The organism is Aquirhabdus parva (genome assembly GCF_003351745.1).
GTDB lineage: Bacteria > Pseudomonadota > Gammaproteobacteria > Pseudomonadales > Moraxellaceae > Aquirhabdus > Aquirhabdus parva.
Genome location: NZ_CP031222.1, coordinates 1,325,638 through 1,383,308 on the forward strand (window position 1 = coordinate 1,325,638; position 57,671 = coordinate 1,383,308).

Sequence of the window (57,671 nt, forward strand, 5' to 3'; positions counted from 1 at the left end):
ATAAAATTTCACCAAGACGTTTTGACCGATTAATAAATGCTGTGATTGCAGTTGTTGCTCTGCCGAAGAGTCCAGAGTGAGTAAACAGACAATGACACGATTATTTTGTTGGATCGCGTCGCTGTTCAGATGTGTTGGTTCGTAGACCTTACCGATCTGCGTCACATGCGCAGTAATCGGTGTGATCTTTGATGTGGTTGAAGCGCTGTCTGGCAATAAGCCGGCTCTCATGCCTATTTTTATTTTAGGAATAAAACTTTCATTCACTTCAGCGCGGATAATGATTGGATGTTTAGGCAGGAGTGTGAACGCGACCCTCTGTTCAGCGGTCAATACGCTGCCCGGTTGTACGAATACCTTAATCACTTCGGCATCCTGCGGAGCTCGAAGTGTGCGTTTTTGTAAAGCATATTCTGCTTCAGCCACTTTCTGCTCTGCGATGTGAGTTGCTGCTAGAGCAACGCTATTTTCGGCTTGCGCTTGCTGTGCAGCTTGTGTGGCATCATCGGCTTGTTGCTGTTGTGCAATTCCTAATGCAGCAGCTTTTTGCAAGCGTTTGGCTGAAAGTGCTGTGGCGGGTAAATGAATAGCCTGAGCTGTTTGTTGAGCTTTAGCTTGTTCTAATGCAGCTTGTGCTTGCGAGACAGCAAGGCGATCAGCTTGATTGTCGAGCTGCGCTAACACCTGTCCGTGCTTGACTATGTCTCCAACATGAACATTGACTTGACTGAATACAGCATTTTCGGGAGCGATGATATCAAGGAGTCCGCCTTCCACATCAACTTTACCGCGTGCCATCGCCACATAGTCTGTTACAGGCGAAGTTGCGGCTGTGGTGCTGCTGTCTTGATCATGGCAAGCGGTCAATATAAACGTGCTTGCGAACACCAACAGTATCGAAGAAGATCGAACAGTTTTTTTGAGTTTAGAGTTTATAGAGTGCAATTTTTTTATCATAAAGACCAGTCCGGCATGGGGGTCGACGAGGAGTGGTTTTGGAGTTGGTCTACGGTACGCCAGTCGCGATGGATAGCGCCGTCTTCCATTTCAAGTATACGATCCGCATGTTGAATCAGGCGGTGATCATGACTGACGCACAATACAGTCGCTCCTCTTTGATGGGCGATCCGGCGTAAAATATTAATGACCACTTGTCCGCTTGCCGCATCAAGTGCACTTGTAGGCTCATCTGCGAATAGAAACTTAGGCTGTTTCGCTAGGGCACGTGCAATCGCGACACGTTGTTTTTCTCCGCCCGAAAGTGCAGAGGGGCGCTGATGGACCCGATGTCCGAGCCCAACCTCATGTAGCGCTTCAAGCGCACGCGCGCGGCATTGTGCTGGTGTTAAACCTAAATAGCCCAGTGGAAGTTCTATTTGCTCGCAGGCAGTGAGAGCAGGAAACAGATTAAAACCTTGAAAAATAAAACCCGTATGATGCAGTCTGAAATATTCAAGTTCACGTTTGGTCGATCTACTGAGCTCTTGATCTAAAGCCCAGGTTTTGCCCTGATCTGGATGTTGTAATCCGCTTAGAATAGACAGCAACGTACTTTTTCCACACCCTGATGGCCCTGAAATGAGCGTCAACTCATTAGGAAGAATGGCGAGGGAAAGATTGGAGAGAATTTGGATACTGACCAATCCTGAGGTAAAGGATTTGCTGATCTTATCTGCGATTAAACTTGGCTTCGCTATAGAGCTAGATGGATGAGTCGGGGATAGGATAGTCATTTTTTTTTTCCTATCGCATCAAAATTGCAGGGTCGGCACGCAGCAAACCTGACATAGCGATCAAACCTGAAACCAATGCGAGTCCCAGTACCAAGCCGATGCAAACCACAGCCACGAGGGGTGTCATTCCAATTGGAACATCGAATTGTTGTGCCGTTACAAGTAACACGGCGCTAATTACTCCACCTACAATCATGCCGAATCCGCCAATCCACGCCGCTTGTGCAAGAACGACACGACGGAGTGCGTTGATGCCAGCCCCCAGAGCGTTGAGCGTTGCGTACTCACGTGCGGAAGAGACTACAACTGCAGTCAGGGCTTGACTGGCTATAACAGCACCGACTAAAAATACGATTGCAGCTAAAAACAGGACTGCTGCACCTGCGCCAGTGTCCAGCATCCAATAGCGCTGTGAACGCCAAGCAAAATCTTCGGCGCTCCACAGTTCATAAGGCCCAAACGTTGCGTGATCACTTAAGCGCTGAATTACCGGTGCAATCTGATCTTGGTGAAGCACTCGCGCAATGAGGTATGTCGTCCCCGAATTGTTCAACATTTGAGCGGTTTGTTCAGAAGCAATGACATTGACCCCACCAAGTGCACGAAGCCCAGCAATAGTGGCAACGACATGAACCTTTTTGCCATCAATCCATGCATCATCGCCCACCACCACACCTAGCGTATCGATATCGGCGCGATCAACAATAACTGCATTAGGCTCCAATAAACGTTGACGTAAATCGGGTGGAAGAATGTGATCAAACATCATGCCATTGGACTGTGCATTGATACCTGTTAAATAAATGGAAACACCACCTTGCCCCTGAGCCGCACGCCAATCACCATCGACCCAGAACACGGGTTCTACCTGAGAGATCTCGGTGTCCATACGCAATAACATTTCAATATCGCGATTAATTGATCGCCCTAAACTGACACTTTGGGTACCGGGATATCCAACCCAAATATCAGCTGAGGAAGCATTGACGTAAATGGCGGCACTGCCAAAGATACCCAGGACTAAAGCGGCCTGCATAACTAAAAGCACGCCTGCAAAGCCAATGGCTAAAATGGCAGGTACAAAACGAGACCACTCACGGAAAAGTGTTTTACGAGCAAGGGCAACCATGTTTAGCCCCCCAGTCTAGATAAGGGAAGGGGGGCATCCTTGCTCAGATTGCTTGATTTACCAAGAGGAGGAGCTGGATCATAGATTGGTGCACCGCCCAATGCTTTATACATGGTGATGTATGCCAGAGCATGGTCTTTATTAATTTCTGCCAGTTCGAGTTGGGTCTGCAGTAACGACTGTTGATCATCTAGCATGTCCAGCTTGCTTGCGAGTCCAAGACTGGTCAGTGATTGCCGCGCTGCCAACACATGTTGTGCGGTATGAGTCATTTTGATTTGTTCAAGTGTGCGTTGCCTTTGTGCATTCACACTTGCAATGGAAGACTCGACTTCGTGTACCGCTTCCAGAACCGTTTGGCGATATGAGAATACTGCGGCATTTAATTCAGCACCTTGTGCTTCAGCTTTTGCCTTACGTTGTCCCCAATCAAAGAGCGGGATATCGATTTCAGGGCCAAACGATCCTACACCATGCACACTGCTGTTATGGAATGAAAACTTTCCAAGTAGCTGAACTGAATACATATATGACCCTGCGATGCTGATCGATGGATAGCGCTGAGCTTTGGCAACACCGAGTTGTCCTGCAGCTTGAAGGACGGAAGCTTCTGCTTGCTGAATATCGGGTCGAATACGAATCAAGTCTGCGGGAATACTTTCAATAGAAAAATCTGCAATGACAGGCAGCGTAGTGGGTTGAACCAATGTGGGATCGCCTATGTCTCGTCCTTGTAGTAATGCCAATTGTTCGATTGCTTGATCAATTTCCGATTGTTTTTCAAGGCGTAATTTGATTTGATGGGATTGATTTGATTGAAGTGCTAATAGTGAGTTACTCGTGCTTAATCCCAGTTCAATACGTTGTTGGCCGAGAGAAATTTGTTGTTGTATTTGATCAATCATTTGATTGAGGAGGAGTACTTGCTGTTGAGCAGTACGGAGTGCAACCCATGCGCGAACTACCTCTGCGACTAGCGATACTCGAGCCATTTGGGTTTGTGCCTCTACGCTGACAAGCTCGCTTTGAGCAATTTGTTGTGAAGCTGCTCGTTTTCCAAATAGCCCTAGCTCCCACGTACTATCTACTCCAGCACGAAAGTAGCTTGTTGTTGCACTGGGTGAGGGTAAGTCATCGGTCCTTAAGTGCAAATCTGGCAGAAATTTATTTGGGCTGTTCTCTGTGAGTATTCTTGCCGCACGGATATGCTCGCGTGCTGCTGCTAATGTGAGGTTTTGTTTGAGCGATTGATCAATGAGTACATCTAAATCAGGCGCATGGAATGATTTCCACCATGCATGTAAATCTGGTGCGGGAAGTTTGGCTTCTGGAATTTGGTGTTGCCAGTGCTCTGGCAAATGTTGGGTTAAATCTGGAGGCGTATTATGGGCACAAGCCGTGAGCAACATAACTGAAAATACAAGTGCTGTGCGTGCAAATAGCGTTGATCCATATCGCTGTCTCAATAACGGCGATTTAGTTTTCACCCGTATCGTGGCGAGCTCAGAAGGATGTGGATTCATGAGTGAATCTTTGCAGCGCAAACTTTAGTAATGATTAAGGAAATGTGGAGATTTGATGAATCTCACTAAATGGTTAGCTATATTTCATTCATTAAAAAATTTTACTTGCTTCGACATCACAACATAAATTAAGGTCTTAAAAGCGTTGCTTCTTTTGCATCATTTCAATACGACATCATTGTGCTGAGCATGGCACTATAGATCATGTTTGATAGAGTGGGAAAGCAGTATCATGATGATTTCTAATACGCAAAAAATGTTATGCAGAGAATTCAGATGACTAATCAAGACCAATTAATTCTAATTATTGAAGATGAACCTGAGATTGCTGAGATATTACAAATGTATTTACAGCATGAAGGTTTTAAAACTGAACATGTCAGCAATGGTCGACATGGCTTGCAATCTTGGCGGCAAATCAATCCAGATCTGATTTTATTAGATATTCGTATACCTGGTCCGGATGGTTTGGATATATTGCAAACAATTCGCGGGGTCAGTAATGTCCCTATCATTATGTTGACCGCATTGACTGATGATATTAATAAATTATTAAGCCTACGATTAGGCGCAGATGATTATATTGCAAAACCTTTTAATCCTGCGGAGTTGATTGCACGAATCAGGACGGTACTTAGACGCAGTAATAAGTCAGTTGCTACGGATAAGTTATTACGCGTTGGACGTTTAACCATTAATCAGGATTCCTATACCGCACTTTTTATCGATGATAAAGGTGCTTCTCAAGAGCTGCCCCTGACATTGACAGAGTTCCGCTTATTAGTACATTTTGCACAGCAGCCAAAGCGTTGTTTTACACGTTTAGATTTGATTGATGCATGTTTACCAGAGAGCGATGCGTTGGATCGTGTCATTGACTCTCATTTAAGCAAGTTACGTCGAAAACTCAGCGATGTCGGTGGCTCTGACCTGATTCAAACTGTGCGGGGTGTTGGCTATCGGTTATTTGCAGAATAACCAGATTAAAAAATGATGAGAAGGTAGTGTTTGCCATGGCTGGAAGACTCGAGAAAACATGGATTCGCCTTGGCATATACATGACATTGTTCGTTTTAGTCACGATCAGTGTTTTTGTGATCAGTGTAGAGATTCGTGAGCAATTACAGTTTAGAGATTTCTTGGCTCAGTTTCCTGCTGATAAGCGTGCCGAAGTGGCGAGAAGTGTTATTTCTCCTGATCAGAGTAGTCCTGAGCTTTGTGCTTATCTCACCCAGTTTGCGATGGATGGTTCTGACGGTTTATCGGGGAATAGTGAGTTATTACCTTTAATTTTAGGGCTGATCATTAGCCTTTTAGCAGGGCTTGGACTTGCATTTGTATTAACACGGATGTTTATTCGACCAGTAGCGTCAATTGCTGAAGCGGCCAGTATGATTGCAGCTGGCGATCTTACTGTACGGGCGCAAATATTGACGGGAAATAATGAACTCGCCAATATGATTGCCAATTTCAATCAAATGGCAAGCTCGATTGAAGATTTAGAACGAGAGCGCAAAGCAACTGCAGCGGCTATTTCTCACGAGTTACGTACGCCACTAACCATCTTAAATGGGCGATTACATGCACTGTGTGATGGGGTCATTCCGCCCAGTGCAGCAGAGCATCGTAAATTGCTAGAGCAAACCCAGCATTTAGTGCGCTTAGTCGAAGATGTACATACTCTGGGACTTGATAATGCTGAGAAACTAACCTTGTATTGTGTCGAGTCTGACTTGGCTGAACTTGTTCGTGACTTTGCCCCTAATTATGCCGATCGCGCTTTAGAAAGTGGGGTGACGCTGGTGGTCAATGTACAAAGCGCAAGGGTGTTTGCGGATCGAGATCGTATCAATCAGATCATTTCTAATTTGGTTGAGAATGCTCTTCGCTACGCAAAAAATGGTAAGCGTGTAGAACTGAATGTTTACCCAGAGACTGACTCTGCAATATTTGAGGTTCGGGATCACGGTGCGGGACTACCTCAAGGTATGAGTGAGCGTATTTTTGATCCTTTCTATCGTTTGGATCAGTCGCGCTCGCGGGCAACAGGAGGTTCAGGGCTAGGTCTAGCGGTTGTGCGCAGTCTGGTAGAGCAGCATCAAGGTGTGATATCTGCCTATAATCATCCCGAAGGTGGTGCTGTTTTTCGGGTGATATTGCCTCTTTTTCTATAGGGTATTTTAAATAAAGAAACACCGCAGTTTGCGGTGTTTTTTTTATTCATTCATAAGAAAGCTTTAAATAAAGAGGCTAATCATGACGGTTTATATTCAGACAGAGACAAATTTCGTTTCCAGTCGCTTAGTAAGCGAATCGTATTGTGATCGTTTGGGTGGAAACTTGGTTTGAAGTAATCTAAAAAGTGCGGTATCGCTTTAATAAATAAACCATTAATGCCGTAAAATGTATTTGCAACTTTCAGCCAATACTTTGGCGCTAACTTGCCATCTTTCTGAAGTAGACGCGCTGTAAAATAGCTTTGCGTGCCGAGGATCAATGTGGTTGCCATTAAGATGCCCACGATACGCAATACATAGGCACTCCCTTTATCAGTGCCGTAGATGTTTTTGTAGACATCATAAGCTACTGCTTTATGCTCAGTTTCTTCAACACAATGCCATAGCCATAACTTAAGCATTACAGGATCACCAGCCATCATGCTTTGGAATTTTGGATTGTTGAGAACCTGCTCTGCAAGCAGTGCCGTAAAGTGCTCCAATGCACAAGTAGCCGCAAGGTCAATCATTTCGATGGGTGCGAAGGGGGTAAGGATTTTTCTTGCGCTGAGCACTGTAGCGGTGAAAGCCTCCATCCACTCGATATCTTTATAGCCAAATTCACTCGCGTGCATATTGAGTGCATGATGTTCTTTGGAGTGCATCGCTTCTTGACCAATGAAAGCACTGATTTGTGCTTGCAAGTCGACATTGTCTGCAATTTTAGGGTTCTTACGAACGGCGCGCACGCTGTCCACAAAGAAACGTTCACCGACCGGAAATAAAGCGGATAGGGCCGTCATAAAGTGGGTTAAACCCGCATCATTATTAAACCAATATTGTTTGGTTTCCGCAAAATCAAAATCCATACGGCGCACGGGAAAACGATTTCTGGATAAATCTGGGATACTAGTCATGATGATAATCCTGCAGTCTGATATAGAAGGATATGCCTATAAAGTGCGCTCAATTTGGCAGAAATGCTATAGTCATTTTGATCAAATTTATTAAAGCAGGCTCTATATATACGTGTTTTGTCATTGACGTTAACGATGTCTAGATGAGAGTATATTCTGAATAATTATTCAGATTCAATTCAGGTTATGATCCGCAGACAACCGCAGCAAAAACGTGCCAAAGTATCGGTAGATGCCATCATTGAGGCAGGGTTTATTTCAATTGCCAAACATGGAATTTTGCATACAACAACCGTTCACATTGCTGATATTGCAGGAATAAGCCCAGGAACGTTGTACCAGTATTTTTCTAATAAGGAAGCTGTGTATGAAGCCATGGAGCGTCATTTTATTGATGATATTCTTACGATGCTCAATGCGATTACACCTGAGCTTATTCAGATGGATGTCAGAGGTGCTACTACGCTTATACTGAATACCTTCACAGAAATGCTACTCAAAGAGGATGGCCGCTATTTGAAATACAGCCGTCAAACAATGCACCTGTTAGATCCTCATCTGTCCAATTACATCAAGGAAATCGAGAAGAAACTGCAAGAAGTCATTATTCAATATGTAATGCATCATCCCGACCTCATGCGGATTCGTAATATTCCGACGTTTAGCTATATGGTGATCAATGGTGGCATTTTAATTATATTGAGATACTTAAGTGACCCTAACCCTTCTATCAGTTTTGAACAGTTGATTGAAGGGCTAGGAAATATGGCGGTCAGCTATATAGCGTCTGAAATACAGAACCAGCAGTGACTCTGTACTTCATGATGCTAAAAGACATCGACTGATATCGTGAGGGAAGGGCTCTACATTAGAGTGAGCGAGCAATGATCTCTTTCATAATTTCGCTGGCACCCCCATAGATCCGCTGAACGCGAGCATCTGCATACATCTGCGTAATCGGATATTCCAGCATATAGCCATAGCCGCCGAAGAACTGGAGACATTCGTCTATAATCGTACATTCAAGTTCGCTTAAGTTCAGCTTGACGATTGATGCCGTCACAGTATCAAGTTCATTGTCGATCATACGCTGAATACATTCATCGACAAAAGCGCGTGCCATGACGGCTTGAGCTTTGGCGTCCGCAAGTTTAAAACGTGTATTTTGCATCTCTAGTAAAGGCTTACCGAAGGCTTTGCGTTCTTTGGTATAGGTTACCGTCAAGTCTATTGCACGTTCTATACTGGCCATTGCCCCAATCCCCAGCATGAGGCGTTCATAAGGCAGCTCACTCATCAGATGGGCAAAGCCTTTTCCTTCAATACCCCCTAATAGGTTTTCTACAGGGACGCGAACTTCATCAAAGAACAATTCACAGGTGTCTTGCCCCTTTTGTCCCAACTTTTCAAGAATGCGCCCGACTTTGAAACCTTTTACCTCTTTGGCTTCGACCATGATCAACGAGATGCCCTTGGCACCGGCTTCAGGATCAGTTTTGGTGACCACAACGATCAGATCTGCAAGATAACCATTTGAGATAAATATCTTGGAGCCGCTAATGACATAGTCGTCGCCATCTCTTACCGCACGAGTACGAATGCCTTGTAGATCAGATCCTGCACCGGGCTCAGACATGGCAATTGCGCCAATCATCTCGCCAGAGGCGAGCAAGGGGAGATATTTTGCTTTCTGGGCATCTGTTCCTTGATTAAGGATGTAATGGGCTGCAATGGCATGCACATGTGCACCAAAGGCACGATCACCAGCATAAGCCAACTCTTCAAAAAGAATCGCCATATGCGCAAAGTTACCACCACTACCGCCAAACTCATCAGGGACATCCGCTAACAAGATACCCAATTCACCTGCTTTATTCCACAGGTTGCGGTCAACGTGCTGCTGCTTAGCCCATTTTTCATCATGCGCTGCAATTTCGGTTTGTACAAAACGACGGACACTGTCGCGATACATTTCCAGATCTGAGTCCATCCAGCGTTTTTTTTGCGTATTCAAAATCTTTACTCCTAATTAAAAAGTGATTTATCTATGTCTTAAGTTCCTGATAGACCGCCACCACAGACTAGGGTTTGTCCACTGATATAGTCAGATTCAGGGGTGCATAATAAGTAGACTGCATTCGCTGCTTCTTCTGGGGTGCCTGCACGACCCAGTGGAATAGAACGTTCAAAAGATTTGGCAAGATCAGGGTTGAGCCCAACTTTGATGTGACGACCTTCGATATCGACTGAGGCATTTGCGTCGGCTGTGGCTTCGGTCAAGCGTGTTTTGATAAAGCCAAATGCTACGCAGTTAACGTTGACTTTCATCCGTCCCCATTCTTTCGCCAGAGCAAGTGTCAAGCCGATAATGCCTGCTTTGCCCGCAGAGTAATTGGCTTGACCTGCATTGCCCCCAAGACCCGCGATGGATGAGATATTGACGACTTTACGAAACACTTCATGTCCTGCTTCGGCTTCAGCCTTGCTAAAGGCACGTATTATGGGCTGTGCCGCGCGAAGAATTTTGAATGGCGCCTTTAAATGCACATCCAAAATGGCATCCCATTGTTCATCTGACATTTTTTGGATGACGTTATCCCAAGTATATCCAGCGTTGTTTACGATAATGTCTAACCCTTGAAAGTGATCGATAGCCGTTTGTACAAAACGTTCCGCAAAACCTTCGGCGGTGACACTGCCTACGCAAGCGACGGCTTCACCACCTTCTAAGCGAATTGCTTCGACGACTTCAAGAGCGGGGGCTTCATCAAGGTCATTGACGACAACGCGTGCACCGTGACGTGCGAGCTTCAATGCAATCGCGCGGCCAATCCCGCGTCCTGACCCAGATACCAGTGCCACTTTGCCTGCAAGATTTTTCATAATATTCTCGTTATACCAGTCATTTTAAAAAGTTAGATTGCGATAAGCGCATCACCGATAATTTTCGTTTCACTATTTTGATTTGTGACATGTAACTCTATTTTGAGCAGTTGTTGACCATCGGACTCAAGCTTTTCAATTACTTTACCCGTGCAGAGCGGCGCATCTCCGAGATGAGTGATCCCCGCAAAGCGGGCATTGAATTGAACAATCTGTCGCTGAGGCACCCACTGGGTGAGCAAGCGACCAAGCCACGCCATCGAGAGCATGCCGTGTGCGAAAACATCGGGCATACCTGCTTGCTTAGCAAAATCAGAGTCAATGTGGATGGGGTTGTGATCGCCTGACGCCCCAGCAAATAGTGCCAATGTGGTTCTTGTAATAGGGGATAGTTGCAGTGGAGGTAGCGTGTCACCCACTTCAATGGTCCGATAATTTATAGACATGATTGATTCCTTATCCATTACGCTGAACAATGGTGTTTCTCAGATCTGCAACGTGTGCGCCATGTTGATTGGTGACTTTGATCTCTTTGATGATGAACTCTAGAGCGCCATTTTTTTTGTCATAAATATCAGCAATCCGAGATTCGAAGGTCAAGGTATCGCCTGCGCATGCTGGCGTGTGATAAGTAAACGATTGTTCGCCATGTAATATGCGTTCGAGGTTTAGCCCTAATTCATCCAGCCATCCAAATGCGCTGTCTTGTTCAAGATCAAGGCCGAAGAGAAACGTTGGTGGTACGGGTAATGAAGGATAGCCCGCTGCATGTGCCGCAGCCTCATCTGTATAGATGGGATCAGTTTCACCAATTGCTTTGGCAAAGAATCGCAAACGGCCTTTTTCGATTTCAATGGTATGGGGCGGAAAAACGCGACCGATGTGGTTTTTGCTAATCATGATCACTCCTCTCTATTGATCTTTTTTTATTGACGAGCATAAAGCGTCACGACACACGCACCGCCTAGACCGAGGTTGTGTTGCAATGCAAGGCGTGCGCCATCGACTTGACGAGCTTCGGCATTTCCTCGTAATTGTTGGGTGAGTTCATAGCATTGAGCCAAGCCTGTTGCCCCCAAAGGATGACCCTTAGAAAGTAACCCCCCAGAAGGATTCGTAACCACTTGTCCGCCGTAGGTATTATCGCCATCATTGATGAACTTTTCAGCACCACCGATTGGACATAATCCAAGACCTTCATAAGTAATGAGTTCATTGTGGGCAAAGCAGTCATGTAGCTCTAATACGTTGATGTCCGTTGGACCAACACTAGCAGCTTCATAAACCTGTTTGGCAGCCGCTGCGGTCATATCAAAACCAACCAGTTGCATCATGTCACGAGCCTCAAAGGTGCTCACGGTATCTGTCGTCATGGCTTGAGCCGCAATATACACATCGGTTCGCAGACCATGACGCTTTGCAAAGCGTTCAGAAACTAAAATTGCAGCCGCAGCACCGCAGGTCGGTGGGCATGCCATAAGGCGGGTCATCACGCCAGGCCACATGACAGGTGAGCACATTACCTCGTCTTCAGTGACTATTTTTCGAAATAGCGCGAGTGGATTGTTTACGGCATGGCGACTCGCCTTGGCTCGAATCTTGGCAAATGTTTCGAGTTTAGTTCCGTATTTATTCATATGAGACAAACCCGCTCCTCCAAACATACGAAGCGCCATGGGTACTTCTGCCATGCCGACGAGGTCATCCGTTAGGGCATTAAAATCAGTAAAGGGATTGGGGCGATCATGAAAAACTGAGCCCAGAGCACCGGGATTCATTTGCTCAAAACCTAAAGCCAAAACACAATCAGCGGCACCACTGGCGATTGCCTGTCGGGCTAGAAACAATGCAGTTGAGCCAGTTGAGCAATTATTATTGACGTTGATGACGGGGATGCCTGTCATTCCAAGTGGGTATAGTGCTTTTTGACCACTGGTTGAATCCCCATAAACGTAGCCGACATAGGCTTGTTGAATATCGGCGTAGTTGACTCCTGCATCTTTGAGTGCATGACGTCCTGCTTCTGTGCCCATGACATCATAAGCAGGCCCTACGCCTGGTTTACTAAAAGGGATCATGCCTACGCCTGCAACGAAAACTTTATGACTCATATGAAAACTCCTGATGCCAAGTCTCAGCACTATTTTTTGATGAGAGTTACGACCTATTTTGGTTTTATTTTAAAAAATAGGTCAGTTGACCTGTTGTTGTTCAAAATTATATAGGTCGGTTGACAGATTCGTCAATGACCCAGACAATCAGTACTTTCTAACGTTTTTGGTCAAGAACCTCTATGCATAACACAGTCATTGAGTCGTTGAAGAAGAAGGGCTCTGGTACGACAGGAAAAGGCGTTGAGCGGGCTCAGGCAATATTAAGTGCAGCACGAGAAATTTTTGCGACGGAAGGTTACGCGGGACTTTCAATGCGTAGTGTTGCTGCGCGCGTAAACGTGAGCCTAAGTACGGTACAGCACTATTATCAGGATAAAGACACGCTGGTTGAAGCAGTGCTGCTTTATATGATGGATGATTATCGTGTTGCGATTGAGCAATTAAGTGAAACGATGGTTGAGCAGACCAAACTTGAGCGTCTTATTGCAGCGATGGATTTGTTTCTTGCAGAGGTCCGACGTCCAGATGTAGCGGGTGTATTCATGGAGATTTGGTCATTGGCCAATCGTAATCCTGTTGCAGCAAAGATTCTGGATCGCGTTAGAGTACGCGAGCAAAAAGAATTTATGCGATTGATTGCTGGGCTGACGCCGCATTTAAGCGAGCTTGATTATGAGTTGCGTGCGGCGTTGATGATTGCGCAAATTGAAGGCTTAACGATTCAACTTTCAAGGCAAAGTTTTGGTCATTGGACACATGAGCAACTGGTTCTTGCCGCCCGTGATGCTTTGGTTCGCTTGGCGACATTGCCGATAAATTAACGCTTTAGTTTCAATTTAATTGTCGCACTTATCGGAATAAATTTGATTTATTAATTAAAAATCAGTATCTAAGAGCTGAGCCTGAGAGGCCATCATTGCCAAGCGATACATATTTTCCCTTCATTATTAATTTAGTTTGATTGATCGACTATAAATATTGCCTTGCCCCTCCTGCGATAAGAGTCTATCGATCGGATTAATAGAGGTTGCCGACAGACGAAGTTGGACGTAACTCGCTTTTGGCGGTGGTGGAGCAGATAATTCTGAAGAGATTAATAACCTAGGTGAATTATCGTTAATAACAAGTGCTCTCATGTTTTCTCCATTATATAACATCAGTTTCTTTTCCAATCCATGACCTTATCAAGTCAGCAACATGTTAAGCATGCCATTGAAGATAGTTGCTAGATTTTTCTGAATAGTTGGATTCCATTAACTTCACCCACTTTACGGATACGAAGTGTCCGTAAAGTGGGTGAATAGCAACTTCTTCTGTAAACATTAGATCTACACGATTTTTATTATGTTGGGGAAGTTTTCACTACATAAGGGAAATTCGAGCATGAAGATTTTTTCTTTTATCTAGTCATTCTTGCCTTTTCACTAGTCTTAAGATTTCCAAGAATATATTAAAAAAATTGGAGCAAATGTTGACAAAATATATTTATGGATACATAGTATCCATAAATAGGCGTGAGTACATAACAATGAATAATTGGTCTAAACCGCAAGTTGATTCGCGGTTCGCATTGGTGGATGGTCTACGGATTCATTACAAGCTTGCGGGGGATGGGCCTGCCGTGATGCTGTTGCATGGTAGCGCTTCGTCTTTGCAAGGATTTGAACAGGTAGCGGCGTTATTGGCTAAGTCATTTACCGTTATTAGACCTGATTTATCAGGTTTTGGACTGACGGGGCCTCGACCTGACGGTGATTATCGGATCGAGACTTATGTATCTACGCTAGCTCGATTCATGGATGCACTTCAAATAAAGAAATATAGCGTTGTGGGAAATTCGTTGGGTGGCAATGTTGCTTGGAATATGGCTCTGGAACACCCTGAGCGTCTGAACGGAATTGTCCTGATTAATGCGACGGGTTATCCAGAAAAGTCACTCCCCTCAGGAATGCGCTTAGCGCGTAATCCATTACTACGACCTTTGCTGCGGTTATGGCTGCCACGCAGAGCCACAGAGAGAAATCTGAAATCCATTGTTGGGTCTACATCAACCATTGTGAATGGTGAGATGGTAGACAGGGTGCATGGCTTAATGTCTTTGCCTGGCAATCGATCTGCCTTCATTGATTTTGTAAATACTGATCAGAAAGATCGGAGTAAAGAGATCCATAAAATTCTAGTTCCCACGCTGGTGCTGCGTAGTGCGCGCGTAGATGGCCAGCATTTCTCTAGTGACATCATTAACCATCAAGAGCTGATCCATAACGACGGCGGGCATCTACTTCCTGAGGAGGATCCGGTATGGGTTGCAGGAGCAGTCGAAAAGTTTTTGCAGTCATTGGCTGACCCTAAGCAACAATTAGTAGGAGCTAAATCATGAAGTATTTTGTCGCTCAAGGCGAAGATCGAAATTTTGGCATAAGCACGAGGTCGACATTGCGTGGCAGTTACATTGAGCTTTTTGATGGTGTTACTCATTATGAGCTTTTAGGCCCAGAAGCAGGGGAGATCGTCGTGTTGGTGGGGGGCTTGACTGTGCCATTGTTTTACTGGGATCAAGTGGTTGCGGTATTGCATGATGCAGGCTTGCGTACGCTGACTTATAGCAGTTATGGACGTGGTTATTCAGATCGAATTCGAGGTACTTATGATGATGCATTATTCATACGGCAGATCAATGACTTGATTCAATCCCTGAATATAACTGAGCCGCTTCATGTTGTTGGTGCGTCCATGGGGGCTCTTATAGCAATGGAGTATGTGAGTCAGAATGCAGTATCTGTCTCTTCATTAACCATTGCAGGACCTGCTGGGCTTGCTAAAAAACCGCTTGCATTACGTTTATTGCAGTCGAGTGACTCACTGGCAGGATTTGTGGCAAAGAACTTTGGACGTAAGTTGCTAGCAAAGCATGAGAGCAATGATCTTGGGGATCGTGCCCGCGCCGCTGAGCTTTCCGCAATGCTACAGGATGCATATCAGTACGAAGGAAGCCTTTATGCGGTTTTCGATACTGTACAGCATTTTAATCTTTTTAATCGCACTGCATTGTATAAGGCGGTCTCGGCTTCATATGTTCCCTCAATGCTGATTTGGGGTAAGGATGATCTTGTGACACCGATCGACAACCTAGATGAAGCCCGTGACTTATTACAACCTGAGCAATCTCATGTCCTAGAGTGCGGTCATATGGTGCCGTTTGAGCGCTCACGTGATGTTGCCAATTTAATTCAAGCGTTTATAAAAATACATAGCATGAGGAGTACATCATGAACAAAAAAACGAACGACAAAATTATTGATGTCCTGATCATCGGCGCTGGTCCTGCGGGTACGGCACTGGCGATCGATCTCCAGCGCCGAGGTCTCAATATCCGCATCGTAGACAAAGCACCTACGAGCTTTGAAGGCTCCAGAGCAAAGGGTGTGCAGCCAAGGACATTGGAAGTTTTTCAAGATCTTGGCTTAGTCAAAGACGTGCTGCAAGCTGGTAGCTTATATCCACTGCTTGGTGTACATCTTGGACCATTGGTCATACCTTGGCGGATGATGTCCAAACGAGCACCTTCATCGGACGTACCATTTCCGAATGTTTTATTGATTCCACAATTCAGTACTGATGCTGCGCTGCATGCTCGGTTTGAGTCGCTGGGCGGTGTGGTTGAGTATGGTAAACAGTTCGTTTCCTTAAGCCAAATCGAAGATTACGTCATTGTTAATGTAGAAGGAGCTGATGGCGTTGTAGAGGAAATCAGCGCACGCTATATGGTTGGAGCAGATGGAGGATCTAGCAAAGTACGTCAGCAGTTAGGCATTAAATTCGCAGGATCGACCATTGAAGAAGATCGTATCATCATTGTAGATGGCGTAACGACGGGTTTGTCTCGCAATCGCTGGCATATTTGGCCAGGTAAAAGTGGGCAGTTCATAGCAGCTTGCCCGCTGCCGCATAGCGAATTGTTCCAGTGGATGATCCGTATTGCTCCCGATGAGCAGCCTGAACTTGAACTGTCTGCCATCAATGCTCGTATTCAAAAACGTATTGCTAATTTGAATGTCGTCTTAAGTGATATACGCTGGAAATCCGTATTTAGACCAAATATCCGAATGGCTGAGCATTATCGCAGTGGACGCGTATTTCTTACAGGGGATGCGGGTCATGTGCATACCCCAGCTGGGGCACAAGGTCTCAATACGGGTATTCAGGATTCGTACAATTTGGGTTGGAAACTGGCTCAGGTTCTCGCAGGTGCGGATAGCGGTTTACTAGATAGCTATGAAGCAGAGCGCTGGCCTATAGCAGCGTCCGTACTGGCATTGTCAACCAAAAAATATGATGGCATCGCAAAACTTGATCCATCGAGTATTCGACGGGGTAAGGATGAAACTCAACTGACCTTGACCTATCGTAATGGACCACTCGCATTGAATAGCAGTCATACCCCAACTTTACAGGCTGGAGATCGTGCCCCTGATGCAAATCTGACCGCAGTCCATGGTGGAAATGTCTGTTTGTTCGATATCTTCCAAGGACCACAATTCACTGTCATCGGATTTGGAGCATATGCTGCGCAAGTGGTTAATGCACTGGAGTGGTCTTCAAACGGTGCGGGGTTAAAGCGTGTGCTTATTAATGTAGACAGTACACATAGTGCAGATTACGTCTTAAAAGACTCAGAGCAAGCATTTAGCCGTGCCTATGGTATTACTGGAGATATTGTAATTTTGATTCGTCCAGATGGTTATATCGGTCATATGGCGAACCCAGAAAAACCAGAAAAACTAAAAACTTATATCAAGAAAATTACACCCAGATAACAAATGATCATTCATACGGAGGAAATTCTATGAACCAGATAATATTACGTGGTGCAACAGTCATTACGATGGCGGCTGGCAGGCCAGATTTTGAGTATCTTGATATTCTGGTAGAAGGAAGTCGGATCACTAAAATGGAACGTCACCTTGAGATGATAGATGCCGAAGTGGTCGATTTTAAAGGGCGCATACTTATTCCTGGTCTAGTGAATGCGCACTTACATAGCTGGCAAGCCGCGCTAAGATCAGTTGGGGCTGACTGGACCTTGCTAGAGTATCTTGCCCAAGCGCATGGTGGTCTCGCAAAGCATTATACGCCAGACGATATGCGTATCGCTGCGCGTGCCTGTGCTTTGAATCAGATCAACTGCGGGACAACAACGCTAGGCGACTGGTGCCATAACGCGCAAACACCAGAGCACACCGATAATGCACTTCAAGGCCTCATTGAGTCAGGCATTCGTGCGGTTTTTTTACATGGTATGCCACATAAAGTTCGGCAATCTCCACACCCAATGCAAGAAGTCGATCGCTTACTCAAAGGCCCAATATCCGCTCATGAATTGCTAACACTCGGAATCGCAATCCCAGGACCTCAGTATTCCAAGTCAGACATTGCATTAGCTGATTTTCGCTGTGCTCGTGAACGCGATATCGTTGTGTCTATGCATCAAAGTGGTGGAAAGCCCGGAGAAGCTTGGGAGGCTGTACGCAATGCAAATTTGATTGGCCCGAGGACCAATATCGTGCACGGGAATGAAATCCCAGATGAGTGGCTGGAAATATTCGTTGATGCTGGTGCGAGCTTCACCTCGACACCAGAAAATGAGTTGGGTCAAGGCCATGGTTTCCCCATCACAGGTCGACTGTTGTGCATTGGGTCTGCACCATCACTGGGTACGGATGTTGATACTGTCGTATCTGGAGAAGTTCTGACCGCAGCACGTATAGCATTGGCTCAACAGCGAGGACTTGATCATGAGCAACAGAGACACGTCTCTGGTCTTTTCTCTCCTAAGCGAACGATCACCTCTAAGCAGGCGCTTTCATGGGCGACAGTGGAGGGTGCACGAGCACTTGGTCTTGCTGATCGTGTAGGTCGATTAGAGATAGGAATGCAGGCAGATATTGTCGCGATTGATGCTCGCGCTTTGAATTTGTGGCCCGCGCATGATCCTGTTGCCACCGCCTTGCAGGCGAGCATTGCAAATATCGAAGCGGTGATGATAGCGGGTCAATGGCACAAACGTGATTACACGTTATTAGATAGAAATGTTCATTTGGTCAAAGACCAATTGTATGAGTCAGGGCTACGACTCGTTGGAGTCCTGCAATCTGATCACTTAACAGCACGGTTACGGCAGAAGGTGATCAATCACGTTGTACATAGGACGTTGATTAAACAGAGTCGTTCTTAATTTTTTTTTAAAATAAGCTGCCGAATTAGCGGAGCCTTTAGGGTTGAGATTTTTAGCTTGTGAAGACTATTCCAGAAACGACGAAAGATATTACCGTCACCAATATTTATCCATCGCGTGCTCTAATTTTTTTGTTAGCGTGCTCATGTGGTTTGATTGTGGCGAATCTGTATTATGCCCAACCTCTCATTGGCTTAATTGCACCAGATATCCATTTATCGCCTGTCGCAAGTGGTTTGATCGTGACCTTAACCCAAATCGGCTATTGTCTGGGGTTGTTGTTATTGGTGCCACTGAGTGATTTACTGGAAAATCGCAAACTGGTTTTGTGGGGAATGGGTGGCGGCTTGCTCACCTTAATTGCCGCTGCTTTGTCACAGACGGCTATGGTCTTTTTATTTTCGTGCTTTTGTATCGGTCTTGGTTCGATTTCCGCGCAGATATTGATTTTAGTTGCGGCTCATATGGCGCCTGCGGAAGTGCGCGGACGTGTCGTTGGCAAGGTCATGAGCGGCTTGTTGATTGGTATCATGATGGCGCGTCCAGTGTCCAGTTTTATCGCAGCAAGCTTAGGCTGGCGATCAGTTTATGAGTTGTCAGCTGTGGCGATGGTGATACTCATGGGCGTGCTGTGGCGTTTGTTACCGTCGCGTGTGCCCGAAGCTCAGCAACATTATCCAGAGTTAATCGGTTCACTTTGGAAGCTGTTTGTACATACTCCAGAGTTACGCCGCCGTGCAGCTTATCAAGCCACTCTTTTTGCGAGTTTTAGTCTGTATTGGACAGCAGTCCCTTTGATTTTAGCTTCTCCACGATTCGGTTTGACCCAAAATGGCATTGGTCTCTTTGCACTGGTAGGGGGGGCAGGTGCTGTCGCAGCACCTATTGCGGGTTGGCTTGCCGACCATGGTAAATCGCATTTGACGACGGGATTGTCTATTACGATTGTGGCTTTGGCATTCTTGCTTGCTTGGTATGGCGGCTTACATTCCTTAGTCGCACTTTTGGTTGCAGGCGTGATTTTGGATTTTGGAGTACAAACCAATTTGGTTGTCGGTCAGCGCACATTATTTTCTCTCGGCGAGCATGCTCGTGGACGATTGAATGGTTTGTTTATTGCGATATTTTTTTTAGGCGGGGCAGTGGGCTCTGCGTTGGCAAGTGTTAGCTATAACTATGGAGGTTGGCCGCTTGTTTGTGTCATTGGTATGATTTTTCCAATTCTGGCTCTATTTTTATATAGCACAGAGAAGCCTTTTAAATTCTAGAAATTATTCAATATTTTTAGTTGATTTGCTACTTAATTCAAGTCTTTTTTTAAAGATTAATTCTCATGATTAATCAGTCTTTTTCAGGCTATTAATTTATGGATCATGTTGACAATTTTAATTTATGGATACATAGTATCCATAAATGATACGTGTGAAAATTATACACTCCGCTCCAGCAATTCTAGATACAAGCCGTGGATGAATAGTTAAGCGTATAGATACTGATTCTGTCATTGGGAGTATGTGGGAATTGATGGTGAGCTGGAAAGAAAATGAAATTTGCTGATACGACGAAGGCTTAAATGTGTCGAATGAGTTAGTAAAGTTAAAGCATCAATAATCTAGTTTATCTGTAAAAAAACAGCCATATTTTTGGTTGCGGGTTTTTATTGCCAAAAATAGACCTCAGGGAGGATGTAGTTATGATTTAGGGTGAGTTTTGTAAACAAAATAAATAAGAAAATATTCTGTTTATTTAATTATCAATATATTAAGGACTATGAAAAATGAAATTAAGGAATATTGTACTAACGATGGCAATTATTCAATCTATTAATGCTGCACATGCAATGGGTGCAGGCGATACATTAGTTAACCTTGGTTGGATTAATATGGAACCGAATGAGGTAAGTCAGCCTTTGCTAGTCACAGCTATGGGACACACGAACTCTATAGTGGGGTCAGGCACAAGTCTTAGAGATGCAAACACAGGAGCCCTGACGGTAAGCTATTTCTTTACTGATCATCTCGCAGTAGAAATGGTATTGGGCATTCCACCAACAGTGCATCTAGATGGAACAGGATCTATTGCAAAAATTGGCGAGTTAGGAAAAGCTAAGGCGAATGTACCCACTGTCGAGAGTTTCTATTATTTTGGCACAAAAGATTCTGCACTTAGACCGTTTCTTGGAGTAGGGGTATCTTATGCCAAATATACCGGTATTGAGTTGACGCAACATGTTGCTGATGGCGAATTCCTTGCCTCTAGTAAAACAGGCACGGCACTGGTTGGCCCAACAATTGCCCATATTGACTCCAATTTCTTCCCTATTTTCACAGGTGGATTGCTTTACCAAATTACTCCTAAATGGTCGGCTCGAGTGTCCGCTTCTTATATTCCCCTTCGATTAGATGCGACTCTAAATACTCAAGCTCCAGTTGGTACGGTTACTTCAGAAGTTAAGAGTTCTTTGAATACTTTGATGACTTTTTTTTCCGTAGGTTATACGTTTTAAATCGTTTAGGACGTAAAACTAAAGAGAGCTGAATATATCCTGTAGTCTTGGAGAATGAGCCTCAAGTACGCTAGAGGTTCATTTAGGTTGATCGATTAACATCTTTGATTCAATTGAGGGCCTATGCCAAAACGCCCAAACTATCTCAACAGTGACCTCTACATTGCCATAAGTGCCGAGTACAATAATCTGTATATTTTAAAGAAGGCCTTTGTCGTTGGTTTATGCGTAAAGTAGCTAAGTTCTGCTATTATTTACTTGTTAATTAATGGGCATTCAGTCTACATCATCATGATTGTTGTGGTTCAGCTCAAAATCATAGCGTGAATTCAATTGCAACATATAAGAGGTTACGGTGTCGTCAGCTCAAGTTTCTTTAGGTCGCCCTTCCATTCCACTTGATCGTATATTGATGGCCGCGCTGCAAATCGTCAATGACGAAGGTGCTGACGCTCTAACATTACGGTATCTAGCGAAGCAGTTGAGTTCTGGTACTGCGACACTATATCGTCACTTCGAGAGCAGAGAGGATTTGATTGCTCAAGTTGTAGATCGTGTATTTGCCGAAATGGAATCCTCTATGCCCGGCATTGATAATTTGGGTTGGGAAATGACTTGTCGTATGCTGGCAAATCATATGTTCAAGGTTCTTTGCCATCATCGTGGTGTGGCACCACTTCTGCTTCAATCGGTTCCGAAAGGCCCTAATGCGATGATTCAACGAGAACGTAGTCTTGCTTTATTGCTTGCTAATGGTTTCTCAACGCCACTTGCCGTAAGAGCCTATGTAACATTAGCGCGCTATGTTTTAGGTTTTGCAGTACAACTTTCAGATCGGCATGATGAGGACAGGGATAATGCCCAGATAACGGCAACCTTCCTGAAGTTGGACAGGGCTGCATTTCCAGCTACTTTCGCAGTTATAGACGAATTTCCTATACCTCTGGAAGAAGAATTTTCATTTGGATTGGAGTTGATGATCGCGGGTTTAAGCCAGATTCGTAAATGTGATTTAAATCAATAGCAATAACCTATTTCACTCACTCTTTGCAGAGGTACTGCGAGAGAGAGATCTTTGTCTTCAGCAGTTAATCAAATACGACTCTATCAGTCATAACTCGTTTGCAGTGCGTTGACAACATGTTTGAGCTATTTGGCTTTCATATCTATTCTCAATACAAGTAAATGTGTTCATTGTAAACATTGGCATTAGAAGATAGTATTTGGCATCCAAAGACCTAGATTGCATGTCTTAATAATGAAACCATATAAAGGTATTTCGTGTGGTTTGCTACAGCTGATTTCCATAAATATTAAGGTGAATAGTTAGTGAAGAAGTTATCTCCTCAAGCTCAAGTGACTCATCACGATGTCGTGATTGTGGGCAGCGGTTTTTCTGGTTTAGGTATGGGGGTTTACCTCAAGAAAGCTGGGCGCAATGATTTTGTGATTTTGGAAAAGGCGGGAGATATAGGTGGTACTTGGCGCGACAATCACTATCCTGGTGCGGCTTGCGATGTCCCTTCACACATGTATTCTTTCTCTTTTGAACAGAATCCAAATTGGTCACGTTTTTATTCAGGTCAGGCCGAGATTCTGGCTTATATGAAAGGTATTGCCGCAAAATATGATTTGATGCCACATGTCCGAGTGAATAGCGAATTATTAGAATCTCGCTGGGATGAAGCACAAGGTCTATGGCATCTGAAAACAGGTAATGGCAATCAATATACCGCACGTGTGGTTATATCAGGAATTGGTGGTTTGAGCCGTCCCGCTTTACCGAAAGTCAAAGGGTTAGATAGCTTTAAAGGGACTACATTTCACTCTGCGCAGTGGAACCATGATTATGATTTGACTGGTAAACGTGTTGCCGTTATCGGAACTGGGGCAAGTGCCATTCAGTTTGTGCCGCAGATTGCTGAGCGAGTGAGTAAGCTTGTTTTATTACAACGTACACCGCCATGGCTGGTTCCAAAACCTGATGGGCTGATTCATGATAGTGTGAAGCAATTATTTAAATATATTCCTGTTTCCCAGCGACTCTTCCGCAGCAGTATTTATTGGCAAGCCGAAGGTTTTGCTTTGGGATTCATTAATCCGAAGCTGATGACGGTGATTGAGAAGCTGGCTCGCTGGCATTTGTCCAACCAAGTGAAGGATCCTGTACTCCGCGCAAAACTGACTCCAAATTACACCATTGGTTGTAAACGTGTTTTATTTTCAAATAACTATTATCCCGCATTAGCGCGTGAAAACGTTGAAGTGGTGGCGGCTGGTGCGCAGGAGATCCGTGCACACAGTGTAGTTGATGCGGAAGGTAATGAGCATGAAGTTGATGCGATTATCTTTGCAACAGGCTTTGACGTACATGATCCATTAGGACCTTTGCATATTTATGATCGTGAGGGGATTGAGGTGCGTCAGCGTCGTGGTGGTCTTAGTGCTTATTTGGGCACAACTTTGAAAGGTCTACCAAATTTGTTCATGTTACTGGGGCCTAATACCGCATTAGGTCATAACTCAATTATCTTTATGATTGAATCACAAATTAAGTATGCGATTCAGTGTCTTGATGAAATGGATCGTAAGAAAGTGTCTGTCATGGAAGTAAAACCTGCCGCTCAAGATGCTTACAATGACAAGATCCAAGAAGAGCTTAAGCGCATGGTCTGGAGTGAAGGCGGGTGTAAGAGCTGGTATCTTGATGAAGACGGTAAGAATGTAACGATTTGGCCTGGTTTCACATGGCGCTATTGGATGAAAACCCGTCGACCAAACTTTCGTAACTTTACTTTTGGTCAGCGTCCATCGGCTTGATGTATTTACGTTGTGAGTTGAGGTAGTGAATTGAAATGAATCATGTGAATCAGATCCACATCTCATAAATCTGATGCTGTGATTCTTTTGATTTATTAGCTTTAAATTAAATAGATAAATCATAGTGCTTTGATTTACCTATCTTTGTGTTATTGGTTCAGAGTCCAGTTTTTTTGATTGGATTTGCATATTTACCGACAACGCTGTTTTACAAACTAATTCATACTTTCTGAGTATAATCAGTAGAACAGGGTGATTGGCTAAATCATTTATTTGTGAGGAGTAGGATTATGGGCGTTCTTTCTGCCATCAAGACGAGTGTGGGTAAGCATTCTGCTTCTCATACTGCAACGCATATTGTCCCGCGTAAGGTTAAGTTTGATTGGAGCCATACTCCACTTGAATGGATTCCTGGTAGCCCCTTTGCCAGTCATTTTATCAATGAAATTAATACGATTTTACCCGCAGGTGAATTTTGGTTTTGCCGACTCTACAATAAAGCATTACCATTGATCACTGACGATAAGTTACGTGAAGACGTGCAAATGTTTATTCGTCAGGAAGCCATGCATGCCCGTGCTCATGGCAGTGCCATCGCCGAATATTTACAATCGCATAATATCGACACCGAACGTAATACCAAAATTATGGATTGGTTGTTTGATGAGGCTTTGGCGGATGCGCCATTGGGCGTCAATGTGCCTAAGTTTTTGGAAAAGCGTTGGCTCATTATTCGCTTAGGATTGATTGCGACCATCGAACATATGACCTGTGTGCTGGGTAATTATGTACTAGAGAATAAAGCATGGGATAAAGCTGGTGCTGATCCTGTCTTGCTTGACCTATTACGCTGGCATGGCGCTGAAGAAGTTGAACACCGTAGTGTGGCATTTGATTTGTATCAGCATTTAGGTGGTGATTACCTATCGAGATACTATCTGTCCTTAGTTGCTGTTCCGATGATTTTGGGACTTTGGGTGGATGGTGCTGCTCATATCATGAGCCAAGATGAGCAATACAAGAGTAAGAAGCCGAGTGTGTTCAAGCCTTGGGTGTGGTTGCAATGGGCTAAAGAAAGTAAAACTGGGCATTTACCTCATCCATTATGGCTGATTGCTCAGCAAGTCTCTTATTTCAGTCCTTGGTATAATCCCGTGACTGAAGGCTCAACCGAAGACGCACTCGCTTATTTAGCTACCTCTCCTGCGGCCAAACGCGCAACAGAGATGGCTGCTAAACCTGTAGCTGAAGCGGTGGCTGCTTCTTAAGAAATAGTGTTTGAAGTGAATGAAAATCACAAAAAAACTGCCTTAGATGACTAAGGCAGTTTTTTATACCTAACAACAAAGGATATTTAGAGGATTATTGATTGAAAATAACCTCATATACTTTTTGTTCATTTAAAAATTTCGGATACATTTATCCTTCAAAGACCATATCTTCGGAAGGCATTTGCAAATAATACCCTTGCAGATAGCGAGCTCCCATTGACCATGCTTTAGACATGGCGGTTGGATTTTCAATATAAGCAATCATCACTTGAGAACCATGAGAGGTGACATTGGCTGTAATCTTCTTTACCGCTTGTACGTTCTCTTCGTTAGACAGGTCTTGGACAAAAGATTTATCAATCTTAACCAGATCAATTTCAAGATGATTGAGTAAGCTCATGGAGTTCATGGATGAACCAAAGTTATTGATTGAAACTTGACAGCCTTTTTCCCTAAAGGCATGGATATTATCGCGGGCAAGTTTGAGATAATTGGTAGCATCACTTTCATTAAATTGCAAAATAAGTGGTTTATTTTCAGCGCCGCCAATTGCGGTAGTCAGTTTGCTGACCAGTAGCGGTAAGCTTGTATCTTGCAGTGAATCTGAACTTAGATTAATCAGCAGACGCGTGCCGGGGTGAGCAGCAAGCTGTCCTTTGAGTCGTTTACAGGCGTTGAGCAATATCCAACGATCCAGTCGGCTTTCCATGCCATAGCGGTGTGCGACGGGCATGAATTCATCCGGCTGCATGATTTTTCCATCAGCCAAGGGGAGACGAGCATAAACTTCGAATAATGGATTTGCATCATTACGGGTATCGTAGATGGATTGAAACATCAGTTTGAAGTTGCCCTTTTCTAAGGCTTCTTCTAGAAGTTCACGTAATGCCTGATCGGATTGGCTGGCATTTTCTGCTGGATTGTAGAGGTTGATGCCATTACCAATACCATGATTTTGCAGTTTTACTTTATCAGCTGAATTAAATGCGCGGGACAACAGCTCCGTTGCATTCGGTGATGTTTCACTAATCATGGCGATACCAATACTTACTGTCGTCTGAATGGTACGATTTCCAATACTGATCAATGACTTAGAAATCTGTTCAGTCGTTGCTTGGGCATAAGCACTAATGGACTCAGGGGAAGTATTGGGAACGAGGGTTGCGAATGTGGAGTCACCAAAGCGATAGTTCTGCGCGTTAGAAAATTGCGAAGATAAAATTTCAGCTACTTTTTGTACGGTCGCATCACTTCCCGCAAGTCCTGTACTCGCACTAATCTGGCCAATGTTATCGATGCTGGTAAAGAGCAGAGCATATTGCTGCTTAAACTTGATAGCGTTATCCCTGGTAGCTTCTAAAGCTTCTTCGAAAGCACGACGATTACCAAGGTTTGTCAAGCCATCGAGACGCTCAATGGCGGCAAGCTGTGCTTCAAGCAATTGGGTGTTTGCTTTAGCCTGATGCTGAATAATCATTTGGATACAGGGCTCGCCTTCAAAGCTTGCTGGCCCTATCTGCAAGGTGGCCTCAAAGCGGCTTCCATCGGCACAAACACCGCAGAAGTTAAAGTCCGCAACATTGCGTCCAGTTTTAGTATAAACCTTAAGGAAATCCTTGAACTCCATTAGATCCTTACTATCAACAAGATCAATCACGGGCATGCCAATCAGTTCATCGAGTGACTCATAGCCAAAAAGCTCTAGATAAGACTCATTGGCAAATATGTGTACGCCTTCATCGATATATGAAACCGCGGTTTTAGAGTTTTTAAGGAAGAGTTGACTACGTCGCTCAGCATCACCTAGCAGAAGTTCTAAATTGCGCTCGTTTCTACGGTGCTCAAGATTACGCAGTTCGCGACGAATCGATTGAATGAGCAGTAGTGGGCGACTGGTGGGCAAAACATCTGAAACACCCAATGTATACGCTTTGAAGAAAGGGGAGTTTGCAGATTCTTTTTGATTCAAGTCAAAGGAGGTGTGATCACTCAAGAGGAGGATCACTGGTAAATCCAGTCCATGGCTTTGAATCTGGCGCATGACATCTTCATAGCTAATGTCGTAGCCTGAGATAAACAAAATGATATCCCAAGTATGGCGAAACGCTTTTTCTAGCTCTTCACGATCATCAAGGATCTGGATACGAGTCGGGATGCCTTGAGTTTTCAGTAAGTCTGTTAATTCGTCAGCAATTGCAGGTGACTCATCTACTACCAGTAGACGCAGACTCTCACTTTTTCTACTCATCAATAGATAACCTTTCTTTCCATGTTTGAGGCGATAACGCTTACAAATGTTGTTGAGTGATGAACTTTTATCCGTGATCAAAGACCGTGCTGGTGTACAGCAACATCAAAGATTTAAAGGATATAAAAAAAATGAGAAATCAGCAGTTATTAAAATCTGAACAATTTAAATATAACTTCACTGTCAACATCTTCCTTATTGTAAACACGGTCACACAATCAAACTGTCATACAATTCATCATCAAAGTATGACTAGATTTGATGTTTAAGGCAAATACAGATTCTATATGTAGCCTATTGAATCGAATATATTCATTCGATTTTCTATAGCGTATTCCATACCTCATCGAACTCATCTTGAGCATTACTCTTCGCAGCTTTTTTCTGTTCTGCTTTTTGTCCTGCTAAAGTGGCAAGTAGATTAGATTTGGTTTGTTCATCTTTAAGACTTTGTAATAACACAAACTCAAATTGACTAAAGCTTTGTGTGATTACCAGTTCACGTGTCAACTGTGCACGTACTTCTTCAGATCCAAGTCGAATGGAAATTTTATGTCCAGATCGAAATGCTAGGGTGGGGGTAATAATCGTTGTGGCTCGATTCTGTTCTTTCACTTCGGGGAGTAGCAATGTACGCATATATTCACTGGAATAACCATCTTGGCGTATGACGCGCGCACCGCAAGCTTTACCTTGCTGAGAGAGAATCTCGACACCAAATTCGGCACCTGTATGCAGATGTTGTTGGACCCAGCGAATCAGTCCGATGCTCCACGTTGAGCTATTGTGCTCGCGAACGGCAATGAGTTCACCGCTTCTAAGGACGGAAGGGGTTGTTCCTTGCCAACGAATACAATATCCACCCATGCTTATATTGACGATTTGACACTCGTAAGACTCAAGATATTCCCGGGTTGCATTTTGGCGTATCTGTTCTTCTTGAGCGGTATAAATGACATCGCTATCGATCTGAAAGGTATTGGAAATTCCTGGGTGTGGGGTGTTTGCAGTGAGCTGTTGATTCTGAATAACCGTCTCAAAATTCTGCTGACCAGAAGTTTGGTAGTGAGTGCCGATCAAACCCAGTGATAAATAAACAGTCCCTTTACGGGGATGGCGTTCGGATGAACGCTCCATAGGCGGTTTTAATGTGTGTAGCAAATGCAGTTTTAAAGTCGCTGAAAGGAGAGTTTCTTCAGCAGGATTGAGTAGCTCTGGATCATTTGTGTTTAGATTTTCGAAATGGGCAAGTAGTGGCCGGGCATCGATATAAAACATTTCAGGAGTGATTTCCTTCAACTCCGTAATGTACATCGGTGGAGCGTCAATGGCTGTATCCACCAGAAATAAATCTTCTTGACTTGGAGCAGCGGAAATTTTTAATAAATCGACCCATATCTCACTCAGCTGGCTGATTTTTTTGATTTCAGCTTGACGTAGTTTATTGGTATTGCAAGTCGACATAAAGATAGAGCGCAGATAAGCCTGTTGTATGGTCAAGGCTTTTCCATAAATTTGATTTTCATCACGTAAGCTGAAAGACCCTAGATCGAATTGTTCCGCGAGATTGAACAGCTCATGCAGACGTAACCACATGCCTTTATAAATCGGTAGATACAAGAGTTTTGATTCTGCGAGTAGCCTGAAAAACTCTGTAAGACCGCGATGGGTTGCTTGACCAATTAGCTGCAACATGGACTTCTTTTTGCCTATCGCAAACAGTCCAAAGTTTTGAGCTTGATAGTTTTCCGCGGTTCGAAGTGCAATGCCTCTATAAACCATGGCAGAATAGACCCGTAGTTGCTGAGCGAGTCCAGCGATACGTTCTGCACGTTGGTCTAAGAGGACATTCTGATTGATGTAGTGTTTCGAAAGGGACTCAATAATGGTGTAGATCGCGGGCCTGAGCACTTCCATGAGTTCATAACGCACTGGATCTGGAATATCTTCAACCGCGAGGAGTTCTTGCAGGGTAATATACAATTGTTTGGCCGTTTCTCCGACATTCAACATGGATAAACTGGCGACCCAAGTCTGCATTTCAGATTTTGTTGCACCCACTAATGATAAGTGGGTGACTTCTTCTGGAGGTAGTTCTGCATTTAGCAATTTGATAATATTTAGATTCATTACACGTCAGCTCCATTCCCCAAAAAACCTATAACCTTCCTTGGCATAGATTTCAATTTTAAGAATCAAATAAACAACAGATGAAAGCATGGTCAGCAAAAAAATCCAATTGCAAATAATTCGTGCTTTTGGAGCGTTACCACGCCGCCTAATCAACCGTGTCACATCTATTCGCGATGTCTCCAAGACAGCTGTTAATCGCTGCTAAGTGATTGAAGTCACATCTAGCATTCAATATATATTAAAAAAAATATTAAAGGTAGGCTTGTTGAATATTTGTGCAAAACATGTCAAGTGTGACTCGTTTTTCTCAGAATTATTTTGAGAAAAGATATATTTCTTGAGGGGGGGGAGTCAGAAGCCTTCATCGAAACTACGATCTCGGGTTGAATTCTGCTGAAAGCGTTGTAATTGTTGTCGCTCGTGTTTATTTGGACGATGATCTGGGCGTGCCTGATTGGATAGTTTTCGCGCTGCATTCATTAATTCGCGTCGTGCAATGCTGGCTTCAGTCTCTTGGTAAAGGTGTTGTGCAACTGTTGCATTCCCACGCGTCACCGATAATGACGTAATCTCTACAGTCTTTTCATCAAATCCTTGACGAATCGTAAGCTCCATGCCAACACGAATTTCTTTACTAACTTTGACACGTTCACCTTGAAAGTGGACCTTTCCCCCTTCAATTGCTTCTTTCGCAAGCGTGCGGGTACGGTAGAAGCGGGCGGCCCATAGCCATTTATCAATACGAACCGCGCTACTTTGAGAGGAGTCAGTTGAAGAGGTGTGTGATGGCTTCATGGGTCGAGTACCTCAAATTAGATAGCAAAAGAGTTTATGTGTTTACCTGTTTTTGATGAGACTGTTTTGTAGTTCGTGAATAAACTCGGACCACTCGCTGATCGCTGGATAATGTAAATTAGTACGTGCAGGTAATAGGCTATCCGGTTGTTCTATACCGAGAACATGTAAGCCATACTTATGCGCTGCATGTAGGACGGATTCACTGTCATCGACTAAGAGACTTCGTGCAGGTGTGAATGGTTTTTGTAGCTGGAGTGATTGCCAAAATCCGACTTGCTCCTTAGCATAGCCGTAGTCATGACTAGAGATAATGTCTGAAAAATAGCTCGCCAATCCAGTTTTTTCAAGTTTTATAGCCAATGCCTGAGGATGGGCGTTGGTCACAAGCCAAAGTATTTTACCATGATTTTTCAACGTTTCGAGGAGTGGTTGTACGCCTGAACGTAGCGAAATACGGTCACGGTGTTGGATTTTGAGCGCTTGTAAATCAAGACCTAATAAATCGCTCCAATAGGGCAATGAATACCAGTTCAGTGAGCCTTCTTGTTGCTTGAATATGGGGGTCAGAGTGAGCAGGGCATGCTCATGCGAGACATCCTGTTCTGTCGCCCAAGTTTTGACAACGACCTCACGCCAAAAAAAGTTGTCAAATGCGAGATCAAGTAATGTGCCATCCATATCAAACATAATGATGTCAATTTGATTCCATGCAATACTTAAACCCATAGCAACCTGATCTAATCAATAATAAACCTAATCGTTTATTATAAATTTTTCTCATCTAAAAGTATCGTGTGGGGCGCAGGTTTATCGTTTCTACACGTAAGACTTTATTCAATGGTTCATTTTATGACGTTAAATCAACAATCCATACTGCCGAGCACATTGCCCAAACTTGATTTGGAAAATTTATTGGATGCAGTTGTTAGCATTACTCAAGAGGCGGGTGAGCTGCTCACGGTTTTTTATAATCAACATTTACAGAGTGCGATTGATGTACAGCGTAAAGATGATACATCCCCAGTAACTGCTGCTGACATTGCTGCCCATGATTTGATTGAGGCGGCACTCTTAAAATTGATACCAGAGATTCCTGTACTCTCTGAAGAGTCTGCAGATGTCTCTGAGCGTAACGAGTGGTCACGTTTTTGGTTAGTTGATCCTCTTGATGGTACCCGTGAGTTCATCAATAAAACGGGCGAATTCACTGTGAATATCGCATTGGTTGAAGCGGGTCATGTAGTACTCGGGGTTATCGGGGTTCCACTTAAACAGCAAGTCTATGCGGCTATTCATGATCTAAATCCAGAAAACCCGATCAAACATGCTTATCGAATTGATGCGGACAAGAGTCGTCATGTTTTACATAATCGCCAAGTCGATGGTCAGTATTTGAATACCGCGATGTCGCGTAAATCTAAGCGGCCTCAATATGCGGAGTATCAAGAGCAATTGTTACAAGCGGGCTTACAGCTCAATATTGTCAATGCGGGAAGTGCTTATAAATTTTGTTTAATGGCTGATGGCTCCATTGATTTATACCCACGTTTGCACCCGACGTCAGAGTGGGATACCGCAGCTGGGCAGTGTTTGCTTGAGGTTCTAGGGGGAGGAATTGTCGATTTGGTAGGAAAACCATTTCGCTATAACCAACGAGATCATTTGTTAAATGGATCTTTTATTGCTGTAGCAGATCTGAGTCTATTGCCTGCGGTGCTACCAAAAGCATTCGTGCACTTTGAAGAGTAATTAGCGACTAGAGTAGTGGTGATGAACCTGTTGAATGAGCTGTTGCCAGATGTCATTGGGTATCCAGACATCATGCAATAGAGCAAGTGCATCAGGTTCAGACATTTTTAAATAATAAATACGATATAAATAAACTAAAGTGGATACCCGCATATTCAATGCGCAGTGTAACCAGACCTTTTTATCACGCGAAGCATGCAGAAAATTCAAGAGGTTGAGTGCTTGAGAGAGGGATGGGCGATCAAAGAGTAGCGGCAGGTTAAGGTAATCCATTCCTCGCTCTAAGACGTACCGATCTTCACCGACTATCGCATTGCTGGCATCAGTGAGCGCCAGATTAATAACAATTTCAAAACCGGCTTTTGCAATCAGGTCAAACTCGTCAAGTTGAGGTTGACCCGAGGTTGCAAGGTTTTCATGAATAGAGCGATATACCAAAACTCGTGATAAAGATTTTTGAAGATCCTCATGTTTTTGGTAATCGTTCATAGACTAAACCTTTAGCATGTTTGACCAAGCGATCAACGTTTAGCGATCACTTCTTTTAATGCATTGTGCATTTCTAGAATTGCATTTTCTGTAGTCTGCCAGTCGATACAACCATCGGTTACAGACTTGCCGTATTCAAGCTTTGACAGGTCTGCTGGAATATCCTGACGCCCACCATTGATGTGACTCTCGACCATCAATCCTACGATGGAGTTATTGCCATCCAAGATTTGATTGGTGATGTTCTTTAAGACCAACGGCTGTAGATACGGGTCCTTATTGGAGTTTGCGTGGCTAGCATCAATCATGATTTTGCCACTGACCTTGGCTTTAGACAGCGCTGCTTCGACAGCCGCAACGGCTGTTGAGTCATAGTTTGGCTTACCTGCACCACCGCGTAGAACAACGTGAGCATAAGGGTTGCCTTTGGTACGAATGACCGACACTTGTCCGTCATGATTCAGACCTAAAAAACTATGTCCTGATGCAACTGCTTGCATTGCATTGATGGCAACGGTCATGCCACCATCCGTACCATTTTTAAAGCCAACAGGCGATGATAATCCTGAAGACATTTCACGGTGAGTTTGGCTTTCGGTTGTGCGGGCACCAATTGCTGACCAGCTAATAAGGTCTTGTAGATATTGTGGTGAGTTAGGATCCAGTGCTTCAGTCGCACATGGTAAGCCTTGTTCATTGAGCTCTAGTAGTAATTTACGACCAAGGCGGAGCCCTTTTTCAACATCAAAGGAATCGTTCATGTCAGGATCGTTAATGAGACCTTTCCAACCCACAGTTGTCCGTGGTTTTTCAAAATAGACACGCATAACCAAGTACAGCGTATCTTTGACTTGTTCAGCAAGAACTTTAAGGCGGTTTGCGTAGTCGTGTGCGGCGACTGGGTCATGAATTGAACAAGGACCGATGACGACAAACAAGCGCGGGTCTGTGCCATCCAAAATAGCACGGATGGTTTGACGGCCTGATAATACGGTAGCTTTGGCTTCTTCAGAAAGCGGTAATTCTGCTTTTAATTCGGCAGGCGTAACCAGAAGATCTACGGCTTCGATATTAATATCTTCGACTTGCTCATCAATTCCATTGACGCGGTTGACTTCAACCTGATCGATATTTGCTGCACTTGTTGTTGCCACGACACACTCACCAAAAAAAGTTAACGATTAACTGCTAAGGATGGGGGCAAGCGCCGATCAGTGCAAGGGATTGACATGAAAAAAACCGCTCGAATTGAGCGGTTTCTAAGTTTTTTTTGCTGTTTTAGCTTACTGATGGGGTTATTTGCACTTTATTGTTTGAAATCACTGCTGCTGGTGCAACTGAGGCAGGGGCTTTAGCCTTGGTTGGATTGATGATGAAGTTTACGCCAAGAAGTAATAGCGTGATCCCCAAAATGCGGCGAATATGATGTTCAGGCAGTCTTGAACTAATTAAGGTGCCGATGATGATGGCAGGAATGGCACCAATAAGCAGCATGGTCAGCATATGAAAATCAACGTTGCCAGAGACCAAATGCCCAAGCCCAGCCACCAAGGTGAGCAAAACGGCATGTGCTACATCTGATCCAATCACACGAATCATCGGCAGATTAGGGAATAACAACACTAATGCCATGACGCCGAATGCACCTGCGCCAACAGAAGATAAAGTCACGAAAATACCCAAAACAGCGCCCATGAAAACGACAAGGGGCTTGTTTTTGAGTAGCGCAGTAGCGTGTTCATCTTGGCTTCTTTCTGATGAGTCATGACGTTTACGGGCAAAGAAACGTTCGATTTGTGCGCGAAAAACAATAGATACGCCTGTTAAGACCAGCATGAATCCCAAGACCATGGTCAGCAGTTTTTTGTATTCATTGGCGGAACTAAAGAAATGATGGAGAGCCCATGTTGTTCCCAGAGATGCGGGAATACTGCCGATTGCCAGCCATAGAACGATTGGCCAGACGATATTGAGTTTTTTTGCATGGACTAGCGAGCCACAGAATTTAGAAATAGAGGCATAGAGTAGGTCTGTCCCAATCGCGACATTCGCTGGAACGCCCATGACGCTAATGAGGATCGGTGTCATTAGTGAACCACCGCCCACACCAGTTACACCGACACAAAATCCGACAAGGAGTCCAGCAAGAATGAAATAGATATCTGGCATATTAGATTTTTAGATAAGTTTAGTAGAAATTGTGCGGAAGGGTAGTCTGGTTTGCTTAGACTTACAATTGAATAAATCATCTTAGCTTATGAATTATTATTATATTAAAGTTTCTTAATGATAAAAAAAATTCGCAATGAATTTATCTCCAGTCGGCAATGCTAAACTAAAGAATATTTATAGTGTGGATCGCGTGGTATGTTAACTATTGGAATGGTCGCTGGGGAGTTATCAGGAGATACTCTGGGCGCTGATCTCATTCGCGAAATAAAAAAAACGCATCCTGATGCACGATTTCTAGGTATTGGTGGACCACAGATGCAAGCCGAAGGCTTGACCAGTTTGTATCCACTGGAAAGACTGTCATTATTTGGTTTGTTTGAAGTATTGGGCCGACTTCCAGAGCTATTTCGAATCAGAGATGGATTGGTTGAAACATTTGAGCAAGAGAAAATAGATGTTTTTATTGGTGTTGATGCGCCGGACTTTAATCTGCGCCTGTCTAAGAAGTTAAAAGATCGTCAGCAAAATGCTGAAAATCAAAATCTTTCAAATTCTCACCTCATCAAGACTGTGCAATATGTCAGTCCATCGGTATGGGCATGGCGGCAGGGCCGTGTTGTGAGTATTGGTGCTTCTGTCGATTTAGTTTTGTGCTTGCTGCCTTTTGAAGTCGACTTTTATACCAAGCACGATGTGCATGCTGTTTTTGTTGGTCATCCTTTAGCGCGGCTGTTGCCCCTAGACCATCAAGTAGAAACAGGGAAGCAGGAACTGGGTATTGCCCCAGAGCAAGCCATTATTGGCTTACTGCCGGGAAGTCGTTCAAGCGAGGTGGCGCAAGTTGGAGGCATCTTGCTTGAAAGTGCAGGGCAGTTGTTAAAGCAGTTCCCTGGTTTACGTTTTATGATTCCTGCAGCAAATGAAGCCAGGTTGACTCAGATCAAGGCTTTGGTTGCAGATCAGCCACAGGCTATTCAGCAGGCTGTACAAGTGCTTGAGCCCGATGATCGTGCCATGTTATCTGGAAATCTCGGACGTCGTGTGATGGCTGCCAGCGACATTGTAATGTTGGCTTCCGGAACGGCAACGCTTGAAGCACTGTTACTGGGTAGGCCAATGGTCGTCGTTGGACGAGTACATTGGTTAACCTATTTGTTTGTACGCTGGATGATTAAGATTCCATGGCTTTCACTACCAAATATCTTGGCAGGCCGACGTTTAGTTCCAGAGCTTATTCAATCACAAGCGACGGTCAGTAATGTTGTTGCTGAGATGAAAAATTTACTCAGTGATCCTCATTTCCGTTTGGGGCCTTGGCAGACACAGCATGTGGAGCTGGAGCGCATTCATACACGTTTGAAAAGTGAAAATGTAAGCTCTGCTGCAGAGGCGGTTCTTGCTCTTTTGCCAAAGGAGAGAGTCGATGCCACTGTTTAACAACAATTCCAACGACCCATTAATCATTAGCAATAGTAATATGCACGGCATTGGTGTATTGGAACGTTCCGTTCAAGCGATTCAGGTGCCTTTGGATTTTTGTATCGCCGGTGTGGACGAAGCAGGGCGAGGACCGTTGGTTGGCTCAGTGGTTGCAGCAGCCGTAATTTTGGATCCTAGCCGCCCGATTCTAGGCATTAATGATTCCAAAAAATTAACCGAAAAGCAGCGCAATCGCTTATTTGATCTGATCATTGAGAATGCGGCAGCCTATTGCATCGCTGAAGCAACGCCGGCAGAGATAGATGAACTCAATATTTTGCATGCCACGATGCTGGCCATGCGACGAGCCGTCCATGGTTTACCCATTATGCCGCGTCTGGCATTGATTGATGGGAATCGATGTCCTGATATCCATGTACCCAGCCAAGCGTTGGTCGGTGGTGATGGTTTAGAGGCATGTATCGGTGCAGCCAGTATTCTGGCTAAAGTCACACGTGATCGTCAGCTTGAAGCGTTGGATATCACCTACCCAATGTATGGCTTTGCCAAGCACAAAGGTTATCCCACCGCAGCGCATGTTGCTGCGTTGATGACCCATGGCGCGATCGATAGTCATCGACGTTCATTTAAACCTGTACGGGATGCATTAGAGAAATTTTCATCGACTCGCATTTAAGTCATTGGGGCATTATTACGTTATTACGTTTCTTCATTTGTGTTCTGAAAACACCAACAAAAGAAGCATTATTTAATCAACCTATTAGCTTGGGTTTCGGAGATTTTGAATGAAACGGATTCTCGATTCACGTTTCGGTATTGTATTCATCCTCGCCATTACGGCTTGCGTGTTATTTCTCATTTTACGAACTGCATTGTTGATCAACAATATTGCGGTTCTTGATTTAAAGGTATTGGATATTCCGCTGATCTATGGTGCAGGTTTGATCTATGACTTGGCTTTTTTAAGTTATCTTTTGATCCCTGTTGTAATCTATTTAGCACTATTGCCGAATAAGCGTTATCAAGGTCGAATCCATCGTTATATTGCTTATATCATTGCGATATTGGTGATTGGTCTTATCTTTTTTGACATGGTCTCCGAATGGCTGTTCTGGGATGAGTTTCAGGTCCGTTTCAATTTTATTTCCGTTGATTATCTGGTCTATCGTCGTGAGGTGACGGGGAATATTTCTGAATCTTATCCTGTGCCTTTATTGCTGACAGGCGTTGCGATTTGCACACTGATTGTTTTTGTTATCATTAAGCGTCCGATTGATTTGGCATTAAAAGCAACGACTTCGCTCAAGAAGCGCTTAGTGGGTGCGTTAATCCTTTTGCTTATTCCAACGGGTTGTTACTTGGCTTTAACCAGTGAAACCTTTAGCCATGTTTCTGAAAATAACTATAAGAATGAACTGGCCAAAAATGGACCTTATCAATTTTTCTATGCTTTCTTTGCCAATGAGCTGGACTATGAACAGTTCTATCAGACGGGTGATAAGCAGGTCCTTGATCAACGTTTACGAGGATTGGTGAAGCAAGATAATCAAACTTTCACTAGTACAGTCCCTTTTGATATTAGTCGGCAAGTGAGTAATGTCGGTCCTGAGAAAAAACTGAATGTCATGATGATCGTTGTTGAGTCACTGAGCGGTGACTACATGACGCGTTTTGGTAACAAGCTTAACCTCACCCCGCATCTGGATGAACTGGCAAATAATAGTTTGTTCTTCAATAATTTTTATGCCACAGGGAATCGTACCGTCCGTGGCATGGAGGCATTGACCTTATCCATTCCGCCTACACCGGGTCAGTCTGTTATTCACCGTCCACATAATGAAGGTTTGTTCTCACTCGGCAGCTTACTCCGTGACAAAGGTTACGACAGCAAGTTTATCTATGGTGGGTATGGTTACTTTGACAATATGAACTATTTCTTTAGTCATAATGGTTTTGATATTGTTGACCGTAATTCCTATGCAAAAGACGAAAGTGTTTTCGGGAATGTCTGGGGTGTTGCGGATGAATATTCATTCTTGCGTGCAAGTCGCGAAGCGGATAAATCCTATCAGGCGAAAAAGCCCTTTTATTCCTTTATCATGACAACCAGTAATCATCGTCCTTATACGTTCCCAGAGGGTCGTGTTGACTCTCCATCGGGACATTATGAGGGTGCGGTGAAGTATACCGATTACGCGATCAATAAATTCATTGAAGATTCACGCAAGAAACCTTGGTTCGACGACACGATATTTATCATCGTTGCGGATCATTGTGCTGGTTCTGCAGGTAAATCAGACCTGCCGCTTGAGCGTTATCACATCCCGCTGTTTATCTATTCACCTAAGCACGTCAAGCCAGGGCAGTTTAATGCCATCACCAATCAGATTGACGTTGCGCCAACGATCATGGGCTTAATGAATAGCTCTTATGTGTCACGTTTCTTCGGTAAAGACGTATTACGCATGAAACCTGAAGAGGGCGGGCGTGCGCTGATGGGTACTTATCAGAAAGTTGCACTGTATCGTGACAATAAAATGGCGATTTTGTCTCCAAACAAAAAAGTCGATGTATTGGAAGACGTGAAGACTGTACCGACGATTCATGATCGTACTGCAGATCCTGCATTGGTTGACGATACGCTGTCCTATTATCAAGGTGCAAGCTATCAACTACATAATGGGTTGATGTTGCATAAAGCGGGCGAGAATAAGTAAGTCTCGTTTTAAGTCTTCTTCCGCAAGGGGGGAAGGCTTAAGTTAGGATGGAGCATTCCATGAATCTCCATCCTATTTTTTTGTTTAGCCATAGCGTTAAAAAATAAAGCCCTAGACTTGCCAAATTGATCATCCGACTTTGAGCATTCAGGCAACCCAAAACCTCATGGTCGCATGGCAAAATCGATGCAATTCTTTTTTAGCTGTTCATATGACTATGCAACCACTTAATCCAAATTATTACACCCCAGACCACATCGCCTTTGCGGACACCATTCGCAAATTTACAGCACAAGAAATCACCCCATTTGCCCATGACTGGGAAGAGGCTGAAACCTTCCCACGTGAGCTTTACAAGAAAGCTGCTGATGTCGGCTTGCTAGGCCTTGGCTTTGATGAACAATACGGTGGCGTAGGCAAAACTGATGCATTTTATGTCCTGCTGTCATCCATCGAACTGGCCAAAGCAGGGTCAGGCGGAATCTGTGCTTCACTGTTGTCTCATAGCATCGGGGCTCCGCCTATTCAACATTTCGCCAGTGATGAGGTTAAAGCGCGCGTATTGCCAAGTATATTAAGTGGCGAAAAAATTTCTGCTTTGGCGATTACTGAGCCGAATGGTGGCTCCGATGTGGCTGCGCTGCAAACGCGTGCTGTGCGTGATGGTGATGATTTCCTTGTGACTGGTGAGAAAATCTATATCACGTCGGGAATGCGCGCTGATTATTACTCAGTGGCTGTGCGCACTGATCCCAATGCCAAAGGTGCGGCTGGCATTTCGATGCTACTGATCGATGCCCATAGTCCTGGAATTACTAAAACGCAGCTCCACAAAACGGGTTGGTGGGCATCAGATACGGCTCAGATCCACTTTGATAATGTGCGTGTGCCTGCCTCAAATCTACTGGGTGCCGAGAATATGGGGTTCTTCGTGATTATGAATAACTTCAATATGGAGCGGTTTTTCTTGGCGGCTTCTTCCTATGGTTTTGCATTGGTATGTTACGAAGAGGCTTTGGAGTGGGCTCAGCAGCGTAAAACCTTCGGAAAACGTTTGATTGATCATCAAGTTATGCGTCACAAACTCGTCGATATGGCGACACAACTTGCAGCGACACGTGCATTGCTGGAAGACACCGCTTGGCGTTTGGGCCAGCCCGATCAGCAGGGGAGTGAGTTGATTGCCCAATTGTGCATGCTCAAGAATGTTGCGACACGTACGATGCAGTTCTGTGCTGATGCCGGTGTGCAGACTCTAGGCGGGATGGGTTTTATGCGGGGTACGCGGATTGAGCGCATTTATCGTGATGTAAAAGTGAATATGATTGGCGGCGGTGCTGAAGAGATTATGAAGGACCTAGCGGGTAGACAACTCGGCTTTTGATCAGGGCATTGAGAATGATCTAGAGGATGGCAGGCCACCCTCTAGATTCATGTGATTAGTGTTTCTTGGAGTGCTGGCTTAACCAATGATATAAAAAGGCAATCGACAGTGCAAAAACGCCGCCACCAATCCAGATGGATGCCGTTTCAAAATCAGATCCCACCAGTGCCAAAGGTGCTGCTACACCAGAGAAAGCCACAATCGCTGCAATCACAACCCCAACCACACTCTCACCAACAATAAGTCCCGATGCGAGCAATACGCCGAGTTGCTGTGTTGCTTCTGGATTGGCAGAGCGTTGTGCACGCTTATTGAAATACCAACCGACCACTGCACCGACCACAATCATCAATGTGCTTTGTGTGGGCAGGTAAATGCCTAGACCAACAGCAAGCGGTGGGATGCTCATATGAAGGGTAGTACGTTTAAGTACTTCATCAATGATGATCAACGTTATGCCGATGGCTATGCCGATACCAATGAGGCTCCAGTCAATATTATTTTGAATCACACCTTGCGCCAAAGCTGAAATTAACCCTGCTTGAGGTGCAGGTAATGCCGTAGCGGGATTAGCACCCGGTACACCAGCAAAACCGTATGCATGGTTCAGCAAGTCCAATACTGGAGGAATAACTGCCGCCCCTGCGATCACGCCAATGATGAGGACCACCTGCTGTTTCCACGGCGTTGCATCAACCAATTGACCTGTTTTTAGATCTTGCAGATTGTTATTGGCAATCGATGCAACCGAGAAGATCACAGCCGTGGTGAAGAGCGCGAATGCAACGAGTGCTTTACCGGCTTCAGGGCCTACATAAGGTTTTACACCGATAGTCAGTAGCAACGCTGCACCGATAACGACAAGAATACCTACGCCGGAGAGTGGACTATTGGATGAACCAATGAGACCCGCCATATAGCCACAAATCGTCGAAACGAAGAAACCCATCAAAATGACATAAGCCAAGCCACCAATTGCCAATACGGCAACATGATCCCCTAAGCCATTGGTCATGCTGAAATAGCCAAGCAAGTAGAGTATAGGCACGCAGCACACCAATGTGATTAAACCCACAATCCCAATGGGGATATCTTGTTCGGTTCGCGGTAATGTATCCGCTTGGCCTGACTTGCGAACCCGTGCAGCGACAATGGCTGAAGTTAGTCCGCTGATAACAGGTTTAATCAGCTTGCCAAGCGTCCACAGCGCGGCAATACCGATAGCACCGGCACCCACGAAACGAACTTTATGGCTCCAAGTCGCTTGGGCAAGATCAGCGATGCCACTGGTGACGGGCTCAACCAATGAGAAGTGCGGTACACCCCAACCCCAACCAATGATTGCACCCACTAACATGGCAATACCGACAGCTAGACCACACAAATGCCCGATTGCAAACAATGCAAAGGAGAGGTTGAAGTCAAAGCCGGTGACTGAGCCTTTATTGCCGACATTAAAGTAATGCGCGACATCACTGGCAAACACTTTGGTAGCGACGATCACTGCAAAGACTGAGGAAACGATAGAGCCGTAGATCAACGCCAGTAAGCCTGTTTTGTTCCCTTCTACATCCGTGCTACTGACTTTTAGAACTTCAGCACAGGCGACCCCTTCAGGATAGGGGAGATCAGAGTTGGTGACTAAAGCACGGCGTAGGGGAATCGAATACATGACGCCGAGAATACCGCCGAGTGCACAGACAGAAAACGAGATCCAGAAAGGAAAACCAGTCCAGCAACCGATCATGATCATGCCGGGGAGGACGAAGATAATCGAGGAGAGGGTTCCTGCTGCTGAGGCCATCGTTTGCACGATGTTGTTTTCTTGGATTGTTGAGTCTCTAAATTTACGTAAGAGCGCCATGGATATCACAGCGGCGGGAATCGATGTTGAAAATGTCAGTCCAACTTTGAGTCCGAAAAACACATTTGCTGCAGTAAAGACGATGGTAATGATGATGCCGATAATGATGCCGCGTATAGTGAGCTCTACGCGTGATTTATTGTTGGCTTGCGGTTGCACGCTCACAAATGTACTCCAATTGAATTTCGAAAACTGTCTTCCAGATGGTCAAAGACGGTATAAGGGGGTGAATATATCCTGCTAGGCTTAAGCGATTCAAGAAATATAACTTTTCATTCATCTGATTTTCAGATAACTAATCTCTGAATGAGGGACAACGATGGGGAATCGTTAGCAAGAAATGAGCCAGATGGGCTTTCATATTGTGTTTTGATAGCTACAGTCATCCAATATAATGAAGTCATTTGATCCAATTCGATTTGATCCAAATACCACTTGATAAGAGCCACCTAGACTGATTTGATGTGTTATAGCATCTTCTTTTTCTTTAAAAAAATATTCTGGTATCTTTGTTATTTTATTTTGTACTGCCCAACTCAATCTCCAGCCTGGGTTGATTTTATCCAAAGATGGAATTAAAACATTTATCCATGGGATTAATTCAAAATGTACTGCACACCCATTTCCCTTCTCATTATCAATAGCTCCAACAGAGCGGCTAACAATGCCAATCACCTCTCCATCTTTATTAAATACAGGTCCTCCACTCATTCCACTTGGCCAGTTAGCTTCCACCTCAATTATAGGTGTTGAATTTCCTCTGCCTTCGGGATGTAAAGCAATTATTCGTCCATAAGATGCTGACATTCCATCAGATAAAAAATACTGAAGCCGTTCTTCATTAATAGGTTCACATTTTAAATCTGGAAAACCGAAAGCTATTACTGTCTCACCTATCTTCGGATTCCAGCCGGAAAGTCGAATTGGAACTGTCCCGATCATATCAGTGGGAATTTTGTCTGCTAATCTCATTATTGCAATGTCAGAGACTGCCTCGAATTCCTGTTCACCTCTCAAGTCTGCGAGCGGATCGTCTCGCTTCCTTAAATGGGAGTGAATGCTGGCAACAGAGGCAAGGGCTTTATCAGGAATTTTGAATCTGCCAAATACGACACCTCTAATTCCAAGAAGTAATATCGGATATATATCGGAGCCTTCGTATAAGAAGTTCACTTCTTCACTATTTGTTGAAGGCCTTACATGTTTTCGGGCAGCATCTATGACATGGTCAGCAGTGAGAAATGTACCCCAGCCATCTACATGAAATGCTGTTCCCATTCCTATTAATCTATTAGCATCTTTTAGCAATACTGGGACAATAGCATGGCGCAATCCTTTGTACCATGTCTCATTGAATACAGGGAATAGGTCTTGACCATGAGATGATGGAGGCGATATTGGAATACGAGTTTTTCTAATTTCTGAAAATTCGCAGATAGAAACAATTATTGGTGAATAAGCGTATTTAGTACTCATATAGAAAGATTTGATTTCTTAAGTATACTTTATAGGTTTGATTTAAATTAAGTATTATAGGTAAATGCTGCGAAATCCTTTCTTAGCCGTAATTGGTAAAGAAAAGATCACTTCCTATCCTTCACCCACTCCTCATCACTCTCAACCAATTTGTCCGAAAGCTCCGCTAGTTTAATTGCAAGCGCTACAGACTTTTCTATGAGTTCATTTTCATTGTCATCATTAAGTGGATTAGTTTGGATCAGGGATGAGAATATAGTGGCGGACATTGAGGCAACGACTGACTCGCTATGCTGCAAATATAAGTAATGTTTCTTTTCTGACATTTTTAACCCCCTGTAAATATTGTTTAAAGTGTTTTAAATCCTTGATGAAAATTATTTAAATCCTATAAGCTAAGAATATAGCCATAACCATCCAAAGGGTCAATCAAAAGAAAAGCCCCCAACCAAAGTTGAGGGCTTCTTTCGTAATGCTACATCACTTCTGCTTTAGATCAGTGTCTCGCACCATCTTTAACTTCAGTCGGCTTAACCAATGCCACATCAGGGATCTCGATAGGTAGCGGTGTAGGCATCTCAACAAGTGCTGCTTTAAGCACTTCATCAATGGTCTTCACAGCACGAATCTCTATACCCGCTTTGATGTTGTCTGGAATCTCATGCAGATCACGAAGATTCTCAGTCGGGATCAGCACCAGTTTCACACCCCCGCGATGCGCAGCCAGCAGTTTTTCTTTCAAGCCACCGATTGGTAAGACTAATCCGCGTAAGGTGACTTCACCAGTCATCGCCACATCTGCGCGGACTGGAATGCCAGTCATTGCAGAGACGAGGGCAGTAGTCAAACCAATACCAGCTGAAGGACCATCTTTCGGTGTTGCGCCTTCTGGCATGTGTACATGGATGTCAGTCGTGCTGAATTTCTCGAAAGGAATTCCCAGACTATCACCACGTGTGCGCACCACAGTCATTGCCGCTTTGATCGACTCTTGCATGACATCGCCAAGTGAACCAGTCGCTGTGTAGGTCCCTTTGCCTTTAACAGCTGCGGCTTCGATGGTCAGTAACTCACCACCGACTGAAGTCCATGCAAGACCGGTAACGCGACCAATCTGTGCATCTTCTTCGGCACGACCAAAGTCAAATTTATACACACCAGAGTAATCCACCAAGTTGGCTTCATTCACGTCGATGTGGACATTCTTAGACTTGCTGGTCACTGCTTCTTTGACGACTTTACGGCAGATCTTCGATACTTCACGCTCAAGATTACGTACACCAGCCTCACGGGTATAGCGACGAATCAATTCACGTACCGCACCTTCATCGATCGTCAATTCCTTAAGTTTCAAGCCATTGGTCTTAATTGCTTTAGGAATCAAATAGCGCTCAGCGATATTGACCTTCTCATCTTCGGTGTAGCCGGGTAAGCGAATCACTTCCATCCGATCCAAGAGTGGAGCAGGAATGTTCATGGTGTTCGCTGTACAGATGAACATCACTTCAGACAAGTCTAAGTCCATATCGAGATAATGGTCATTGAACTTGTGGTTCTGTGATGGATCAAGTACCTCAAGCAGCGCAGATGCAGGGTCGCCACGATAGTCCTGTGCCATCTTGTCGATCTCATCGAGTAAGAACAGTGGGTTCTTCACACCGACTTTAGACAAATGCTGCACGATCTTACCGGGCATCGCACCGATATAAGTCCGGCGATGACCACGAATCTCGGCTTCGTCACGTACGCCACCAAGCGCCATGCGAACAAACTCACGCCCAGTCGCTTTTGCTACAGACTCGCCAAGTGAAGTTTTACCAACACCGGGAGGGCCAACCAAACACAAGATCGGACCACGAAGTTGTTTAACGCGAGATTGCACGGCCAAGAATTCAACGATGCGTTCTTTGACTTCTTTAAGACCATAGTGATCTTCATCAAGAATTTCTTGAGCTTTATCCAGCTTAATCGATACTTTCGAAGCCTTGAGCCATGGTGTATTCAAAATCCAGTCGACATAGTTACGCACCACAGCCGCTTCGCTAGAAGCAGGTTGCATTGCTTTGAGTTTTTTGAATTCACTCTCTGCTTTTTTGCGTACGTCTTCAGGCAACTCGGCATCAAACAGGCGTTTTTCAAGTTCGCCCATTTCATCGGTATCGCCTTCATTCATGTCGGAAAGTTCACGTTGAATCACTTTCATTTTTTCATTGAGAAAGTATTCACGTTGATTCTTTTCCATTTGTCGTTTAACCGACTCATGCAGACCTTGCTCAACTTTTTGCTCTTCCGATTGACGCAATAAATAGTCGGTCAGTTCTTTGACATGATCGGCAATATTGGCGTCTTCCAGAAATTTCTGTTTCACTTCAATCGCCAGTGGCGCGCGGGTTGCGATGAAATAGATCATTTCGAGCAAATCAGTGATTTTTTCAGATGCGGCAATCAACTCGCGGCTGTTACGTAGTTTGGCTTCTGCATATTGGGCAAAAAGCTGTTGCAACGCTTCGCGTTCAGTTTTTTGTGCATTTGCACTGATTTTAATTGGGGTCGGCTCTGGGGTTGTTTCGGCACGCATATAGTCATCTTGGTCAATAATTGCCAAGCGACGTGCACGATATAAACCTTCAATCAGCACCTTGATGCAATTGTCATCATTTTCATGATTTACAACTTGTACAATGCGGCTGACGGTGCCGTATTGATATAAGTTGCCATCATCAATGTCTTCAGTTAGCGAATCTTTTTGCGCAACTACAAAAACGAGATCATCTTCTTCGCGTGCTATTTCAACGGCGCGAATAGATTTTGGTCTGCCCACAAATAGCGCAATTTGCATATGCGGGTAAACCACCACATCACGCAAGGCTAACAGGGGTAGAACTTTGTCAGTCGCGGGGATGTGTTTTACGGTGCTGTTTTGCTTAGAATCGGTCATAAATCACTCCTATGAAACATCAGCGTATTCGCTTGTCATGATTTATTAATAAAGCATGTTTGCAAAATTACAAGGCTACACGATGCTAAAAAACATATATCTTGCTGCGATGACTGATCGTATGCTGTTTTTGTGTACAGTTGCAAACACGAGAAAATTAAAAATAACTTATGAATAACCTACCTAGCGGGTTATTTATAGCTATTTTAGAAAAAGCAATTTACTTGCCATACTCACGTTAAATTAGTGCAAAAATGAATCGCGAGCAACTGTATTAAAACGTTGATATTGAGTTGGTGTAACCACTGCATGAAGCGAGATATCCCAAGGATTTGTTTCTAATAGATCAACCCGTTGAAAATCATAAGCCATCCCAACACGATAAGGTTTCTTAAAATGTTGTCTATGACTGCGCTTGTTATTGAAAGGCTTTTCCATACATCGAGATAAGCTTCGATCATAGAAGCCTCCACCCATTCCTAAGCGATGTCCTTTATCGTCATATGCAACTAATGGCATAAAAATTACGTCTAGATCCATTACGGATAGCCCGCGCTGTTTAGACGGCTGTTTCATACCAAAGCGGTGACTTGTCATTCGTGATGTATATTTTGCTTTTACTTGAGCCCAAGCCAGCGGTTGATCTTTGGCTATTACAACCGGAAAATATATGGACTTTTTGAGTTTCAAGCACAGTTTAATCAAGCTTTGTGTTGGGATTTCACCAAATGCATCTATATAGAGTCCGATCTTTGTTGCATGCATAAATGTCGACTGTTTACGAATGTGGCGTACGACAGCATGCCCTGCTTGACGACGGTAGTGGATTGATAGTTCTCTTCGCTGACGACGAATATATTGCCTTAATAGTTGACTATCTGGATGGGAAAATATTGGCGATTCCAAAGCTTTACTTGACCTCATTATTGGATTTATTTATCTGATAATAAACAATTAATTATTATCAGAGAACCTAAAATTTAAACCTAAAAACATATCCTTACAAAATTTATGGTTATGAAATGATTTATTTTGTTGTATTTTTTGAAGTATATTGTGCCCGGACAAAAAGATCTGGATTAACTGGATAAATTATTAGGGGCTTTAGTTATGAATATCAAAAAAATATCTCTTTTTGCAGTGGTTACACCATTACTACTAACTGCATGTGCAAGCGGTATTCAAATGGGTGGTAAAGATCCGAATATGGTTGCAACGGGGAGTGCCGGTGGTAGTCAGGCCACAGGCGCAAATGCGCAATTAGAAAAATGTGATTCACCTCTTGGAACCATTTCTTTAGTAGAGAACCAAACAGCGGGTTGGTATACCATACTAACAGGAGAATATCATCTTCCACCAACAGCTACCTTACTTCGTTTGATGATTCAGCAATCAAATTGCTTTGTTGTAGTCGAACGTAGTGCCGCTGGTATGAATGCGATGAACCGTGAGCGTGCTTTGGAAAGCTCAGGGGAAATGCGTAAAGGGAGTAAGTATGGTAAAGGTCAGATGGTCTCTTCTGACTATGGCCTATCGCCAGAAGTTGTTTTTAATGAAAATAACGCAGGCGGTCTTTCAGGTGCAATTGGTGGTTTATTGGGCGGCTTTGCTGGACAAGCAATTGGTGCAATTGGTGCAAGTACTAAATCCCGCCAAGCAACAACAATGCTAACTATGGTTGATAACCGTTCAGGTGTGCAACTTGCAGTAGCGGAAGGTAATGCTTCTAAAACTGATTGGGCTGGGATTGGCGGTCTATTTGGTCGCAACGGCGGTGGTAGCTTAGGCGGTTACCAGAACACAGCTCAGGGTAAATTGATTGCTGCAGCATTCATGGATTCATATAACGGCATTGTCAGGTCAACGCGTAACTACAAAGCACAACAAGTTAAAGGTGGTCTTGGCAAAGGCGGTAATTTAAAAGTTGGTGATTAAAATTAAATAGGTATGTGAATTTACCTAACAACATTTATAAAAACCATATCTTAGCTAATAAGGTATGGTTTTTATTTGGCTGAAGTTGGGCATAAAAAAACACCAGCGACGATGCTAGTGTTTAAAATTCAATTATTTACACAGATTAAAATCATTCAATGAATTAGGTCTCCAAGAATGCCGCTAATAACCGTTACCCTTGAACCCAATAAGGTTCAAGGAGGAGGCGCCGATGGCTCACAGGCTTTCTACTCAAGGCAGACTTGCACACAGAACCAACAGAGCGCATCCCTATAGGATGAAATCGGCTCAGGGGATTGGGCTACTTGGCGCGCACCTCAGAGATGAGATAAGTATAACCCCGTGATAAGAAGATGCAAGTAAAAGGCTTGGGACTTTGGTAAAAAGTGTAATGACTGCTTTTTATTACACCAACTTTAGTGTCATTGCATTGCATGCAATCATCTAATTCTAGGCAGTTATTTAGCCGCTATCGCTGCTTCAACATCACTGGTGAGTTGGTGGATTAATTGTAAGTTTTGATTTTTCTCTTGTACACGCTCAGCGGAGAGTGCTTTAAGCTGCTGTTCAAGTTTGGCGAATTCAAGAGACAGGTTGAGTGCAACCATACCCGCGACACGTTCTGATTCTAGGCGGGGCATCGCAAGTCGTGCTTCGCGGTATTTAGTCTCCAGCGCAGTCGCTGCAGCATGCAAATTTGCTTCGTCGCTTGGGGCACATTCCAGTTTGTAGGTTTTATCAAAAATAATGACTTCAGTCGGCATGAGCTTTTTCCTTCGTTACTTTTCCTTTTTCATCATGCGGGGGTATCCGCGGAAGAAAAGGGTATTAATTGGCAGTATCTGCAGTTGATGTCGACTGACCCAGCATTGATAATCGGTGAATAATCGCTTCTACTTTTTGCTTTGCAAATTCATTTTTACGGACTAAGCCATCGCGCTCTGCTTCAAGCTGAGCTTTGATCTGGGCAAAGTCGGCGCGTTCTGTTTCAAGCGTCTGTTTCAACTGCTGAATTTCGCTGCGTAGCTGATTTTGTTCGACTTGATGTTGTGTGTGAGTCGCTTTCAGCCCTTCATGATTACTCTGGAGGTCCTGATGGCTGCGCCCAAGCTCTACAAGTCGCTCCGAAAGCGTTTCTTGGTCTTTAACACTCTGTGCATGTTCGACCTGCAAGAGTTCGAGTTGGTGTTGCAATGCAAGCCGAGCTTGTTGTTCTTCAGGATTAACGACAGGCGTAGCAAGTTGTGCTTGAAGTTGTATATTTTCAAGACGTTTGTCTTGTAACTGCTGCGTTAACGTTTTAATGAGTATTTGTAGACGTTGGAGTTCTGCTAACATGATTTGGTCGCACTATATTGCGTTGGACGCTAATATAGTAGGCAGAGAGTAGCTGGGTCAACTAGGTAGCTTCATATAGGTTGCTTTTAGTCAAAATTGAACCTAATCGAGTCTAACTTTTTGCTGATTGGTAAAGACTGGTTTGTTTTCATAATGATTTTTGTGACAAATGCCAATTTGGTATCGATAAGGGTAATGCAATGCATGATGATGAGTCCGGATGGACAGAGTGGGATGGTCGTTTCTCCAAAGTACCTGATTTGTCAGGTCCCAGTGAGTTACATGGTTTATTAACAGGCATCGTGGTGGTGACCCAGCCTCCGACGTCTGATGAGTGGCAGGCAATTTTGGCACGTATCGGCTTTGAGCCTTTGCCAGAAGATGCACTGCGCTTACTGACCGAAGAAGCGGAAGATACTGCTGCTGCATTGCAGGATGATACGTTGGACTATGCGCCACTATTGCCTGATGACGATCACCCTTTGATTGAGCGTGTGGAAGCATTGGCCAATTGGTGTAGTGGTGTTTTGTTGGGCTTTGGTTTAACCGGTGGTCGCATTCGTAAGGATGAGGCAGAGATTTTGCATAGCCTGAGCGATGTTGCTGGGTTGTTGTACAGCGACGAAGATGATGATGAGGAAGGCGAGGAAAGCTATACCGATTTGGTGGAGTTTGTACGCTTGATTCCCGTGAGCTTAGCGCTAGGACGCGAGCGTTCTACGGTAGCCAGTACATCACTGCTGACTGGTAAACCTTTAGTTGATGCGCAAGGCGATGCACTGGATCATGTTGATTCGGATCATGACCATGCGCATACCGAAGGCAGTGATACACCCATCGTTGAACATTTCAATCCAGCGCGACCTTCCTAATCCATCGGCAGATTGACGTGATGATTTAAGCACAGGCTTTATTCATCGCGTCAGTCATTCTTTTTTAATTAAATTATGATGGACTGTTTTTAGATGAATCAAATGACAACGGCTATTCCTGCATCTGCCGAAAAAGCTGCAATACTTCCAGTTTATGCTGAACGTCGTGCCAAGTTACTTGCGCAGATGACGCCAGATTCGATTGCGTTGATTTCGACCAGCGAAGTTCATCTTCGAAATCGTGATGCAGACTTTCGCTTCCGTGCAGATAGTAGCTTTTATTATTTGACTGGTTTTGCAGAACCCGAAGCTTTGGCTTTTATCCAGCATCCTCAGACGATTGATGATCAAGAAGTTTCTTATGGTTTATTTTGTCGCGAGCGCAACCGTGAGCGTGAGATCTGGGATGGATTACGTGCGGGAACTGCGGGGGCTGTAAATCATTACGGTGCTGATGTCGCTTATGTGATTGATGAGCTCGATGTATGGATGACAAAGCTACTTGCGGGCAAAAAACGCTTATATGTCCGATTGGGCAACGACAGTGCATTTGACTTAAAGGTCAGTGGCTGGTTAAAAAATGCAGTGTCCAAACAGCGTCAAGGCGGATCGGTGCCTATTGAAATCATTCAACTCGATTCAATTCTGGATGAGATGCGTTTGATTAAAGATGAGCATGAAGTAAAGACTATGCGCCGCGTTGCAGAAATAAGTGCGCATGCCCATGTTCGCGCAATGCAAACGGTTCGTCCTGAGATGATGGAATATGCGCTTGAAGCAGAGCTGCTCTATGAATTTGGTAAAAACGGATGCCAGACTGCTTATAACAGCATTGTGGGTGGCGGTGTAAATGCTTGTATTCTGCATTATGTAGAGAACAACGCACCCTTAAAAGACGGTGAACTGGTGTTGATTGATGCAGGGGCGGAACTGGATCATTATGCAGCGGATATTACGCGGACTTTCCCCGTGAATGGTGTGTTTTCGCCAGAACAAAAAGCCCTGTATCAATTGGTTTTGGATGCACAGCTAGCAGCTATTGATGCGGTCAGAGTGGGTTTACCGTGTAAAGACTATGATCGTGTTGCTGTCGAAGTGCTCACGACAGGTTTGGTTCGGCTAGGCTTGCTCTCTTTGAGCGAAGAGCTGCCAGATGTCGCTGCACTCATTAAAGCAGGTGCACATCGTCGTTTTTATATGCATGGTACTGGGCACTGGCTGGGAATGGATGTGCACGATGTGGGTTCATATAAAGCAGGCGATGACTGGCGTCCTCTACAAGCCGGTATGGTGTTGACCGTTGAGCCAGGCCTCTATGTTGCTATTGATGATGAGACTGTGGAAGCGCGCTGGCGTGGTATCGGTATTCGTATCGAAGATGATATTTTGGTCACCGAAAAGGGCCCTGATGTTCTGACGCGTGATGTCCCTAAAACGATTGCAGAAATTGAATCGCTTATGCAAAAATCATAAGCAGATAAACAAGAGTCACTTGAGTGATTTCGTTTTGGTAGATCATGATATTCATATAATAAGGACAGCCTGATGGTTCACGTAAGTGATTTTTTAAGTGATTCTGCAAGTGATGGTTTGAAAAGTTCGGCGGCGGATTTGCCGCTTTTAAAAGTTCCTCTGCTGATTGTCGGTGGAGGAATGGTGGGGCTGACTTTAGCGTTAATGTTGGGTCAAAAAGGGTTACCTGTAACACTCTTGGAAGCTGTGCGCTATCCTGAGCATTTCAATGATACGCCGTATTATTCCAGCTTCGATGCGAGAAATACGGCGTTATCCCGTCGTACAGTACAAATTTTCACTGATCTGGGCTTGTGGAGTGAACTCCAAGAATTTGCAACCCCAATTTTTCAGATTCATATCAGTGAGCAGGGCAGTTTTGGTAAGGCCCGATTGAGTGCTGATCAAGAGGGCCTAGAAAGCTTTGGCCAAGTGATTGAGAATGCATGGCTAGGGCGTGTTTTATTGGCGCAAGTTCGTGCCAGTTCGCTCATTACCCTGATTGACGGTGTAAACGTGACACATCTGACCCAAGATGATCAGTTTGCAACGATTCAGGCTACCAAAATAAATAGTGACGGCGAGAACGAAGTTTTTAGTGTCAAAACACCAGCGCTTATTGCCGCAGATGGGCGTGATTCTTTCTGTCGCCAAGCTTTGGGTGTGGGTGTCAATGAGCATGATTATGAACAAGTTGCTTTAGTTACGACGGTTCAAACCAGTTTGCCTCATGAGCAGCAAGCCTTCGAGCGTTTCGCGCCACAAGGTCCACTTGCTTTATTACCGCTTTGTGGTTTAAACCGCCGTGCCATCGTGTGGACCGTGCCCAAAGGTACTGAGCAAGCGTGGCTTGGAGGCGAGAATGACCAGCATTTTTTAGATGCACTACAAGGGGCTTTTGCCAATCGCGCGGGTCGTTTTGAAAAAACTGGAAAACGCTTTGCCTATCCTTTATCGCAAGTCCTTGCCGATCGTCAGGTAGTGGGGCGTGTGGTGTTGATGGGAAATGCGGCGCATACCTTGCACCCAGTTGCAGGTCAGGGCTTTAATTTATGTATACGTGATGCCCAAGTGCTGACGCAAACACTGTCTCATCAGGCACAAGCGGGGCGTGATTTGGGGGAAGCTTCGGTATTAAAAGCTTATGAACAATCTCGCTTGACAGATCAAAAACGCGTCATTCGCTTCTGTGATTCAATAGTTCGTGGTTTTAGCAATCGTAATCCATTGCTTAGACTAGCGCGGAATACCGGTCTTGTTGCTTTTGATGTGATTCCAGGTGCGAAGCAATTGGTTGCAAACTATGCAATGGGGCTCAAGGTATGACAACTGCTCCCCATGCCGTAGATGTCGTCATTGTTGGCGGTGGTTTAGTCGGTGGTCTTTGTGCATTGCTATTGGCTGAGGGTGGTGTGAAGCCTTTGGTTATCGATGCGGCACCTGCACTGACAGAGACTGATCGAGCGCAAGATTTATTGGCAAAAAGAGATGCGCGAGTATGGGCTCTTAGTCCAGCGAGTTTAAGTCTTTTATCTCGGGCCAAGGTCTGGGGCCGCGTGCAACGCCATGCGCCCTATCAAGGCATGCAGGTTTGGTCACGGGATGGTCGAGGCATTCTTAATTTCGGTAGTGCGGATCATCACAACGACGACTTACCCGTTAACGATACTCAGCTGTTACTTGGTAGTATGGTTGAGCCTGGTGTTTTGTCGTTAGCCTTACAAGAGGTTTTGCAAGAACGGCTTGGATCTAGTTATTTACAATCAACGCGTTTGCAGTCTTTAGAGCGTTTGAGTCAGACATGGAAAGTTACCCTTGCTGATGGGACGCAATATCAGACTCCTTTAGTCATTGGGGCTGATGGTGCAGGTTCCGTAGTTCGTCAATTTGCTGGGATTCAAACTGAGTTACTTGATTACAAGCAGATGGCTGTAACCTGTGCGATTCGAACGGAAAAGCCTAACGAGGGTATTGCGCGTCAAGTTTTTTTACCGACTGGCCCCTTGGCATTTTTGCCCTTAGCGAATTTACCGACTCAAGTAGAATCTGAACATGACTGCTGGCAATCCGTTGTCTGGACCCTGCCTGCAATTGTGGCGCAAGACATGATGGCATTGGATGATGTGACTTTACGTGCAGAATTAGCCCATGCCAGTGGTTATATGTTAGGTCAAATCGATACGATTGAATCCCGAGGGATTTTCCCTTTGAAAGCTCAGCAGGCTAAGCAATATAGTCTTGAGGGTTTGGTTTTGGTGGGCGATGCTGCACATGTTGTTCATCCTATGGCCGGCCAAGGTGTTAATCTTGGGTGCTTGGATGCTGCTGTTCTGGTGGATGCATTACTGCATGATCGTGCTCGAGGATTATGGGCTCATCGTCAGACACTCAAGCGCTATGAGCGGGCACGTAAACTGCCCAATAGTATTATGATGCATGGCTTGTCATTACTGGGTTGGTTACAAAGTTCTGATCAACAATGGATGATGTGGCTGCGCGGAGAGGGGATGCATGCGGTCGCTAAATTAGACCACCTCCGTCATTTGATTGGTGAGCAGGCCAGTGGGCGTGGAGCGGTACAAGGAACGCGTTATCAAATGCGTTCGTAATGGCTTATTAAAAAAGTGTTTACTCCCTCTAATAACACTGTTTCAAATTATAGACAAGACTAGCACTTAGTCATACGGCTTGATAAAGTAAAACCATCAATAAGACGTTTTAAAATCGGTGCTATATGGCATTGAGATATGATATAAAGCGTGGAAGTTGAGTCGTTGTGAAAAGCGTTAGGTAAGACGTAAAAGGAGATGTAGATGAGCAGTACTGAATATAGCGATGATTATGAAGGTGTTGATCCGTCAGATGAGACTGCGGATGATGATGGTATTGATGATGTCGATGCTGTCGTTGCATCAGATGATGGCGATGTAGATGCCGCTGCAGGGGCCAGCAAAGGCGATGGTGAAGGACGTCCAGCGCCTGATGATGTTGCACAAGCAGAAAGCTTATCGCCGAGTGCAAAGCGCGATGAGCGCCAGAGATTAGCTGAAGAACTTGAGCGTTTTCTGGCTCAAGGTGGGCGTATTCAAGAAGTGCCTGCTGACGAAAGTATTCGCGACTAATACTGTAAATAGATAAAATTAATGGACTGCAACGTGCATGATGACGTTGCAGTAGTCAAACAAAAAAGGTGATAGAGAAGTATTTTTCGCTTATTGATCTTTCAATGATAGCGCGCGTTGGTATAGTTCATTTTTTTTTAGTCCCGTCAGTTCAGCTGCCAGCTGAGCAGCTGCCTTGACAGGCAAGTCCTGTAATAATCGTTTTAATAATTTATCTGTGACTTCTGTGTTTTCAACCTCTTGTTCCGCATTAAACCCTCCGATCACCAAAACGATTTCGCCGCGCTGCTGATTGTTATCGTTTTGTACAAAAGCTAAAAGCTCTCCAAGCGTCGATTTCTTAATTGTTTCAAAGGTTTTTGTGATTTCACGTGCTAAACAAGCATCACGATTGATACCAAAAACTTCGACAAAGTCTGACAAACTATCAAGGATTCGATGCGGCGCTTCGTAAAATATTAGAGTACGTGTATCTTTTTTGAGTCCTTCGAGTGTTTGTTTGCGAGCATGAGTTTTTGCAGGAAGAAAACCCTCAAAGCTAAAACGATCGCTGGGTAAGCCCGAAGCAGAGAGCGCGGCAATTGCGGCACAAGCACCGGGGACAGGAACAACTTTGATGCCTGCCTCATGTGCGGCACGAACAAGGCGAAATCCCGGATCGCTGATCAGTGGGGTGCCAGCATCACTAATGAGGGACACATGATCACCTTGCTGAAGTCTTGCGATCAGTTCAGGAACTTTTTGTCCTTCATTGTGGTCGTGACATGCTGTAGTCGGGGTATTGATGCTATAAGCAGATAGTAGGTGGCCGGAATGCCGTGTATCTTCAGCCGCGATGATTTGACATGTTTTAAGGGTTTGTTCTGAGCGATGTGAAAAGTCATCAAAATTGCCGATTGGCGTGGCAACGACATAGAGAGTTCCAGCCATAAGAGATATGTTCCATGTTTAACGTGATGTTTTGATTAGTATTACACTATAATTAAAGCATCGTTTAAGATTAATGTTCACAACAATGTCATGCATGAACGACGTAAAATTACTTCACCTAATAATGAATATATTTGGACAATCGATAGCAGGAGTGGGCAGTGATGCGTAAAACCCTATCACAGAAACTGTGTTCTAGCCTGATTATACCCATGCTGAGTGGCATACCTTTGGCTCATGCCGAAATTTTGGTACTACTGCCTGAACGCGGTGCCTTAGCACCTGCAGCTCAGAGTGTTAAAGATGGATTGTCCGCTGCCTATTATGCAGGAACACAGCGCCCTGCGCTGCGTTTTGTTGACAGCAGTGATCAGCCGATGGATATTTTATTGGCTAAAGAAGTTAAATCGGATACCGAACTGGTGATTGGTCCCTTGGCGCGTGAGCAGGTTGGTGAGTTGGTCAATCTCTCGCCTAAAGTCCCTGTACTGGCACTCAATCAAGTTCCCCAAAGTCAACGTAATGTGTGGCAATTTGCACTTGCACCCGATGAAGATGCCATCACCTTGCTTAAAACGATGCAAGGTGATGGGGTAACTCAGCTTTCAATTGTCACCGAGCCCAAGTTTACCAGCGGGCAGCGATTTAAAGAGGCTTTACTCAAGTCCGGAAAAATGAAGACTATCGACATCAAAGCCATACCGACAAATTTGCCAGCGAATCAAGGCTTACTCATTCTTGGCGATGCGCAATGGGTGAGTCAGCAGAAGCTACCCAAGGAGCGTGTGTATATCCCCGCTTTTGCTTTTGATCGTAGGTTACCCGTACAGACAGGTTTACAGTTCTGCGATACACCCGCACTCTTAAGAGCAGATTGGCCTGAACTTAATGCATTAAATAAAGCTCAGCCAGCCCCGAGTAATGTACAGCGACTACGTGCGTTTGGTGCGGATGCGTGGCAAATTGCTTTACTCATCCGTGATCATGCACTCAGTGCAAAGTTTTCGGGACGGACAGGTCTAATGACCTTGAATAATCAAGATATTAATCGCGTGCCAATTTGTTTTCAGGCGACTTCCGGCGGCCTCGTTCCAAAGTAAGAAACATTAAAAAGGATTTTTAAATGATACGAGACAAAACCCAATTTTTCTTGAGTGTGCAATGACCGTTGGACGCTCTACGAGCC

General features: G+C 44.4%; 52 protein-coding genes and 1 other RNA gene (3 of these 53 cut by a window edge). 26 read left to right on the forward strand and 27 right to left on the reverse strand.

All coding sequences use genetic code 11. The features are described 5' to 3' along the window. Window positions 1-2 carry a 2-nt sliver of an MtnX-like HAD-IB family phosphatase gene (locus HYN46_RS05910; protein WP_210009409.1) on the reverse strand. The gene continues 784 nt to the left of window position 1, outside the view, so just 2 of its 786 coding nucleotides fall inside the window; only part of the start codon is in view: it crosses the left edge, with 2 bases visible at window positions 1-2; its stop codon lies beyond the left edge, outside the window. After that, window positions 1-867, reverse strand: partial view of an HlyD family secretion protein gene (locus HYN46_RS05915; RefSeq protein WP_162818099.1) — the 5' portion only. 6 nt of this gene lie to the left of the window's left edge; 867 of the gene's 873 nt are visible here — the first part of the coding sequence; its start codon is at window positions 865-867; the stop codon falls past the left edge of the window. Before HYN46_RS05915 ends, HYN46_RS05910 begins: the two co-directional genes overlap by 8 nt. A gap of 86 nt (window positions 868-953) precedes the next feature. Beyond that, a complete protein-coding gene (locus HYN46_RS05920; RefSeq protein WP_114898519.1) occupies window positions 954-1,733 on the reverse strand; it encodes an ABC transporter ATP-binding protein in 780 nt (259 codons plus the stop codon). A gap of 10 nt (window positions 1,734-1,743) precedes the next feature. Continuing rightward, entirely contained in the window at window positions 1,744-2,862 is a 1,119-nt protein-coding gene (locus tag HYN46_RS05925) for an ABC transporter permease (RefSeq protein ID WP_114898520.1), read from the reverse strand. Window positions 2,863-2,864: 2 nt separating this feature from the next. Next, window positions 2,865-4,385 (reverse strand): efflux transporter outer membrane subunit, encoded by a 1,521-nt coding sequence (locus tag HYN46_RS05930; RefSeq protein ID WP_114898521.1) that lies wholly within the window; start codon window positions 4,383-4,385, stop codon window positions 2,865-2,867. Window positions 4,386-4,661: 276 nt separating this feature from the next. Here HYN46_RS05930 and HYN46_RS05935 point away from each other — a divergent pair, with 276 nt between their 5' ends. Together HYN46_RS05935 and HYN46_RS05940 are read left to right on the forward strand one after the other, a co-directional pair. Then, window positions 4,662-5,363, forward strand: a complete 702-nt coding sequence (locus tag HYN46_RS05935; RefSeq protein ID WP_114898522.1) for a response regulator transcription factor — start codon at window positions 4,662-4,664, stop codon at window positions 5,361-5,363. Window positions 5,364-5,398: 35 nt separating this feature from the next. After that, a complete protein-coding gene (locus tag HYN46_RS05940; RefSeq protein ID WP_162818100.1) occupies window positions 5,399-6,559 on the forward strand; it encodes a sensor histidine kinase in 1,161 nt (386 codons plus the stop codon). 80 nt (window positions 6,560-6,639) lie between these two features. On the opposite strand, the gene HYN46_RS05945 is transcribed toward HYN46_RS05940, so the two are convergent. Further along, window positions 6,640-7,518: a metal-dependent hydrolase gene (locus HYN46_RS05945; RefSeq protein ID WP_114898524.1), complete on the reverse strand. Its 879-nt coding sequence runs from the start codon at window positions 7,516-7,518 to the stop codon at window positions 6,640-6,642. A 186-nt stretch (window positions 7,519-7,704) separates the two neighbouring features. On the opposite strand from HYN46_RS05945, the gene HYN46_RS05950 reads away from it, so the two are divergent. After that, a complete protein-coding gene (locus HYN46_RS05950) occupies window positions 7,705-8,328 on the forward strand; it encodes a TetR/AcrR family transcriptional regulator (RefSeq protein ID WP_210009413.1) in 624 nt (207 codons plus the stop codon). A 58-nt stretch (window positions 8,329-8,386) separates the two neighbouring features. Here HYN46_RS05950 and HYN46_RS05955 read toward each other — a convergent pair whose 3' ends face one another. The 5 genes from HYN46_RS05955 to HYN46_RS05975 all read right to left on the reverse strand — a co-directional run bounded on the left by HYN46_RS05955 (window position 8,387) and on the right by HYN46_RS05975 (window position 12,512). Continuing rightward, window positions 8,387-9,508: an acyl-CoA dehydrogenase family protein gene (locus HYN46_RS05955; RefSeq protein ID WP_114900640.1), complete on the reverse strand. Its 1,122-nt coding sequence runs from the start codon at window positions 9,506-9,508 to the stop codon at window positions 8,387-8,389. A 62-nt stretch (window positions 9,509-9,570) separates the two neighbouring features. Continuing rightward, window positions 9,571-10,401: an SDR family NAD(P)-dependent oxidoreductase gene (locus HYN46_RS05960; RefSeq protein WP_210009415.1), complete on the reverse strand. Its 831-nt coding sequence runs from the start codon at window positions 10,399-10,401 to the stop codon at window positions 9,571-9,573. Between the two features lie 32 nt (window positions 10,402-10,433). After that, complete coding sequence (locus tag HYN46_RS05965) at window positions 10,434-10,847, reverse strand: MaoC family dehydratase (protein ID WP_114898526.1); 414 nt, start codon at window positions 10,845-10,847, stop codon at window positions 10,434-10,436. A 10-nt stretch (window positions 10,848-10,857) separates the two neighbouring features. Then, entirely contained in the window at window positions 10,858-11,301 is a 444-nt protein-coding gene (locus HYN46_RS05970) for a MaoC family dehydratase N-terminal domain-containing protein (protein WP_114898527.1), read from the reverse strand. Window positions 11,302-11,327: 26 nt separating this feature from the next. Next, window positions 11,328-12,512: a lipid-transfer protein gene (locus HYN46_RS05975; RefSeq protein WP_114898528.1), complete on the reverse strand. Its 1,185-nt coding sequence runs from the start codon at window positions 12,510-12,512 to the stop codon at window positions 11,328-11,330. A gap of 182 nt (window positions 12,513-12,694) precedes the next feature. Between HYN46_RS05975 and HYN46_RS05980 the strand changes: the two genes are divergently transcribed. From HYN46_RS05980 to HYN46_RS06025, 10 genes are all read left to right on the forward strand, one after another. After that, window positions 12,695-13,336, forward strand: a complete 642-nt coding sequence (locus HYN46_RS05980) for a TetR/AcrR family transcriptional regulator (protein WP_114898529.1) — start codon at window positions 12,695-12,697, stop codon at window positions 13,334-13,336. Window positions 13,337-14,043: 707 nt separating this feature from the next. Beyond that, window positions 14,044-14,895 (forward strand): alpha/beta fold hydrolase, encoded by an 852-nt coding sequence (locus HYN46_RS05985; RefSeq protein WP_114898530.1) that lies wholly within the window; start codon window positions 14,044-14,046, stop codon window positions 14,893-14,895. After that, entirely contained in the window at window positions 14,892-15,788 is an 897-nt protein-coding gene (locus HYN46_RS05990) for an alpha/beta fold hydrolase (RefSeq protein ID WP_114898531.1), read from the forward strand. The genes HYN46_RS05985 and HYN46_RS05990 overlap by 4 nt, the downstream gene beginning before the upstream one ends. Beyond that, window positions 15,785-17,332, forward strand: a complete 1,548-nt coding sequence (locus HYN46_RS05995) for an FAD-dependent oxidoreductase (protein ID WP_114898532.1) — start codon at window positions 15,785-15,787, stop codon at window positions 17,330-17,332. The genes HYN46_RS05990 and HYN46_RS05995 overlap by 4 nt, the downstream gene beginning before the upstream one ends. Before the next feature lie 29 nt (window positions 17,333-17,361). Continuing rightward, on the forward strand, window positions 17,362-18,750 hold the full coding sequence (locus HYN46_RS06000) for an amidohydrolase family protein (protein ID WP_114898533.1): 1,389 nt from the start codon (window positions 17,362-17,364) through the stop codon (window positions 18,748-18,750). 59 nt (window positions 18,751-18,809) lie between these two features. Continuing rightward, window positions 18,810-20,018, forward strand: a complete 1,209-nt coding sequence (locus HYN46_RS06005) for an MFS transporter (protein ID WP_114898534.1) — start codon at window positions 18,810-18,812, stop codon at window positions 20,016-20,018. A gap of 509 nt (window positions 20,019-20,527) precedes the next feature. Beyond that, complete coding sequence (locus HYN46_RS06010) at window positions 20,528-21,256, forward strand: OmpW/AlkL family protein (protein ID WP_114898535.1); 729 nt, start codon at window positions 20,528-20,530, stop codon at window positions 21,254-21,256. Between the two features lie 355 nt (window positions 21,257-21,611). Then, a complete protein-coding gene (locus HYN46_RS06015) occupies window positions 21,612-22,280 on the forward strand; it encodes a TetR/AcrR family transcriptional regulator (RefSeq protein ID WP_210009417.1) in 669 nt (222 codons plus the stop codon). Between the two features lie 305 nt (window positions 22,281-22,585). Then, window positions 22,586-24,076: a flavin-containing monooxygenase gene (locus tag HYN46_RS06020; RefSeq protein WP_228254902.1), complete on the forward strand. Its 1,491-nt coding sequence runs from the start codon at window positions 22,586-22,588 to the stop codon at window positions 24,074-24,076. 290 nt (window positions 24,077-24,366) lie between these two features. After that, the gene (locus HYN46_RS06025) at window positions 24,367-25,344 is read left to right on the forward strand and encodes a metal-dependent hydrolase (protein WP_114898537.1); all 978 of its coding nucleotides are present in this window, start codon (window positions 24,367-24,369) and stop codon (window positions 25,342-25,344) included. Between the two features lie 151 nt (window positions 25,345-25,495). Here the strand turns inward: HYN46_RS06025 and HYN46_RS06030 are convergent, their stop codons facing one another. The 4 genes from HYN46_RS06030 to yrfG form a co-directional block, all read right to left on the reverse strand. Then, entirely contained in the window at window positions 25,496-27,595 is a 2,100-nt protein-coding gene (locus HYN46_RS06030) for a GGDEF/EAL domain-containing response regulator (protein WP_114898538.1), read from the reverse strand. A gap of 324 nt (window positions 27,596-27,919) precedes the next feature. Continuing rightward, the gene (locus tag HYN46_RS06035) at window positions 27,920-29,725 is read right to left on the reverse strand and encodes a hypothetical protein (protein ID WP_114898539.1); all 1,806 of its coding nucleotides are present in this window, start codon (window positions 29,723-29,725) and stop codon (window positions 27,920-27,922) included. Window positions 29,726-30,079: 354 nt separating this feature from the next. Beyond that, window positions 30,080-30,523, reverse strand: coding sequence for an RNA-binding S4 domain-containing protein (locus HYN46_RS06040; RefSeq protein ID WP_114898540.1), 444 nt, complete (start codon window positions 30,521-30,523; stop codon window positions 30,080-30,082). A gap of 42 nt (window positions 30,524-30,565) precedes the next feature. Continuing rightward, on the reverse strand, window positions 30,566-31,252 hold the full coding sequence (gene yrfG, locus HYN46_RS06045; RefSeq protein ID WP_114898541.1) for a GMP/IMP nucleotidase: 687 nt from the start codon (window positions 31,250-31,252) through the stop codon (window positions 30,566-30,568). Window positions 31,253-31,375: 123 nt separating this feature from the next. On the opposite strand from yrfG, the gene cysQ reads away from it, so the two are divergent. Continuing rightward, entirely contained in the window at window positions 31,376-32,275 is a 900-nt protein-coding gene (cysQ, locus tag HYN46_RS06050; RefSeq protein ID WP_162818101.1) for a 3'(2'),5'-bisphosphate nucleotidase CysQ, read from the forward strand. Here cysQ and HYN46_RS06055 read toward each other — a convergent pair whose 3' ends face one another. From HYN46_RS06055 to HYN46_RS06065, 3 genes are all read right to left on the reverse strand, one after another. Next, window positions 32,276-32,764 carry a protein tyrosine phosphatase family protein gene (locus tag HYN46_RS06055; RefSeq protein ID WP_114898543.1) on the reverse strand — a complete coding sequence of 163 codons (489 nt, stop codon included), beginning with the start codon at window positions 32,762-32,764 and terminating at the stop codon, window positions 32,276-32,278. 32 nt (window positions 32,765-32,796) lie between these two features. Further along, window positions 32,797-33,861: a 3-deoxy-7-phosphoheptulonate synthase gene (locus HYN46_RS06060; protein ID WP_114900642.1), complete on the reverse strand. Its 1,065-nt coding sequence runs from the start codon at window positions 33,859-33,861 to the stop codon at window positions 32,797-32,799. 181 nt (window positions 33,862-34,042) lie between these two features. Then, window positions 34,043-34,933 (reverse strand): sulfite exporter TauE/SafE family protein, encoded by an 891-nt coding sequence (locus tag HYN46_RS06065; protein ID WP_114898544.1) that lies wholly within the window; start codon window positions 34,931-34,933, stop codon window positions 34,043-34,045. Between the two features lie 198 nt (window positions 34,934-35,131). Here HYN46_RS06065 and lpxB point away from each other — a divergent pair, with 198 nt between their 5' ends. The 4 genes from lpxB to HYN46_RS06085 all read left to right on the forward strand — a co-directional run bounded on the left by lpxB (window position 35,132) and on the right by HYN46_RS06085 (window position 40,477). Then, window positions 35,132-36,373, forward strand: a complete 1,242-nt coding sequence (gene lpxB / locus HYN46_RS06070) for a lipid-A-disaccharide synthase (RefSeq protein ID WP_114898545.1) — start codon at window positions 35,132-35,134, stop codon at window positions 36,371-36,373. Next, complete coding sequence (gene rnhB, locus HYN46_RS06075) at window positions 36,360-37,052, forward strand: ribonuclease HII (protein ID WP_228254903.1); 693 nt, start codon at window positions 36,360-36,362, stop codon at window positions 37,050-37,052. The genes lpxB and rnhB overlap by 14 nt, the downstream gene beginning before the upstream one ends. A 109-nt stretch (window positions 37,053-37,161) precedes the next feature. Beyond that, window positions 37,162-39,093 (forward strand): LTA synthase family protein, encoded by a 1,932-nt coding sequence (locus tag HYN46_RS06080; protein ID WP_114898546.1) that lies wholly within the window; start codon window positions 37,162-37,164, stop codon window positions 39,091-39,093. A gap of 217 nt (window positions 39,094-39,310) precedes the next feature. Beyond that, window positions 39,311-40,477, forward strand: coding sequence for an acyl-CoA dehydrogenase family protein (locus tag HYN46_RS06085; RefSeq protein WP_114900644.1), 1,167 nt, complete (start codon window positions 39,311-39,313; stop codon window positions 40,475-40,477). Between the two features lie 55 nt (window positions 40,478-40,532). On the opposite strand, the gene HYN46_RS06090 is transcribed toward HYN46_RS06085, so the two are convergent. The 5 genes from HYN46_RS06090 to HYN46_RS06110 all read right to left on the reverse strand — a co-directional run bounded on the left by HYN46_RS06090 (window position 40,533) and on the right by HYN46_RS06110 (window position 47,661). Next, a complete protein-coding gene (locus HYN46_RS06090) occupies window positions 40,533-42,506 on the reverse strand; it encodes an OPT family oligopeptide transporter (protein WP_228254904.1) in 1,974 nt (657 codons plus the stop codon). A gap of 192 nt (window positions 42,507-42,698) precedes the next feature. Further along, window positions 42,699-43,817, reverse strand: coding sequence for a S1 family peptidase (locus HYN46_RS06095; RefSeq protein ID WP_114898547.1), 1,119 nt, complete (start codon window positions 43,815-43,817; stop codon window positions 42,699-42,701). 107 nt (window positions 43,818-43,924) lie between these two features. Beyond that, window positions 43,925-44,143, reverse strand: coding sequence for a hypothetical protein (locus HYN46_RS06100; RefSeq protein WP_114898548.1), 219 nt, complete (start codon window positions 44,141-44,143; stop codon window positions 43,925-43,927). Between the two features lie 170 nt (window positions 44,144-44,313). Then, on the reverse strand, window positions 44,314-46,755 hold the full coding sequence (gene lon / locus HYN46_RS06105) for an endopeptidase La (protein ID WP_114898549.1): 2,442 nt from the start codon (window positions 46,753-46,755) through the stop codon (window positions 44,314-44,316). A gap of 243 nt (window positions 46,756-46,998) precedes the next feature. Next, a complete protein-coding gene (locus HYN46_RS06110) occupies window positions 46,999-47,661 on the reverse strand; it encodes a 5-formyltetrahydrofolate cyclo-ligase (RefSeq protein WP_228254905.1) in 663 nt (220 codons plus the stop codon). Window positions 47,662-47,865: 204 nt separating this feature from the next. On the opposite strand from HYN46_RS06110, the gene HYN46_RS06115 reads away from it, so the two are divergent. Further along, complete coding sequence (locus HYN46_RS06115) at window positions 47,866-48,690, forward strand: CsgG/HfaB family protein (protein ID WP_114898551.1); 825 nt, start codon at window positions 47,866-47,868, stop codon at window positions 48,688-48,690. Between the two features lie 164 nt (window positions 48,691-48,854). Here the strand turns inward: HYN46_RS06115 and ssrS are convergent. The 3 genes from ssrS to HYN46_RS06130 all read right to left on the reverse strand — a co-directional run bounded on the left by ssrS (window position 48,855) and on the right by HYN46_RS06130 (window position 50,049). Further along, window positions 48,855-49,038, reverse strand: a non-coding RNA gene (ssrS, locus tag HYN46_RS06120) — 6S RNA. 131 nt (window positions 49,039-49,169) lie between these two features. Beyond that, complete coding sequence (locus HYN46_RS06125) at window positions 49,170-49,475, reverse strand: cell division protein ZapA (RefSeq protein ID WP_114898552.1); 306 nt, start codon at window positions 49,473-49,475, stop codon at window positions 49,170-49,172. A 64-nt stretch (window positions 49,476-49,539) separates the two neighbouring features. Then, a complete protein-coding gene (locus tag HYN46_RS06130) occupies window positions 49,540-50,049 on the reverse strand; it encodes a hypothetical protein (RefSeq protein WP_114898553.1) in 510 nt (169 codons plus the stop codon). A 200-nt stretch (window positions 50,050-50,249) separates the two neighbouring features. Between HYN46_RS06130 and HYN46_RS06135 the strand changes: the two genes are divergently transcribed. From HYN46_RS06135 to HYN46_RS06155, 5 genes are all read left to right on the forward strand, one after another. After that, window positions 50,250-50,921 (forward strand): UPF0149 family protein, encoded by a 672-nt coding sequence (locus HYN46_RS06135; RefSeq protein WP_114898554.1) that lies wholly within the window; start codon window positions 50,250-50,252, stop codon window positions 50,919-50,921. Window positions 50,922-51,023: 102 nt separating this feature from the next. Then, window positions 51,024-52,394 (forward strand): aminopeptidase P N-terminal domain-containing protein, encoded by a 1,371-nt coding sequence (locus tag HYN46_RS06140; protein WP_114900646.1) that lies wholly within the window; start codon window positions 51,024-51,026, stop codon window positions 52,392-52,394. Window positions 52,395-52,574: 180 nt separating this feature from the next. Next, on the forward strand, window positions 52,575-53,759 hold the full coding sequence (locus tag HYN46_RS06145; protein WP_407640792.1) for an FAD-dependent monooxygenase: 1,185 nt from the start codon (window positions 52,575-52,577) through the stop codon (window positions 53,757-53,759). Next, window positions 53,756-55,042: an FAD-dependent monooxygenase gene (locus HYN46_RS06150; protein WP_114898556.1), complete on the forward strand. Its 1,287-nt coding sequence runs from the start codon at window positions 53,756-53,758 to the stop codon at window positions 55,040-55,042. The genes HYN46_RS06145 and HYN46_RS06150 overlap by 4 nt, the downstream gene beginning before the upstream one ends. 204 nt (window positions 55,043-55,246) lie before the next feature. Further along, window positions 55,247-55,555: a hypothetical protein gene (locus HYN46_RS06155; RefSeq protein ID WP_114898557.1), complete on the forward strand. Its 309-nt coding sequence runs from the start codon at window positions 55,247-55,249 to the stop codon at window positions 55,553-55,555. A 90-nt stretch (window positions 55,556-55,645) separates the two neighbouring features. Here the strand turns inward: HYN46_RS06155 and rsmI are convergent, their stop codons facing one another. Further along, window positions 55,646-56,485: a 16S rRNA (cytidine(1402)-2'-O)-methyltransferase gene (rsmI, locus tag HYN46_RS06160; RefSeq protein ID WP_114898558.1), complete on the reverse strand. Its 840-nt coding sequence runs from the start codon at window positions 56,483-56,485 to the stop codon at window positions 55,646-55,648. A gap of 164 nt (window positions 56,486-56,649) precedes the next feature. On the opposite strand from rsmI, the gene HYN46_RS06165 reads away from it, so the two are divergent. Then, complete coding sequence (locus HYN46_RS06165) at window positions 56,650-57,585, forward strand: penicillin-binding protein activator (protein WP_114898559.1); 936 nt, start codon at window positions 56,650-56,652, stop codon at window positions 57,583-57,585. Between the two features lie 61 nt (window positions 57,586-57,646). After that, window positions 57,647-57,671 carry the 5' end (the start) of a YraN family protein gene (locus HYN46_RS06170; protein WP_114898560.1) on the forward strand. It continues 383 nt past the right edge of the window, so 25 of the gene's 408 nt are visible here — the first part of the coding sequence; its start codon is at window positions 57,647-57,649; the stop codon falls past the right edge of the window.

Bases quoted from the DNA above. Each gene is read 5' to 3' on its own strand.
- HYN46_RS05920 (WP_114898519.1), bottom strand. From the start codon at position 1,733: ATGACTATCCTATCCCCGACTCATCCATCTAGCTCTATAGCGAAGCCA.
- HYN46_RS05925 (WP_114898520.1), bottom strand. From the start codon at position 2,862: ATGGTTGCCCTTGCTCGTAAAACACTTTTCCGTGAGTGGTCTCGTTTT.
- HYN46_RS05930 (WP_114898521.1), bottom strand. From the start codon at position 4,385: ATGAATCCACATCCTTCTGAGCTCGCCACGATACGGGTGAAAACTAAA.
- HYN46_RS05935 (WP_114898522.1), top strand. From the start codon at position 4,662: ATGACTAATCAAGACCAATTAATTCTAATTATTGAAGATGAACCTGAG.
- HYN46_RS05940 (WP_162818100.1), top strand. From the start codon at position 5,399: ATGGCTGGAAGACTCGAGAAAACATGGATTCGCCTTGGCATATACATG.
- HYN46_RS05945 (WP_114898524.1), bottom strand. From the start codon at position 7,518: ATGACTAGTATCCCAGATTTATCCAGAAATCGTTTTCCCGTGCGCCGT.
- HYN46_RS05950 (WP_210009413.1), top strand. From the start codon at position 7,705: ATGATCCGCAGACAACCGCAGCAAAAACGTGCCAAAGTATCGGTAGAT.
- HYN46_RS05955 (WP_114900640.1), bottom strand. From the start codon at position 9,508: ATGGACTCAGATCTGGAAATGTATCGCGACAGTGTCCGTCGTTTTGTA.
- HYN46_RS05960 (WP_210009415.1), bottom strand. From the start codon at position 10,401: ATGAAAAATCTTGCAGGCAAAGTGGCACTGGTATCTGGGTCAGGACGC.
- HYN46_RS05965 (WP_114898526.1), bottom strand. From the start codon at position 10,847: ATGTCTATAAATTATCGGACCATTGAAGTGGGTGACACGCTACCTCCA.
- HYN46_RS05970 (WP_114898527.1), bottom strand. From the start codon at position 11,301: ATGATTAGCAAAAACCACATCGGTCGCGTTTTTCCGCCCCATACCATT.
- HYN46_RS05975 (WP_114898528.1), bottom strand. From the start codon at position 12,512: ATGAGTCATAAAGTTTTCGTTGCAGGCGTAGGCATGATCCCTTTTAGT.
- HYN46_RS05980 (WP_114898529.1), top strand. From the start codon at position 12,695: ATGCATAACACAGTCATTGAGTCGTTGAAGAAGAAGGGCTCTGGTACG.
- HYN46_RS05985 (WP_114898530.1), top strand. From the start codon at position 14,044: ATGAATAATTGGTCTAAACCGCAAGTTGATTCGCGGTTCGCATTGGTG.
- HYN46_RS05990 (WP_114898531.1), top strand. From the start codon at position 14,892: ATGAAGTATTTTGTCGCTCAAGGCGAAGATCGAAATTTTGGCATAAGC.
- HYN46_RS05995 (WP_114898532.1), top strand. From the start codon at position 15,785: ATGAACAAAAAAACGAACGACAAAATTATTGATGTCCTGATCATCGGC.
- HYN46_RS06000 (WP_114898533.1), top strand. From the start codon at position 17,362: ATGAACCAGATAATATTACGTGGTGCAACAGTCATTACGATGGCGGCT.
- HYN46_RS06010 (WP_114898535.1), top strand. From the start codon at position 20,528: ATGAAATTAAGGAATATTGTACTAACGATGGCAATTATTCAATCTATT.
- HYN46_RS06025 (WP_114898537.1), top strand. From the start codon at position 24,367: ATGGGCGTTCTTTCTGCCATCAAGACGAGTGTGGGTAAGCATTCTGCT.
- HYN46_RS06030 (WP_114898538.1), bottom strand. From the start codon at position 27,595: ATGAGTAGAAAAAGTGAGAGTCTGCGTCTACTGGTAGTAGATGAGTCA.
- HYN46_RS06035 (WP_114898539.1), bottom strand. From the start codon at position 29,725: ATGAATCTAAATATTATCAAATTGCTAAATGCAGAACTACCTCCAGAA.
- HYN46_RS06040 (WP_114898540.1), bottom strand. From the start codon at position 30,523: ATGAAGCCATCACACACCTCTTCAACTGACTCCTCTCAAAGTAGCGCG.
- yrfG (WP_114898541.1), bottom strand. From the start codon at position 31,252: ATGGGTTTAAGTATTGCATGGAATCAAATTGACATCATTATGTTTGAT.
- cysQ (WP_162818101.1), top strand. From the start codon at position 31,376: ATGACGTTAAATCAACAATCCATACTGCCGAGCACATTGCCCAAACTT.
- HYN46_RS06055 (WP_114898543.1), bottom strand. From the start codon at position 32,764: ATGAACGATTACCAAAAACATGAGGATCTTCAAAAATCTTTATCACGA.
- HYN46_RS06065 (WP_114898544.1), bottom strand. From the start codon at position 34,933: ATGCCAGATATCTATTTCATTCTTGCTGGACTCCTTGTCGGATTTTGT.
- lpxB (WP_114898545.1), top strand. From the start codon at position 35,132: ATGTTAACTATTGGAATGGTCGCTGGGGAGTTATCAGGAGATACTCTG.
- rnhB (WP_228254903.1), top strand. From the start codon at position 36,360: ATGCCACTGTTTAACAACAATTCCAACGACCCATTAATCATTAGCAAT.
- HYN46_RS06080 (WP_114898546.1), top strand. From the start codon at position 37,162: ATGAAACGGATTCTCGATTCACGTTTCGGTATTGTATTCATCCTCGCC.
- HYN46_RS06085 (WP_114900644.1), top strand. From the start codon at position 39,311: ATGCAACCACTTAATCCAAATTATTACACCCCAGACCACATCGCCTTT.
- HYN46_RS06095 (WP_114898547.1), bottom strand. From the start codon at position 43,817: ATGAGTACTAAATACGCTTATTCACCAATAATTGTTTCTATCTGCGAA.
- HYN46_RS06100 (WP_114898548.1), bottom strand. From the start codon at position 44,143: ATGTCAGAAAAGAAACATTACTTATATTTGCAGCATAGCGAGTCAGTC.
- lon (WP_114898549.1), bottom strand. From the start codon at position 46,755: ATGACCGATTCTAAGCAAAACAGCACCGTAAAACACATCCCCGCGACT.
- HYN46_RS06115 (WP_114898551.1), top strand. From the start codon at position 47,866: ATGAATATCAAAAAAATATCTCTTTTTGCAGTGGTTACACCATTACTA.
- HYN46_RS06125 (WP_114898552.1), bottom strand. From the start codon at position 49,475: ATGCCGACTGAAGTCATTATTTTTGATAAAACCTACAAACTGGAATGT.
- HYN46_RS06130 (WP_114898553.1), bottom strand. From the start codon at position 50,049: ATGTTAGCAGAACTCCAACGTCTACAAATACTCATTAAAACGTTAACG.
- HYN46_RS06135 (WP_114898554.1), top strand. From the start codon at position 50,250: ATGCATGATGATGAGTCCGGATGGACAGAGTGGGATGGTCGTTTCTCC.
- HYN46_RS06140 (WP_114900646.1), top strand. From the start codon at position 51,024: ATGACAACGGCTATTCCTGCATCTGCCGAAAAAGCTGCAATACTTCCA.
- HYN46_RS06145 (WP_407640792.1), top strand. From the start codon at position 52,575: ATGGTGGGGCTGACTTTAGCGTTAATGTTGGGTCAAAAAGGGTTACCT.
- HYN46_RS06150 (WP_114898556.1), top strand. From the start codon at position 53,756: ATGACAACTGCTCCCCATGCCGTAGATGTCGTCATTGTTGGCGGTGGT.
- HYN46_RS06155 (WP_114898557.1), top strand. From the start codon at position 55,247: ATGAGCAGTACTGAATATAGCGATGATTATGAAGGTGTTGATCCGTCA.
- rsmI (WP_114898558.1), bottom strand. From the start codon at position 56,485: ATGGCTGGAACTCTCTATGTCGTTGCCACGCCAATCGGCAATTTTGAT.
- HYN46_RS06165 (WP_114898559.1), top strand. From the start codon at position 56,650: ATGCGTAAAACCCTATCACAGAAACTGTGTTCTAGCCTGATTATACCC.